62 protein-coding genes (2 of these 62 running past the window's edge) are annotated in these 55,494 nt (G+C 51.7%); 23 read left to right on the forward strand and 39 right to left on the reverse strand.

Features of this window, described 5'->3' with window-relative positions:
* The 3 genes in view from fdnG to fdnI are tightly spaced (at most 11 nt apart) and all read left to right on the forward strand, a layout consistent with a single transcriptional unit that may run on beyond the window.
* Window positions 1–2,306 carry the 3' portion of a formate dehydrogenase-N subunit alpha gene (gene fdnG, locus P0H77_RS10965; protein ID WP_276164909.1) on the forward strand. 742 nt of this gene lie to the left of the window's left edge, so the window shows 2,306 of its 3,048 coding nt (coding positions 743–3,048); its start codon lies off the left edge, out of view; the stop codon is at window positions 2,304–2,306.
* Between the two features lie 11 nt (window positions 2,307–2,317).
* Window positions 2,318–3,199, forward strand: coding sequence for a formate dehydrogenase subunit beta (gene fdxH, locus P0H77_RS10970; protein ID WP_276164910.1), 882 nt, complete (start codon window positions 2,318–2,320; stop codon window positions 3,197–3,199).
* Window positions 3,192–3,839 (forward strand): formate dehydrogenase-N subunit gamma, encoded by a 648-nt coding sequence (gene fdnI, locus P0H77_RS10975; protein WP_276164911.1) that lies wholly within the window; start codon window positions 3,192–3,194, stop codon window positions 3,837–3,839. The genes fdxH and fdnI overlap by 8 nt, the downstream gene beginning before the upstream one ends.
* 31 nt (window positions 3,840–3,870) lie before the next feature.
* Here the strand turns inward: fdnI and P0H77_RS10980 are convergent, their stop codons facing one another.
* From P0H77_RS10980 to sra, 3 genes are all read right to left on the reverse strand, one after another.
* On the reverse strand, window positions 3,871–4,287 hold the full coding sequence (locus P0H77_RS10980; RefSeq protein WP_276164912.1) for a helix-turn-helix domain-containing protein: 417 nt from the start codon (window positions 4,285–4,287) through the stop codon (window positions 3,871–3,873).
* Window positions 4,278–4,601, reverse strand: coding sequence for a type II toxin-antitoxin system HigB family toxin (locus P0H77_RS10985; RefSeq protein ID WP_276164913.1), 324 nt, complete (start codon window positions 4,599–4,601; stop codon window positions 4,278–4,280). Before P0H77_RS10985 ends, P0H77_RS10980 begins: the two co-directional genes overlap by 10 nt.
* A 297-nt stretch (window positions 4,602–4,898) precedes the next feature.
* Window positions 4,899–5,039 carry a stationary-phase-induced ribosome-associated protein gene (gene sra, locus P0H77_RS10990; RefSeq protein WP_276164914.1) on the reverse strand — a complete coding sequence of 47 codons (141 nt, stop codon included), beginning with the start codon at window positions 5,037–5,039 and terminating at the stop codon, window positions 4,899–4,901.
* Between the two features lie 223 nt (window positions 5,040–5,262).
* On the opposite strand from sra, the gene P0H77_RS10995 reads away from it, so the two are divergent.
* Window positions 5,263–5,694 carry an OsmC family protein gene (locus P0H77_RS10995; RefSeq protein ID WP_276164915.1) on the forward strand — a complete coding sequence of 144 codons (432 nt, stop codon included), beginning with the start codon at window positions 5,263–5,265 and terminating at the stop codon, window positions 5,692–5,694.
* Window positions 5,695–5,727: 33 nt separating this feature from the next.
* On the opposite strand, the gene P0H77_RS11000 is transcribed toward P0H77_RS10995, so the two are convergent.
* The 3 genes from P0H77_RS11000 to P0H77_RS11010 are packed head-to-tail and all read right to left on the reverse strand — an operon-like array spanning window position 5,728 to window position 7,539.
* Entirely contained in the window at window positions 5,728–6,507 is a 780-nt protein-coding gene (locus P0H77_RS11000; RefSeq protein WP_276164916.1) for a hypothetical protein, read from the reverse strand.
* A 1-nt stretch (window position 6,508) separates the two neighbouring features.
* The gene (locus tag P0H77_RS11005; RefSeq protein WP_276164917.1) at window positions 6,509–6,703 is read right to left on the reverse strand and encodes a hypothetical protein; all 195 of its coding nucleotides are present in this window, start codon (window positions 6,701–6,703) and stop codon (window positions 6,509–6,511) included.
* 53 nt (window positions 6,704–6,756) lie between these two features.
* On the reverse strand, window positions 6,757–7,539 hold the full coding sequence (locus P0H77_RS11010) for an OBAP family protein (RefSeq protein WP_276164918.1): 783 nt from the start codon (window positions 7,537–7,539) through the stop codon (window positions 6,757–6,759).
* Window positions 7,540–7,717: 178 nt separating this feature from the next.
* On the opposite strand from P0H77_RS11010, the gene P0H77_RS11015 reads away from it, so the two are divergent.
* Complete coding sequence (locus tag P0H77_RS11015; protein WP_276164919.1) at window positions 7,718–8,905, forward strand: zinc-dependent alcohol dehydrogenase; 1,188 nt, start codon at window positions 7,718–7,720, stop codon at window positions 8,903–8,905.
* Between the two features lie 39 nt (window positions 8,906–8,944).
* On the opposite strand, the gene P0H77_RS11020 is transcribed toward P0H77_RS11015, so the two are convergent.
* The 12 genes from P0H77_RS11020 to P0H77_RS11075 all read right to left on the reverse strand — a co-directional run bounded on the left by P0H77_RS11020 (window position 8,945) and on the right by P0H77_RS11075 (window position 20,713).
* The gene (locus tag P0H77_RS11020) at window positions 8,945–10,444 is read right to left on the reverse strand and encodes a lipopolysaccharide kinase InaA family protein (RefSeq protein WP_276164920.1); all 1,500 of its coding nucleotides are present in this window, start codon (window positions 10,442–10,444) and stop codon (window positions 8,945–8,947) included.
* Window positions 10,445–10,458: 14 nt separating this feature from the next.
* On the reverse strand, window positions 10,459–12,027 hold the full coding sequence (locus P0H77_RS11025; RefSeq protein WP_276164921.1) for a protein phosphatase 2C domain-containing protein: 1,569 nt from the start codon (window positions 12,025–12,027) through the stop codon (window positions 10,459–10,461).
* Window positions 12,027–13,064 (reverse strand): TerY-C metal binding domain-containing protein, encoded by a 1,038-nt coding sequence (locus P0H77_RS11030; protein WP_276164922.1) that lies wholly within the window; start codon window positions 13,062–13,064, stop codon window positions 12,027–12,029. The genes P0H77_RS11025 and P0H77_RS11030 overlap by 1 nt, the downstream gene beginning before the upstream one ends.
* A 20-nt stretch (window positions 13,065–13,084) precedes the next feature.
* Entirely contained in the window at window positions 13,085–13,723 is a 639-nt protein-coding gene (locus P0H77_RS11035) for a VWA domain-containing protein (RefSeq protein ID WP_276164923.1), read from the reverse strand.
* 1 nt (window position 13,724) lies between these two features.
* The gene (locus P0H77_RS11040; RefSeq protein WP_276164924.1) at window positions 13,725–14,366 is read right to left on the reverse strand and encodes a TerD family protein; all 642 of its coding nucleotides are present in this window, start codon (window positions 14,364–14,366) and stop codon (window positions 13,725–13,727) included.
* A gap of 21 nt (window positions 14,367–14,387) precedes the next feature.
* Window positions 14,388–15,023, reverse strand: a complete 636-nt coding sequence (locus P0H77_RS11045; protein WP_276164925.1) for a VWA domain-containing protein — start codon at window positions 15,021–15,023, stop codon at window positions 14,388–14,390.
* A gap of 168 nt (window positions 15,024–15,191) precedes the next feature.
* Complete coding sequence (locus P0H77_RS11050; protein WP_276164926.1) at window positions 15,192–15,659, reverse strand: tellurium resistance protein TerW; 468 nt, start codon at window positions 15,657–15,659, stop codon at window positions 15,192–15,194.
* Between the two features lie 13 nt (window positions 15,660–15,672).
* Window positions 15,673–16,629, reverse strand: coding sequence for an HpcH/HpaI aldolase/citrate lyase family protein (locus tag P0H77_RS11055; protein ID WP_276164927.1), 957 nt, complete (start codon window positions 16,627–16,629; stop codon window positions 15,673–15,675).
* Entirely contained in the window at window positions 16,629–17,702 is a 1,074-nt protein-coding gene (locus tag P0H77_RS11060) for a cysteine protease StiP family protein (RefSeq protein ID WP_276164928.1), read from the reverse strand. The genes P0H77_RS11055 and P0H77_RS11060 overlap by 1 nt, the downstream gene beginning before the upstream one ends.
* A complete protein-coding gene (locus tag P0H77_RS11065) occupies window positions 17,695–18,477 on the reverse strand; it encodes a hypothetical protein (protein ID WP_276164929.1) in 783 nt (260 codons plus the stop codon). Before P0H77_RS11065 ends, P0H77_RS11060 begins: the two co-directional genes overlap by 8 nt.
* Window positions 18,470–19,612 (reverse strand): phosphoribosyltransferase domain-containing protein, encoded by a 1,143-nt coding sequence (locus P0H77_RS11070; RefSeq protein WP_276164930.1) that lies wholly within the window; start codon window positions 19,610–19,612, stop codon window positions 18,470–18,472. Before P0H77_RS11070 ends, P0H77_RS11065 begins: the two co-directional genes overlap by 8 nt.
* A 45-nt stretch (window positions 19,613–19,657) precedes the next feature.
* Entirely contained in the window at window positions 19,658–20,713 is a 1,056-nt protein-coding gene (locus P0H77_RS11075) for an ATP-grasp domain-containing protein (protein ID WP_276164931.1), read from the reverse strand.
* Window positions 20,714–21,030: 317 nt separating this feature from the next.
* Here P0H77_RS11075 and P0H77_RS11080 point away from each other — a divergent pair, with 317 nt between their 5' ends.
* From P0H77_RS11080 to P0H77_RS11110, 7 genes are all read left to right on the forward strand, one after another.
* Window positions 21,031–21,612, forward strand: coding sequence for a TerD family protein (locus P0H77_RS11080; RefSeq protein WP_276164932.1), 582 nt, complete (start codon window positions 21,031–21,033; stop codon window positions 21,610–21,612).
* Window positions 21,612–22,775: a TerD family protein gene (locus P0H77_RS11085; RefSeq protein ID WP_276164933.1), complete on the forward strand. Its 1,164-nt coding sequence runs from the start codon at window positions 21,612–21,614 to the stop codon at window positions 22,773–22,775. The genes P0H77_RS11080 and P0H77_RS11085 overlap by 1 nt, the downstream gene beginning before the upstream one ends.
* A 22-nt stretch (window positions 22,776–22,797) precedes the next feature.
* Window positions 22,798–23,253 carry a tellurite resistance TerB family protein gene (locus P0H77_RS11090; RefSeq protein ID WP_276164934.1) on the forward strand — a complete coding sequence of 152 codons (456 nt, stop codon included), beginning with the start codon at window positions 22,798–22,800 and terminating at the stop codon, window positions 23,251–23,253.
* 21 nt (window positions 23,254–23,274) lie between these two features.
* Window positions 23,275–24,303: a TerC/Alx family metal homeostasis membrane protein gene (locus P0H77_RS11095; RefSeq protein WP_276164935.1), complete on the forward strand. Its 1,029-nt coding sequence runs from the start codon at window positions 23,275–23,277 to the stop codon at window positions 24,301–24,303.
* 39 nt (window positions 24,304–24,342) lie between these two features.
* Complete coding sequence (gene terD, locus P0H77_RS11100; protein ID WP_276164936.1) at window positions 24,343–24,921, forward strand: tellurium resistance membrane protein TerD; 579 nt, start codon at window positions 24,343–24,345, stop codon at window positions 24,919–24,921.
* 58 nt (window positions 24,922–24,979) lie between these two features.
* Window positions 24,980–25,555: a TerD family protein gene (locus tag P0H77_RS11105; RefSeq protein ID WP_276164937.1), complete on the forward strand. Its 576-nt coding sequence runs from the start codon at window positions 24,980–24,982 to the stop codon at window positions 25,553–25,555.
* Window positions 25,556–25,674: 119 nt separating this feature from the next.
* Window positions 25,675–26,913 carry a VWA domain-containing protein gene (locus tag P0H77_RS11110; RefSeq protein WP_276164938.1) on the forward strand — a complete coding sequence of 413 codons (1,239 nt, stop codon included), beginning with the start codon at window positions 25,675–25,677 and terminating at the stop codon, window positions 26,911–26,913.
* A gap of 30 nt (window positions 26,914–26,943) precedes the next feature.
* On the opposite strand, the gene P0H77_RS11115 is transcribed toward P0H77_RS11110, so the two are convergent.
* The 4 genes from P0H77_RS11115 to ycgZ all read right to left on the reverse strand — a co-directional run bounded on the left by P0H77_RS11115 (window position 26,944) and on the right by ycgZ (window position 28,806).
* Complete coding sequence (locus P0H77_RS11115) at window positions 26,944–27,615, reverse strand: HAD family hydrolase (RefSeq protein WP_276164939.1); 672 nt, start codon at window positions 27,613–27,615, stop codon at window positions 26,944–26,946.
* Window positions 27,616–27,805: 190 nt separating this feature from the next.
* Window positions 27,806–28,072 carry a biofilm development regulator YmgB/AriR family protein gene (locus P0H77_RS11120; RefSeq protein WP_276165107.1) on the reverse strand — a complete coding sequence of 89 codons (267 nt, stop codon included), beginning with the start codon at window positions 28,070–28,072 and terminating at the stop codon, window positions 27,806–27,808.
* 39 nt (window positions 28,073–28,111) lie between these two features.
* Window positions 28,112–28,405 carry a hypothetical protein gene (locus tag P0H77_RS11125; RefSeq protein WP_276164940.1) on the reverse strand — a complete coding sequence of 98 codons (294 nt, stop codon included), beginning with the start codon at window positions 28,403–28,405 and terminating at the stop codon, window positions 28,112–28,114.
* Window positions 28,406–28,566: 161 nt separating this feature from the next.
* Window positions 28,567–28,806, reverse strand: coding sequence for a regulatory protein YcgZ (gene ycgZ / locus P0H77_RS11130; RefSeq protein ID WP_276164941.1), 240 nt, complete (start codon window positions 28,804–28,806; stop codon window positions 28,567–28,569).
* Between the two features lie 331 nt (window positions 28,807–29,137).
* On the opposite strand from ycgZ, the gene P0H77_RS11135 reads away from it, so the two are divergent.
* The 4 genes from P0H77_RS11135 to P0H77_RS11150 all read left to right on the forward strand — a co-directional run bounded on the left by P0H77_RS11135 (window position 29,138) and on the right by P0H77_RS11150 (window position 32,404).
* Window positions 29,138–30,358 (forward strand): diguanylate phosphodiesterase, encoded by a 1,221-nt coding sequence (locus P0H77_RS11135; RefSeq protein WP_276164942.1) that lies wholly within the window; start codon window positions 29,138–29,140, stop codon window positions 30,356–30,358.
* Window positions 30,359–30,539: 181 nt separating this feature from the next.
* Window positions 30,540–31,271 (forward strand): MerR family transcriptional regulator, encoded by a 732-nt coding sequence (locus tag P0H77_RS11140; protein WP_276164943.1) that lies wholly within the window; start codon window positions 30,540–30,542, stop codon window positions 31,269–31,271.
* A gap of 165 nt (window positions 31,272–31,436) precedes the next feature.
* Window positions 31,437–31,859: a hypothetical protein gene (locus P0H77_RS11145; RefSeq protein WP_276164944.1), complete on the forward strand. Its 423-nt coding sequence runs from the start codon at window positions 31,437–31,439 to the stop codon at window positions 31,857–31,859.
* 5 nt (window positions 31,860–31,864) lie between these two features.
* Window positions 31,865–32,404 carry an RNA polymerase sigma factor gene (locus P0H77_RS11150; protein ID WP_276164945.1) on the forward strand — a complete coding sequence of 180 codons (540 nt, stop codon included), beginning with the start codon at window positions 31,865–31,867 and terminating at the stop codon, window positions 32,402–32,404.
* Window positions 32,405–32,409: 5 nt separating this feature from the next.
* Here the strand turns inward: P0H77_RS11150 and P0H77_RS11155 are convergent, their stop codons facing one another.
* Window positions 32,410–33,738 (reverse strand): glycoside hydrolase family 10 protein, encoded by a 1,329-nt coding sequence (locus tag P0H77_RS11155; RefSeq protein ID WP_276164946.1) that lies wholly within the window; start codon window positions 33,736–33,738, stop codon window positions 32,410–32,412.
* 262 nt (window positions 33,739–34,000) lie between these two features.
* Here P0H77_RS11155 and P0H77_RS11160 point away from each other — a divergent pair, with 262 nt between their 5' ends.
* Complete coding sequence (locus tag P0H77_RS11160) at window positions 34,001–35,239, forward strand: MFS transporter (protein WP_276164947.1); 1,239 nt, start codon at window positions 34,001–34,003, stop codon at window positions 35,237–35,239.
* A gap of 187 nt (window positions 35,240–35,426) precedes the next feature.
* Window positions 35,427–35,858 (forward strand): nuclear transport factor 2 family protein, encoded by a 432-nt coding sequence (locus P0H77_RS11165; protein ID WP_276164948.1) that lies wholly within the window; start codon window positions 35,427–35,429, stop codon window positions 35,856–35,858.
* Between the two features lie 318 nt (window positions 35,859–36,176).
* Here P0H77_RS11165 and P0H77_RS11170 read toward each other — a convergent pair whose 3' ends face one another.
* The 15 genes from P0H77_RS11170 to sad form a co-directional block, all read right to left on the reverse strand.
* Window positions 36,177–36,689, reverse strand: a complete 513-nt coding sequence (locus P0H77_RS11170) for a GNAT family N-acetyltransferase (RefSeq protein ID WP_276164949.1) — start codon at window positions 36,687–36,689, stop codon at window positions 36,177–36,179.
* A gap of 128 nt (window positions 36,690–36,817) precedes the next feature.
* Entirely contained in the window at window positions 36,818–37,399 is a 582-nt protein-coding gene (locus P0H77_RS11175) for a YrbL family protein (protein ID WP_276164950.1), read from the reverse strand.
* 219 nt (window positions 37,400–37,618) lie between these two features.
* The gene (locus P0H77_RS11180) at window positions 37,619–37,855 is read right to left on the reverse strand and encodes a DUF2171 domain-containing protein (RefSeq protein WP_276164951.1); all 237 of its coding nucleotides are present in this window, start codon (window positions 37,853–37,855) and stop codon (window positions 37,619–37,621) included.
* A 271-nt stretch (window positions 37,856–38,126) separates the two neighbouring features.
* Window positions 38,127–38,987: an aldo/keto reductase family oxidoreductase gene (locus tag P0H77_RS11185; RefSeq protein WP_276164952.1), complete on the reverse strand. Its 861-nt coding sequence runs from the start codon at window positions 38,985–38,987 to the stop codon at window positions 38,127–38,129.
* A 220-nt stretch (window positions 38,988–39,207) separates the two neighbouring features.
* Window positions 39,208–39,915: a phage antirepressor KilAC domain-containing protein gene (locus tag P0H77_RS11190; protein ID WP_276164953.1), complete on the reverse strand. Its 708-nt coding sequence runs from the start codon at window positions 39,913–39,915 to the stop codon at window positions 39,208–39,210.
* A gap of 120 nt (window positions 39,916–40,035) precedes the next feature.
* A complete protein-coding gene (locus P0H77_RS11195; protein WP_276165108.1) occupies window positions 40,036–40,488 on the reverse strand; it encodes an NUDIX domain-containing protein in 453 nt (150 codons plus the stop codon).
* A gap of 64 nt (window positions 40,489–40,552) precedes the next feature.
* Window positions 40,553–41,467, reverse strand: a complete 915-nt coding sequence (locus P0H77_RS11200; RefSeq protein ID WP_276164954.1) for a bestrophin family protein — start codon at window positions 41,465–41,467, stop codon at window positions 40,553–40,555.
* 195 nt (window positions 41,468–41,662) lie between these two features.
* Window positions 41,663–43,114, reverse strand: coding sequence for a tagaturonate reductase (locus P0H77_RS11205; protein ID WP_276164955.1), 1,452 nt, complete (start codon window positions 43,112–43,114; stop codon window positions 41,663–41,665).
* A gap of 118 nt (window positions 43,115–43,232) precedes the next feature.
* A complete protein-coding gene (locus P0H77_RS11210) occupies window positions 43,233–43,760 on the reverse strand; it encodes a GNAT family N-acetyltransferase (RefSeq protein WP_276164956.1) in 528 nt (175 codons plus the stop codon).
* Window positions 43,761–43,842: 82 nt separating this feature from the next.
* The gene (locus tag P0H77_RS11215; RefSeq protein WP_276164957.1) at window positions 43,843–44,811 is read right to left on the reverse strand and encodes a sensor domain-containing diguanylate cyclase; all 969 of its coding nucleotides are present in this window, start codon (window positions 44,809–44,811) and stop codon (window positions 43,843–43,845) included.
* A gap of 52 nt (window positions 44,812–44,863) precedes the next feature.
* Window positions 44,864–45,856 carry a diguanylate cyclase gene (locus P0H77_RS11220; RefSeq protein ID WP_276165109.1) on the reverse strand — a complete coding sequence of 331 codons (993 nt, stop codon included), beginning with the start codon at window positions 45,854–45,856 and terminating at the stop codon, window positions 44,864–44,866.
* Between the two features lie 181 nt (window positions 45,857–46,037).
* Entirely contained in the window at window positions 46,038–46,400 is a 363-nt protein-coding gene (locus P0H77_RS11225) for a DUF4186 domain-containing protein (RefSeq protein ID WP_276164958.1), read from the reverse strand.
* On the reverse strand, window positions 46,400–47,326 hold the full coding sequence (gene glsB / locus P0H77_RS11230) for a glutaminase B (RefSeq protein WP_276164959.1): 927 nt from the start codon (window positions 47,324–47,326) through the stop codon (window positions 46,400–46,402). The genes P0H77_RS11225 and glsB overlap by 1 nt, the downstream gene beginning before the upstream one ends.
* 62 nt (window positions 47,327–47,388) lie before the next feature.
* Entirely contained in the window at window positions 47,389–48,978 is a 1,590-nt protein-coding gene (locus P0H77_RS11235; protein ID WP_276164960.1) for a methyl-accepting chemotaxis protein, read from the reverse strand.
* A 79-nt stretch (window positions 48,979–49,057) separates the two neighbouring features.
* Window positions 49,058–50,443: a succinate-semialdehyde dehydrogenase gene (gene sad / locus P0H77_RS11240; protein ID WP_276164961.1), complete on the reverse strand. Its 1,386-nt coding sequence runs from the start codon at window positions 50,441–50,443 to the stop codon at window positions 49,058–49,060.
* 106 nt (window positions 50,444–50,549) lie between these two features.
* Between sad and P0H77_RS11245 the strand changes: the two genes are divergently transcribed.
* Together P0H77_RS11245 and P0H77_RS11250 are read left to right on the forward strand one after the other, a co-directional pair.
* Complete coding sequence (locus P0H77_RS11245) at window positions 50,550–51,425, forward strand: LysR family transcriptional regulator (RefSeq protein ID WP_276164962.1); 876 nt, start codon at window positions 50,550–50,552, stop codon at window positions 51,423–51,425.
* Window positions 51,426–51,512: 87 nt separating this feature from the next.
* Complete coding sequence (locus tag P0H77_RS11250) at window positions 51,513–52,457, forward strand: L-lactate dehydrogenase (protein WP_276164963.1); 945 nt, start codon at window positions 51,513–51,515, stop codon at window positions 52,455–52,457.
* Window positions 52,458–52,502: 45 nt separating this feature from the next.
* Here the strand turns inward: P0H77_RS11250 and P0H77_RS11255 are convergent, their stop codons facing one another.
* Window positions 52,503–53,291 (reverse strand): PhzF family phenazine biosynthesis protein, encoded by a 789-nt coding sequence (locus P0H77_RS11255; protein ID WP_276164964.1) that lies wholly within the window; start codon window positions 53,289–53,291, stop codon window positions 52,503–52,505.
* 199 nt (window positions 53,292–53,490) lie between these two features.
* Between P0H77_RS11255 and P0H77_RS11260 the strand changes: the two genes are divergently transcribed.
* The 3 genes from P0H77_RS11260 to marA form a co-directional block, all read left to right on the forward strand.
* Window positions 53,491–54,681 (forward strand): sugar transporter, encoded by a 1,191-nt coding sequence (locus P0H77_RS11260; RefSeq protein WP_276164965.1) that lies wholly within the window; start codon window positions 53,491–53,493, stop codon window positions 54,679–54,681.
* Between the two features lie 240 nt (window positions 54,682–54,921).
* Window positions 54,922–55,356, forward strand: coding sequence for a multiple antibiotic resistance transcriptional regulator MarR (gene marR / locus P0H77_RS11265; protein WP_176917352.1), 435 nt, complete (start codon window positions 54,922–54,924; stop codon window positions 55,354–55,356).
* Between the two features lie 17 nt (window positions 55,357–55,373).
* On the forward strand, window positions 55,374–55,494 hold the 5' end (the start) of the coding sequence (gene marA, locus P0H77_RS11270; RefSeq protein WP_276164966.1) for an MDR efflux pump AcrAB transcriptional activator MarA. It continues 263 nt past the right edge of the window; the window shows 121 of its 384 coding nt (coding positions 1–121); it begins with the start codon at window positions 55,374–55,376; the stop codon falls past the right edge of the window.

The following is a 55,494-nucleotide window of genomic DNA, read 5'->3' on the forward strand; positions in this document are numbered from 1 at the left end:
AAAATAATAACGACGCGCTGCTGATCGTGGTCGATCCACGCTTTACGCGTACGGCGTCGGTAGCAGATATCTATGCACCCATTCGTTCCGGCACGGACATCACGTTCCTGTCCGGCGTCCTGTTGTACCTGATCCAGCATCAAAAAATAAATGCTGAGTACGTTAAGCACTATACCAACGCCGGTTTGCTGGTGCGGGATGACTTTAGTTTTGATGACGGCTTATTCAGCGGTTACGACGCGCAAAAGCGTCAGTACGATAAATCTTCATGGAACTATCAGTTCGACGAAAACGGCTATGCCCGTCGCGATGACACACTGACTCACCCGCGCTGCGTCTGGAACCTGCTGAAACAGCACGTTTCCCGCTATACGCCGGAGGTGGTGGAGAATATCTGCGGTACGCCAAAAGCGGATTTCCTCAAAGTGTGTGAAGCGCTGGCCTCAACCAGTGCGCCTGACCGGACCACCACCTTCCTGTACGCGCTGGGCTGGACCCAACATACCGTGGGCGCGCAGAACATCCGTACCATGGCGATGATCCAGCTGCTGCTGGGGAATATGGGCATGGCGGGCGGCGGGGTCAATGCGCTGCGCGGTCACTCCAACATTCAGGGGTTAACCGACTTAGGGTTGCTCTCTACCAGTTTGCCGGGCTATCTGATGCTGCCGTCGGAGAAACAACCCGATCTGCAAACCTATCTCGCGGCCAGCACGCCGAAAGCGACGCTGCCGGACCAGGTGAACTACTGGAGCAACTATCCGAAGTTTTTCGTCAGCCTGATGAAATCCTTTTACGGCGAGGCGGCGCAGGCGGAAAACAGCTGGGGCTTTGACTGGCTGCCGAAGTGGGATCAGTCCTATGACGTTATTAAGTATTTCAACATGATGCACAAAGGGAAAGTGACAGGCTATATCTGCCAGGGCTTTAACCCGGTCGCCTCGTTTCCGGATAAGAACAAGGTGGTGCAGTCGCTCAGCAAGCTGAAATACATGGTTGTCGTCGATCCGCTGGTGACCGAGACATCAACGTTCTGGCAAAACCACGGCGAAATGAACGATGTGGACACGGCGTCTATACAGACCGAAGTGTTCCGCCTGCCGTCAACCTGCTTTGCGGAAGAGGATGGCTCGATTGCCAATTCCGGACGCTGGTTGCAATGGCACTGGAAAGGGCAGGACGCGCCGGGTGAAGCCCTGAACGACGGTGAGATCCTGGCAGGCATTTATCATCGCCTGCGCGATTTGTACCGCCGCGAAGGTGGGCCGGGCGCGGAGCCGCTGCTGAAAATGGCGTGGGACTATGTGCAGCCGGATCGTCCGCAGTCTGAAGAGGTCGCGAAGGAGAATAACGGCGTCGCGCTGGCCGATCTCTATGATGCCAGCGGCGCGCTGGTGGCGAAAAAAGGCCAGTTGCTCAACAGCTTTGCGCTGCTACGCGATGATGGCACCACCGCATCTTCTTGCTGGATCTACAGCGGCAGCTGGACGGAGCAGGGTAACCAGATGGCGAACCGCGATAACGCCGATCCGTCCGGGCTGGGAAATACCCCCGGCTGGGCGTGGGCGTGGCCGCTGAACCGACGCGTGCTCTATAACCGCGCCTCGGCGGATATCCACGGTAAGCCCTGGGACCCGAAACGGACGCTGATTGCCTGGAACGGTACTCAGTGGAGCGGTAACGATATTCCTGATTTTAATACCGCGCCGCCGGGGAGCAGCACCGGGCCGTTTATTATGCAGCCGGAAGGGCTGGGGAGGCTGTTTGCCCTCGATAAGCTGGCGGAAGGACCGTTCCCGGAGCATTACGAACCGATGGAGACTCCGCTGGGCACCAACCCGCTACACCCGAACGTGGTTTCCAGCCCGGTCGTGCGCCTGTATGACGACGATGCGCAGCGGCTGGGTAAGAAAGATAATTTCCCGTATGTCGGGACCACGTATCGCCTTACCGAGCACTTCCATACCTGGACTAAACATGCCCGGCTAAACGCCATCGCGCAGCCGCAGCAGTTTGTTGAGATCAGCAAAGGGCTGGCCGCCGCAAAAGGAATACTGAATGGCGATCGCGTGACGGTGAGTAGTCAGCGCGGCTTCATTCGCGCGGTGGCGGTGGTTACCCGCCGTTTGCAGACCCTGCAGGTGAACGGCCAGCAGGTCGAGACCGTCGGCATTCCGCTGCACTGGGGGTTTGAAGGCGTGGCGCAGAAAGGCTATATCGCTAATACGTTGACGCCTAACGTCGGCGATGCCAACTCGCAGACGCCGGAATACAAAGCATTTTTAGTTAACATCGAGAAGGCGTAAGGGAGCGAACCATGACGATGGAAACACAGGACATTATCAAACGCTCCGCCACCAATCCGGTTACGCCGCCTCCTCAGGTACGTGATTATAAGCTGGAAGTGGCCAAGCTTATCGATGTCTCTTCCTGCGTGGGCTGTAAAGCCTGCCAGGTGGCCTGCTCGGAGTGGAATGATATCCGTGATGAGGTAGGGCACTGCGTCGGGGTTTACGATAATCCCGCCGATCTGAGCGCTACGTCATGGACGGTAATGCGCTTTAGTGAGACCGACGAGAATGGCCGACTGGAATGGCTGATCCGCAAGGACGGCTGTATGCACTGCGCGGACCCTGGCTGTCTGAAAGCCTGTCCCTCTGCGGGAGCCATTATTCAGTATGCCAACGGTATTGTTGATTTTCAGTCAGAGCATTGTATCGGTTGCGGCTACTGCATTGCCGGTTGTCCGTTTAACGTGCCGCGACTGAATAAGGACGATAATCGGGTCTATAAATGCACGCTGTGTGTGGATCGCGTAAGCGTCGGGCAGGAGCCCGCCTGCGTGAAAACCTGTCCCACCGAGGCGATTCACTTTGGCACCAAGCAGGAGATGCTGGAAGTGGCGGCAGAACGGGTCGGGAAACTCCAGGCGCGCGGCTATCAGCATGCGGGCGTGTATAACCCGGCGGGCGTGGGCGGTACGCATGTAATGTACGTCCTGCATCATGCTGACCGACCGCAGCTCTATCATGTTTTAGCGAAAGATCCGCATATCGATAGCGCCGTTTCGCTATGGAAAGGCGTACTGAAGCCGCTCGCCGCAATAGGCTTTGTCGCCACCTTTGCAGGTCTGATCTATCACTACATTGGCATTGGCCCGAATAAAGAGGTCGATGATGAGGAGGACCATCATGAGTAAAATGATCGTGCGTACCACCTTTATCGACCGGGCCTGTCACTGGACGGTGGTGATCTGCTTCTTTCTGGTAGCGCTGTCGGGGATTTCGTTTTTCTTCCCGACGCTTCAGTGGCTGACGGAAACCTTCGGCACCCCCCAGATGGGGCGCATTCTGCACCCATTCTTCGGGGTGGTGATTTTTATTGCGCTGATGTTTATGTTCGTGCGCTTTGTGCATCATAACATCCCGGATAAGCAGGATATTCCGTGGGTAAAGGGGATTGTCGAGGTTCTGAAGGGGAATGAGCATAAGGTCGCGCGGGTTGGGAAATACAACGCCGGGCAGAAAATGATGTTCTGGAGCATTATGAGCATGATTTTTGTGCTGCTGGTGACGGGCGTGATTATCTGGCGTCCTTATTTTGCGCATTACTTCCCGATTCAGGTGATCCGCTACAGCCTGCTGCTGCACGCGACGTCGGCGATTATTCTGATCCACGCCATCCTTATTCATATGTATATGGCGTTCTGGGTGAAAGGCTCCATCAAAGGCATGGTGGAAGGGAAAGTCAGCCGTCGCTGGGCGAAAAAACACCACCCGCGCTGGTATCGGGATGTGGAACGACTGGAAGCCAAAAAAGAGAGTCGCGAGGGAATGTGATTTCACGCCGGCCCCTTCGCGGGGCCGGGGATTAGTCGAGGAATAGCGTTGGGGATACACCAAACCGTGCAGCAAGTTTTTTTATGTGTGCGAGGGTAAGTTGGCGTTCACCGTTTAATACGCGCGATACCATAGATTTGCTGCCGATTTCATCTTTAAAATCTGAAAGCGTCAGATTATGTTGGTCGATGAGGATCCGTAGCGTAGCGAGTGCGGAAGGGGCTTCAGCGCTCGCTTTTCTGAATGCAGCCACTTCAGGTAATGTTGCTTCATATGCCGCAATTTTTGCGGCTACCAACTCAAGCAGCGGGTTTTCCGGGTCGTGCAGGAGCCAATATTCAACCAGACTCAGAGCATTATCATAGTCCTCACATCGTGTACTACCGACCAGGAGGGGGATTGCTCGTTTTATTGCTTCTGCTGCTTTTAATGCTTCTTCTACAGCCATTTGGTTTTTCCTTTAGTGCGGCACTTCATCACAAATTCATCGTACTCTTTATGTGTGTAAACATGTCGAACATAAAATTTCTGTGTCCTGAAGAAGATAATTGCAATGACTCGTAGCCTGTTTCTTGCTATATCAATAACATAGTACTTATCAATATATTTAATATTATCCAGAGTGGGATAAATTTGCCGTAATGAATCAGGGCCAGGGAAATACCCTTTAGCAATAATCTTTCCCATTGCGATCAACTCATCTCTGAACTGTGGGTACTTCTCTGCCGCAAGGGCAAGTTTCTTTTGTGAAATTACATGCATATGACCTTCCGTTGCCATTGTGTCAACACTATACGCGTAGTGCAGCATAATTACACGCTTTTCTTCAGGCAATAGAGGCCTGTTAAAGTCTGAAAGCGCCTCGCAATATTTGATTTTTTCAGGTTAATTTTTGCTGGTGGCTACCTTGTTAGTTACAACATACTTATAGCTTTCTGAGGTTAATAAATGTAACGCTGTACCCTAACGTGGCCAGCTTTACAGGATGAGCAGGCCACCCCCAAACAAAAACACCACCTTCCGGAGAAGATGGTGTCTGGGATCACATCAATGGAGGCGCTATTCGCTACGACGCTTACGCCCCGTCGCGTGGGTATGAGAAACCGGGGTTTCGCTATCACCTTCGATGACGACTTTTTTCTGATTTGAGACCCGGTAATCGAGTCCAAGGATGTGACGTGCCTGACGGTTCGATTTCATTCTTACTCCTTAATCCTGTTTTACTGGTTTCAAGGACAAGCCCGGCAGGTGCCGGACGAAACGTTACCCTAAAGGGCAGCTTGCGAGGCGAGCTGACTGTTAAGCATTGACCAAACCGGGGCATTTTGCAATTAACGGGAGGCTTTTAGGAACACTCTCTTTTTGCCGCAAACTTCCAGTCGCGTCCTATACTTGATGACTCAACAGCAAAAAGGAGTCAATTATGACGATTCATAAGAAAGGTCAGGCACACTGGGAAGGGGATATCAAAAGTGGTAAAGGTACCGTCTCGACAGAGAGTGGTGTCCTCAGCCAAAGTCCTTATGGTTTCAATACCCGTTTCGAGGGTGAGAAAGGAACCAACCCTGAAGAATTAATTGGCGCAGCACACGCCGCCTGCTTTTCAATGGCGCTTTCACTGATGTTGGGCGAACAGGGCTATACCGCGACTTCCATCGATACCGTTGCAGATGTCTCTCTTGATAAAAAAGACGGTGGTTTTGCGATTACCAAAGTTGCTCTGCAAAGCAAGGTTTCCGTGCCGCAGATTGAACAGTCTGCCTTTGACGCAATCATCCAGAAAGCCAAGGCGGGTTGCCCGGTTTCACAGCTGCTGAATGCTGACATTACTCTGGATTACCAGTTAAACGCGTAATCCTCTTTCGCCCGCGTCCTGCGGGCGAATCATTTATCCCTCTTTAAACATTTCGCTTTCTTTGTGCATACCTAATGCCAGCGTTTGCGATGGATCGAAAAGTGAAAAACTCTCCACCTGTTCAAGCAAGATCACCTTGCGAAAATCCAGTGCTGATTGCGGTTCTGACGTCAGGGTAATCTCATGTCTGGCGTACCAGGCGCTGTAATTATGCTCGACGGTGAACTCAAACGTTTCGCTATTACGATAGCCGCTCAGCATCGGCACAATCACAATATTACTGGCGTTACTGGCATCAAAAGTCGCGGCATGGACCATGCCTATATAGATCCGATGGGATTTCAGGGTAAGCCAGACCAGTTGACCACTCTCCATACACTGATAAAGCAGCCCTTCAAGACTGTTTGCGCTAGCCAGTTCTTTATACAGCGATAGCCGTCCTTTGCTATCCAGTCGGGCGCTCATGGCCCAGTTGGAACGGTAGAGACAAAAGAAAATTGCGAAGGCCAGCATGATCACGACCGGAGCCTGAATGCCTAAAAAACTCCAGTTCATAAACACCATTTGCAGGCGATGTTCTTCAGGTCCAAACCAGACGGGGAGGGCGTTCATCGTGACAGAGGCGATCAGTAAAATCAGCCACAGGATGCCGGTGGCAATAATACCCTGCAAAACGAAAATACAGCCATAGAGCGCGACCAGAAAATAAACATCCCAGCCAAAGGTGCGTTTGAATTTAAAACGGGTGGAGAGATCCCGGCTGCTATACCAGTATCCACACACCATCAGTACCATAAATATAGCCGTTCCCATCTCAGGCCCTTTTCAGTGCGTTAACGTGGCGATCAAAATCATCCTGTACAGCGCGGCAATGAACGTTGACCGTAGCATTGCCATCGTCATCCACCAGGATGCGTTCGCCATCTTCAATAGATTCTTCGATATCGTGATGATTAATGACCTGCAAAAATTTCTCGGGGCTGGTAAAAAGTGAACGGAACCATCGCATAGTAAAACCTCCTGCACCCAGTATAGGAACTCCGGACAAAACAGGCGGGTTTTTCATGGGTTAGCGGATAAATCTGAGTGCGCCGTGCCTGCGGAGTGTGGCACACCATTTTTTACTTCAACGGGCTTAAGCTGGACGGCGGTGCCTTGTTGCCAGGCGTCTGCACCTTCCGCAACGGGGTGCGCCCGAAGCATTTTCCGTGATTCACGTATCTGGTTTGTATCAATATCGAAACGACGATCGCGATCGGCCAGCAGTTGCGGTTTGAGCTGCCCATCGGCGGTAAAGCCCATCATTAATGCAGGTGCCCCCAGCGGCAGCGTTTTATCACGGTCGGTGTGCCAGGTATGCCAGGTTTTTCCGTAGGTATTCACGATTTTATTCATCAGAGGATTTTCAGCGGCTTCAGGTAAGCCGGGGGCGACCAGACTTCCTGACATCACCTCATACCGATGACTATGCCAGTAACGCTTTTCCTCTGCGGGTAACGTCTTGAAAAGTCGCTCACTGATAATGTATTCAACGCCCATTAATTTTGCATCGCGGGTATTGCCATCATAAATTACCGCCTGCATCACATCCTCATTGAGGACAGTGACATAGTGATGCGCCTCCATCTGGCCTTTTTGCTCTCCACTGTAAAAATGGAAACCATCCAGATAGGCGCTGATCGCCTCAATGGGGGGACGTGACTGGATCACCGTCGCTCCCGTAGCGAGCACCTTCATTTTGGCGGAGGTTTCCTCTCCTGTTGCCTTGACCGGGGAAGGGGAATTGGATGCACCACAGCCAGTTAATATTACTGAGGTACACATTATCCAGTGGGAGAGTTTCATTGATTAATCACCTTTTTACTAATTGGTTTAATAACCGTAGTGCAGAAAGGCTTAACCATAATAACTTTGCCAGATAATTCTTAGACAAGGCTGACGCTTTCCCTTCCGCTTGAACTTTGCTCCCTGGCAACTAAATTTAAGACTTCCCGCCATGGCGGATCATTTCTCGGAGAACCATATGAAAGCACTCACTTATCATGGGCCGCACAAAGTCAGCGTTGATACGCATCCGGATCCGATAATTGAAGCCAGTGATGACATTATTCTGCGGGTCACCGCAACGGCTATTTGCGGCTCCGATTTGCATCTTTACCGGGGAAAAATTCCGGGTACCGGTCACGGTGATATTTTCGGCCATGAGTTTATGGGCGAAGTGGTCGAGACGGGGAAAGATGTCACGGCGGTCAGCCGTGGTGACCGGGTGGTGATCCCTTTTGTCATTGCCTGCGGCAACTGTTTCTTCTGTCAACTTGAACAATATTCCGCCTGTGAAACCACCAACAGCGGGAAGGGCGCTGCGTTGAACCGGAAAACCATCACGCCGCCCGCTGCGCTATTTGGCTACAGCAAATTATACGGTGGCGTTCCTGGCGGTCAGGCAGAATATGTCCGCGTTCCCAAAGCCAATACCGGTCCGTTTAAAGTTCCTCGCGTATTGTCCGATGATAAGGTTCTCTTTTTAACCGATATTTTGCCAACGGCCTGGCAGGCGGTTAAAAATGCAGAGATTAAAAAAGGGTCCAGCGTAGCGATATTTGGTGCCGGGCCGGTGGGTTTATTGTCAGCCGCCTGCGCGCGTTATTCAGGCGCAGAAAAAATATTTATGATCGACCATCATGATTACCGCCTCGATTTTGCCCGCCAGTGCTACGGCGTTATTCCTATCAACTTTGATAAAAATGACGATCCAGCCGCGTGGATTATTGAAAACACCGATAATCATCGCGGCGTGGATGCGGTTATTGACGCCGTCGGTTTTGAAGCCAAAGGAAGCCTGACGGAAACCGTCCTCAGCAATCTCAAGATTGAGGGCAGCAGTGGTAAAGCGTTGCGCCAGTGTATCGCCGCGGTGCGTCGTGGTGGCATCGTCAGCGTACCGGGCGTGTATGCCGGTTTCATCCATGGATTCTTGTTCGGTGACGCCTTCGATAAAGGCTTAACCTTTAAAATGGGTCAGACGCATGTGCATGCGTACCTGCCGGAATTGCTGAAACTGATTGAAGAAGGGCTGCTGCGTCCGGAAGAGATTATTACTCACCATATGCCGCTGGAAGAGGCGGCAAAAGGTTATGAAATTTTCGAAAAACGCCAGGAAGATTGCCGAAAAGTGATCCTGGTTCCGGGAATGACAGCCGTGACTGAATAAGCGACTCGCCGGGTGAAACACTCACCCGGCTTAGCGCGATTAATTTGAGATCAGCTGCACCACCACCAGCCGGCCACCTTCTTCTGTTGAAAGCACGAACTGAGTTCCGTCGTCCAGCGCCAGTTTTTCCCCGATCGCAATGGCCGTTTTGTCAGGCAACGACATCAGGCCCGGAATGCCTTCATTCACCAGCCACCAGCGATCGTTGTGGAACACAAAATAGCCGACCCGTTTCTTCTGAGCTTCAGTGGTGCGCTCATTGGGGGCCACTAAGCGGTTCACATGCCAGGCGAACAATGACTGCCCACTCCAGACCATCAGACGATGATCGTCAGGCCGGAAATTGCCCGCTTTGCGTGACGAGTACAGATTGAGGATCGGCAGTTTCCCTTTATAAGGCGTGCCACAATATGGGCAAACCGGTTTGGTTTTACCTGAAAAAACGTACCATTTCTGCTCGCAGCCAGGATTCTGGCACGGCTGGATAAGATCGACCGTTTTCACCAGTGCCGATTCCCATTCGTCCGCAGTAGGGCGACGCTGTGGATCGTGCAACCCCTCGATAAACGCCCGGTTAAACAGCGGCGTAAGATAAGGTCCCATGATGGTGTAAGGGATCTTCTGCGGATCGGCCCACGGCAGCGACGAGGGTGAGAGCTGGTTGAGCTTCACCGCATTACTGCGATCGACCGGGTGCTCGATAAATAACGCGTTTTCGCCCATCGACAGGGATTCGTCGCGCATTTCATCGTCCAGATCGTGAATTTTTCCGCCCCGAAGCGGATGGCGATAAAACAGATACATATAAATCAGCACGGACAGCGCGTGCCTGTCCGTCAGAATGCTCGGCAAAACCCGGCGCGGATCGTCTTTTTCCAGATGGCTGGTTTTAACCACTTCCGGCGCAATAAAATCCGGCGTGCCCACCACATCCGGTGGAAATTTTCCCGGCACCACAAGACCATCGACATCAATAATGCAGGCGTGACCTTGCTCCGGGTCGATCAGGACGTTTTTGTAACTCAGATCGCTATGACACAGCCCCGCCGCATGCATACGCCTTACCGCGCGGCTCAACAACAAGCAGACCTTGAGATAGGTCAGCGTGTTGCCTTTTTCTCGTGGATCGAGAAATTTGTTCTGATTGTTGGCGCTGGCAAACCATTTGCCCTCTTTTTCGCGCCCGCGAATGCCGAGAAAATCGTTATTTTTGGAGCCATATTTGAAAAAGAAGTGGCTTTGGTAGGTGGGTACCACAATACCAATCTTTCCATCATGCTCCACTACGCTGGTTGGCCAGCAGAAAAGATCCTTCCAGTAGTCGCCGCCTGCCTGCTCAAAAATATTGGGCCGATAGCGGCTCGTGATCATGTCAATTCGCTCGCGGGCCTGCTCATTCTGCGGTTTTTTATAAAACGCCACTACATAGCTTTTATCCGGCGAAAAATAGACATCCTTCATTGAGCCAGAGCCAATGATGTCATCCACATAGTGAACGGTTTTGCCGTCCCGGGTGGTACACGTTACGATATTTGCCATATTATTCCCGCCCGTCACCATGAGACCACGATAGTGCGATCGTCGTGATTGCCTGGCGAAAAGAAGTTCAGCCATTCCACCAGTTTTTCCGCCGCGTTTTCCCCGTCATCAAGGTGCGGCGTCAGCTCAGCGATCAGCGCATCCCATTTCTGTGGATTTTGCAGCCCGTTATCCGTTTCAAAGCAGGGATCGGACACGCCATCCGTCATCAGCACCAGGTGAGAAATCTCTTTCCAGCGGCCGATAATGATGCGCTTGCTGAATTCCGCATCCTGGATGGTTTCAGCATCCAGAAAACGTGTCTGACCCGCATATTCACCGCTGTCCGGCATGCCCAGCACGCGAACTTTTCCCGTCGGGCCATAGGCAGCAATAGCACCGTCGCCCAGCCAGAACGCAGCCGCAAAAATCTCATCGCCTTCGCGAAAAGAGACCAGCGCTAACAACGTCGTTGAGTAGGATTTACTTTTCTCACCGGCGATTTTGGCTTCATGGTTGATATTGTTGACCGCCAGCGCGGAGGCCAGACTGAACTGGCGGTAGAAATAGTCCCAAATCTGCCGCTGATCGTCGGTGTTCCACTGGATAATTTGTTTTTTGAGCGCCAGACCCTTATCGCCTTTGAGCTGATCAAACAGGTAGTTACCTGCTGTGTCGGTGGCAATCCGGGAGCCCTGACGCGAATTGCTGGCGCTGCCTGCGCCATCGGCGACCAGCATCACGCTCCAGCCGCTCTCCTCGCTGGCGTTAATGTAAAAGTCATCATCGCGGAACGAGCCAACGTGGGCGTGGGAGCGGCCACGGCGGCTGGCCGCGGCAATGGTCACGCCAGGGTGTTTAATCAGCTGATGATCGACATTGGTTTTGTAATACCGGTCTTCTTCAGGAGGATCGATATCTTTCCACAACGTGCGCGGATCGGGATTAACGATAAACGTGACTCTGGATACGCCTTCAGGATATGACGGGCAGGACCATTTCACCGTCATCTCAATGTCACCGCTGGTCGTTGGCGTGCCTGACAGCGTGCCTTCAGCGCGATCAAACGTCAGGCCAATAGACTCGTCGAAAATAATCTCGTCGATCCCGGCGCGCTCGCCATTATCGAGGGTAATCTCAACTGCGCAGTGGAAAGGCGCGCCGGCCCGCGCGTTAGCAATAACGATCCGCGCATTGGGGGCTCCGGGCGAGGGGGAACACGCTTCGGCCGGATGCGCGGGTACCTGGCCGGGTTTTAATCGTTCAGCCGGTTTACTCACGGGTTCGGCTTCCCGGGGCGCTGTTTCATTGAGTTCGTCATAAGGCATTTTTTGCCACGGCGCAGGGTCGGCAGGTTCTTCAGCCGGGGCATTCTCGCCCGCTACTGTCGGCAAATTATCCTCAGAAGCGTCGCTCACTTTTTCAGCTTCAGCTTCAGGCTCTGACGCCGTGCGCGCACTGACTTTCCCGATGATCGCGCTGATTTCGGCGGCAAGCACATCGTCATGACTGAGGGATCGTTGTTCCTCCGGCGTCAGGGTCAGATCCTTCTCGGCAATAATCAGAGCCAGGATCTTTTTTTTCAGGGGCATATTGTCGTCCATTATCCTTTACCTCTGCTGACATCAAAGTCATTGTCATCGCTATTTCTGAACGTTAACGCGGTTTCGCACCACGGGCAGATAATATCGTCGGGGCCGTTAATGCACAGCAATCGTCCGCAGCGACACAGGGCAAATGCGCTGGCATTGCCGCAGTGTGGACAACCCGGTACGCCGTGTAATTCACTGGTATTCACCTGCATGGATGAGGCTGAGGGATCGCTCCACTCGAAATAATCTTCATCAATGGGGTAACAGCCTGCGAGAGTAAAGCCGTTAATATTCAGATTGAAATCCAGCCCGGAAAGATTCACCGGCGGACGTTCATATTTGATGAGGTAGGGGCGGCGCGATTTGCTGCATCGCCCGGCGAGGGTAACACAGGTTTCATCGCAGGCCCGCGCTACATCATCCTTCGCCAGCTTCACCAGATAATCGGTATGGACCGCTGGCGGTGGCGCTTCCTCGCCTACGCTGCGGCTGTGGGCGGTGACGGACGCCGTGATCCATTTTATAAAGCGGGTGAAATCACCCTCATGCGCTTCGTTGAAATGGAACACATTTTCTGACAGCTGGCGTAGCGTATTAAGATCGGCGGAAGGGCCGAGCCCAATCCCAATCAGATTCACTTTGCGGGCGTAATGTTCTTTCCAGCGTTTGATATCGGCGGTGGCATCGTCAGTCGGATGCCCGTCGGTTAACAGGTATACCACCGGTTTCCAGTCACCTTTGCGTTCGACGGTCGTTTTGCGAACCTGAGTATCGATTTGCGTCATCAGCTCACGCAGTGCGGCACCGAGATTCGTACCGCTGCCCACCGGCAGGCGCGGGGGATAAAACGACAGAACCTCATGCAGCGGAACTATGGTTCTGGCGATACCGGCAAAGGCAATCACCGAAATCCACGCCGTTTCGAGAGCATGCGGATCTTTTCTCAGGTCGCTGACGATCATTTGCAGACCATCATTCATCTTTTTCAGATTGTCGCCAATCATGGATTCTGAGCAGTCCAGAACAAAAAATACCGGAAGTCGTCTCACGGAGTCACCTCATCAGGCCGTTACAGCACCAGTTGAATTTCTGGCGGCGGAGGAGGGAGCGTATCCGCGCTGGCATTAACTCCCGCACTGGTGCTGCCCGAGGCGACACTCGCCGACACCCACTTGAAGAATCCGGCGAAGGCGGTTGAATCGAGCGTCTCTAACGCCACAACGGTGTCCGTCAGTTGCTTCAGGTGTTCGTGGCGCGCTTTGGGGCCTACCGCACAGGCGATGATAGAGCCGAAGGCGCGCTTTTTAACCTCTTTGATCGCTTCCCCGTAAGCCCAGGCATCAGACGGGGTACCGTCGGTCATCAGGAATACCAGCGGCCGCCAGTCGCCTTTCCGATCGCCATCCGAACGCCGCACGTCGCGATCGACACAGGCCACGAGGCATTCCAGCGCCGCGCCGGTGAAGGTGCCTCCAGCGCTGGGCACCACGATATCGGTGAACTGAAAGTTTTCCAGCGCGGAGAGTTTTGTGTGCTCACGCGCTTCGTTATCAAAGGTGATAATCGAAATATGCACGCTTTCAAGCGCGTAGGGATCCTGGCGCAGCGCGCTGAGCATTGCCTGTACGCCAACGTTAACCGCGTGAATAGATTCGCCGCGCATCGATCCGGAGGTATCAATGAGCAGATAAACAGGGAGTCTTCTCATATCAGATATAGCTCTTTAAATGCGTAACGAAGGTGTCGGATTCAGACGGCTCACCGACGGCGTTGAGTTTCCAGCCGCTCGGCTCCCTGACCAGCTCGGCGAACAGCATGGAACACTGATTATTGAATGCAGCCCCGCCTGAGAGATCAAAGCGTGCCATTTCAATATTGCGTGCATCAACCGCGCGAATAAAGGCGTTCTTCACTTTGCCAAAATGCTGTTTAAGGCGTTCGCCGTTGTAAATTTGCACGATGAAAACGATTTTTTCATAGCGTGGTTCGAGGGTATTGAGCTTCACAATAATTTGCTCATCGTCGCCGTCGCCCGCCCCGGTACGGTTATCGCCGGTCAGCCAGATGTTGCCTGTCTTATGTCGCAGGCTGTTAAAAAAGATGATGTCGCCATTGACCAGCGTCGGCTTGCCGTTCTCCTGGTCGCCCAAATCAGTCACTTTTCCCTGGGCGTCGCACAAAAAAGCAATAACGTCGAGATCGTACTCTTCTTCTTTTTTGCCAAACACGCTCCCTAAAAATCCTTTCTTCTCTTCGTTAATGTCCCATCCCAGACCAATGGTAACGGAAGAGAGATCGTATTCATTTTTTCGCAGGCTGACGCCTTGCCCCTTGCGTAAACTGACTGACATAACATCTCCTTATTTATGTGGTTACAAAACGACGTTAACTTCCGGTGGAGGCGGCGGTAAATCATCCAGCCCAATCACCTCTTTTTTAGATTCAACCTTCTGGCTGCCGACGGAAATACTGGCGGAAACCCACTTAAAGAATGCTTTAATGGTGGTGGAATCGGCGGTATCCAGTTGCAACACAATCTCGGTGATTTCCTGCAGGACCTTGGTTTCTGCAGAATGTCCGGCAGCACAGGCAACCACCACCCCTGTTCTGGCGGCTTTAAATGCGCTGACGCCTTTACGCCAGTCATCCGTTGGCGAACCGTCGGTCATGATAAAAACCAGCGGACGCCAGTCTCCCCTGGTCTCTGCCGTAGTTTTTTGAACTTCACGAGAAATAGCGTCGGCGGTCAGGGAAAGCGCTTCGCCCAAAGCGGTGGTCCCGCTGGCAACCAGATCGGGGAGTTTAAAGCTAAGCAGATCGGTTAAGGGCACGGCCTGGCGCGCGGAGGAATCAAAGGTGATGACGGAAACATACGCGGTTTCGAGCGCGTAGGGATCTTGCTTGAGGGTTGTCAGCAGGGTTTGCACCCCGTTCTTGACCGCTTCGATGGGTTCACCGTTCATCGAACCAGACGTGTCGAGAAGTAAATAAACAGGAAGTCTTCGCATGTGTAGCTCCTGATGATTTGAGATTGTTAACCAGAGGTCGATCGTCAGGGTAATGACCAAAATACAGTAGGCTTTTAAGGCGTTATGAGCGAGTTTTTTTCTGGTTTTTATCAAGACAAACTGAGAGTGTAGCCCGTAGCTCGCGCTACGGGCAGAGGAAGTTAACCGCTATTTCCTGGTATTGACGCGTTCATTTTGTAGCAGTTCGAACGCTTTCTCCGTTAACAACTCAACGGCTTCGCTGCGGGTTTTGTCATTGGCAAACGCGTAACGGTCAATTTTGCGCAAAATGCTCATACGCAGTGAAAGCGAGACCGCTGTTTTCTTATCTTTGTCCAGATCGACCCAGCGGGTTGCGTCTACTTTTTTCAGTTCCGCATTGGCGTTCAGCGACTCGGTCATTCGTCGCAGCGCTTTTTTATCCAGCGAGCCAAAATTCATTATCTGGTAGGCATGGACGGCCTTACTGTATTTAATATCCGCCGCATAGGACTCCCGTAATTCTTTAAGCGCTCTGGTAAGGGTAGGTTCGGAGCATTCCAGAAGCTCAAGAATATAACTTGCAGAGACCTGCTTGCCGGTCCCCAGGATCGTCGCCAGTTTGAATACGCGTTCTTGTCGGGAGCTTAATAGCATCTTCTACGTCACCTCAGCTTTGCTGCGACAACGGAACGCGGACAATGCCGCCGTGTTCGCGTTCGCTAATAATGCCGTAGACCTGAGCGCGTTCTATAACCGCCGACGCCCAGCGGCGATGCGTCGCAGGCTCACACATGGCACCCAGCGATTTGAAAACCGCCTGTGAGGAGTTCAGGATCCGCAATGCGTCTGCATAATCGTTATCCGATACTCTCAGCGCCGCCTCTATTTTGCTTATCTGGTTAGGATGAATTGCCGTTTTTCCTACCAGACCATGCGCCATATCCAGCGCCAGTTCTTTGTCCATAATGTCGTGATCGTCAATGTGTTCACAGACGGGGGCGGTCAATGCAAAACCGCGGGTGGCAAAGACGGAGACCAGCATTTTGATGACATAGCCCATCGGCCCGTCGTACAGCGTCAGATGCCGGGGACGACGCAGGGCGATCACGTTCATCAGATCGTTACCGCCAATACGCAATGCGATAAGTCGTTGATGGCAGGGATGGTCGAGCAGCGACATCGCCAGCTGGCGCATTTGTTCGACGTCGAAAACCTCTTCGGTTTCCAGCGTCGGCATTATGCATAAATGGGTATGCTGAATGAATGCCCACCATGCCGGTAACGATGCCAGGGTAAACTTAGGCAGCACCAGCCCGTCAACCGGACTCAGATTCAGCGTCCGGGCCAGCTGCGCGCCCATCTCGACATCCCGCGGACGAATAAACACCAGCGGCCAGTGGGAACTGCCGTCGGTGGCTTTGGCTTTCGCCAGCACATCAAGCAGAACCTGCAGGTTACTGAGCGCGGCAGGAACATCCTCTTCGCTAACGGCGTCTTCGAGGCAGATCACCAGCGACCGTAGCCCCTCAACTTTGACATTCAGGATCGCATCGGCAATGTCCGTGCGGGTGGCAGGCATATACAGCGTTGCCCCAAGATTCCAGGGGGAAAGTCGTTTCATCATCAGCGCACCTTCTTAATGATGGTGACGGCGCGATACTGCCCGATAGCATCGCCAACCTCAGCGATCGCAATGCCTTTATCTCGCGCCAGCGCGACAAGTAAGGCGACATCAGGATCGTCTATGGCACGAACAAATACGTGATCGGGCACCCGGCGTAGCACCGCTCGCGTCGCTTCAGCGATGCCGGGTTTAATACGGTTAATACTGTCGACCTGGTAACGGCTGGCCAGGGTGCTGACAACCCGGTCACTGGTTTCGCGCAGCAGCGCTTTGTCGGAACTTACTAGTGACAGCGCCGGGACGTCGTGCAGGCGTCGGCGCTGTTCGGCTACGGTGTCGACCAGCGTGCGGCTGCACTCCCAGGCGGCAAGATGATCGCACTGCACGCAGCCGTGAAAACCCTGTTGCGTCCAGATCGAACGAGAAATCAGCCCTGACACGGGCGCCCCCATAATGCCGAAGGGGATTAGCCAGTCATCGTCGCTGGCCGACAGCCAGGCCCGGCCACAAGGATCGGCCAGGACAACGAGACGAGGCACTGCCGGGTAGCCCGGACGTTCTTTCAGCGATTTAATCAGTTCGCCGGTAATAGCACCTTTTCCGGTCCAGCCGTCGACGAAGACGATACCGTCAGTGCCGTGGCGGGATTCTATCCAGTCCAGCGCGGCGGTATCAATGCCACGATCGCGAATAATGCTGATGCCGTAATGAAAGGAGGTTCTGCCCATCTCGCGCAGCGCCTGCTGTAACATTACGCCCAGCGGCACGCCTGCGCGCACCAGGCTTGCCAGAACGATGGGAGTATCACCGAACTGGGCCACCAGGGCATTAGCAAGTTGCTGCACCTCAGTCGCGAGACGTTCCGCGCCCCGATCGAGCGAACGGCGAAACAGATCGATGTGCCACGGCGTCGGTTCAGGCTCCTGACTGAGCATTTCTGAATAGTGTTTTTTGCCGGACTGAATATATTCTTCTTTCAACTCAACCGGCGTCATTTCCATCTGCACCGGCTGAAGAAGAAAATGAACGTCTTCAGGCAGATAAGAGCCTGAGAAAATCGTGTCTTCACGCATGATCGTTATCCCCGAAAAGTGATTGCGCAATAGCCCCGGCAAACTGACTTTGTTGCGGAACGCCGAACCAGGTGCAAAGTTTCATAAAACGATGATCGCTCAGGCTATCACCCAGGCCGATAACCGGGAAAACGCCGCGCTCTGCGCGTAACTTTTGCAATAGCCAGTTGACCGCCAGCCCTTTCTCTACCGGATCGGGAAGCCAGGCAATATTGTTGCTGTTGCGATGGATATAAAAGCCCGTAGTCGAGAAGAGGGCTTCGATTTCATCGCCGATAGTATTGAGTTCATCAAGGCGAGTGCTGTCGCGATGTTTCATGACCAGGTATACCGGCACATCGCCATATTCGTAGTTGAGTCGCGCCCAGGCATTAATGCCTCTGGCGTCCATCAGCTCGGTGATCTGGCGCTGCATAGAGGTCAGCTTTTCCTCATAGGGTTTTAAACAACCCAGCATATGCGCTTTCCATTCTTCATCTGGCTGACGGTCGGCATTCAGGATCACCGCTCCGTGAGTGGTGATAGCCCATGAATGAAACGGGATCTGCACCCGACTAATCTCTTCCGTGCCTCTGGCAGTGACCGGGATAAGCTCCGCGTGCTCAAGCAGCCAGTCGACCAGCATCGCTTGTTCTTCGGTCATAAAACTACGGGGTTGCAGACTGCGATCGAGCGCACCGGTACGGAACGGCTCCAGATCCAGCTCATTAATCATTTTGCGCCGGGTCTGAAACAGCGTGTCGTCAAGGTCGGAAAGAAAAACGGGTTTATTCATAGGTAATGATCTCTACGCAATCAGCGACATTTTTCAGACCGGTGAGCAGCAGGGCATCAATACTTTCAGCCGGCGTCTCAGCGCAAAGTAAAATACGATCAAATGACTGATGTGCAACGTTATACACAAAGTTGGGGATCCCAAGACCGTAGTTGTCGGTGAAGGACAGGGCGGACTGAATGGCAAACCCGGTGGCAATCGGCGAGCGGGTGGTGGAACTGTATTTCACCTCTGCGCCCATGGCTTCCAGTCGTTCTGCGAGTAAAAAAGGCTCCCACACAAACTCACCGGTGCCCAGCACGAGGATTTTTTCTCCCGCCTGAACGGTGACATCAGGAGCCAGATCGGCCGCGGGTTTCATCATCCCCAGCCGCCCCCAGGTTTGTTTACTGGACGGCGCAAAGGTGCCCGTTGCCGTGACATTGACCTGCGGCATTACCGGCACCGGCGCGTCGGGGACGGGCTCCCATGACCATTGACCGCTTACCAGCGAAAGAGGGTGTACGGGGAGCGGGCAGCCAGCCACCAGCGCATCCCGGCTCCAGTCCGTCAGCGTGACGGTGACCACCTGACGCAACGATGTTAATCCGCCGTCATTACGCAACGCGGCCAGCAGGTTAATGAAGGTATTTCCGGTGGTCGCTTCATCGTCAATAAGCACAACCGTCTGCGCCTGCTGAACGCGGCGACGCATCTCAGGATCCGCTGGCAGATAAAGCAGATGATCGGTGGCATGACTGTGTGCTTCTTTGAACTCGCACAGCAGCTCTGCATCAACAGGATGACGTGTGGAGGTCAGATAAACCGGGTCGCTTACGCGTTCTCTCATCTCGTCAAAAACACCAGCACCCAACCCAACCGCCGTCTCGGCCATACCGATAAACAACACCGGGCCGGGAAGATCCTCTGGAAACAGCTCGCTGAGCTGGCGGAAAACGGAGCGCATTATGGCGGGTGAAACCGGAATATGCCTGCCAAGCACTTTGCTGACGAATAAAAAGGCTCTCTTCGGATTGCGACGCTCGGCAATATCAAATAGTGATTCAAGCGCGGCCACGCCTTTATGGCGGGTGACGCTGATGGTTCCGCTGGTCAGAGTGCGACGATAAACGTTGGCGTCGTGAGTATTCATCATAGCGTTACGTCCTGAACATGATGGAGTGAATAAATCGCGTCGGCATCACAGTGCATTAGTCAGCGTGGCGTTATAAGCAATTGCCTCGGTCATGGCACGAACAGTTGCACGAGTAAAACGCGTCTGCGCCTCAGACTGAACGTCCTGCTCGCTGAGGTAACCCAGCTTGAAACCGGCATACAGCCCCGCGAGATTAACCCCACTGTGGCGGGTATAACCGATGCCGCCCGAAGGACGCATATTGATTTCAAGCAGAACGGGCTTGCCGCTTTCGTCGTTGCGCGTTTGTACGTTGACCAGTCCATCCGCTTTCATGACCGCAGCGCAGGCCAGCGCCAGCTCGTAAGCCTCTCCCGTATTTTCAAGATACTGGAGCGCGCCTTCTTTACGTCGCCCCACGGCGGCCAGAACCTTGCCTTTATTGACCAGCATATCGACCGAGTATTCCGGCCCGGGCAGATAAGGCATCAGCACCAGCGGTTCAAAAGCGTCGGCGGATTCGCAGGCAGCAAGAAATTGCCAGGTCGTCATCTGACGACGCTCAGGGTAATTGATCATTGTCATGGGCGACACCGCGTCATCAATGCGCCAGAATCCCATGCCATAAATCCCTTTCACCGGTTTGACACAGAGCTGTGATGAGGTAAACGGTGAGTGAGCAAGCTGTGTTTTCAGTTCACTCAGTGTGGTGATACGCAGTGAGGGAACGACCGGCAGCCCGTTCTTTTCCATGAGCTGAGCAAACGTCACTTTGTCATCGGCAATATCTATGTCACCAATACCAGATGCGCCGGTCGTCAGCGCTACGCCAGTCGATTCAATCGCCTGACGATGAATTTCAAACCATCGGCAGTGGCGGCCAGTATGAATAACGTCGATCCCGTGTGCTTTAACTATAGCTTCAATAAATGCTAAACGCCGATCGTCATCTTTCGGTTCTGTTAAAGAAAAATGTGCCAGCGATAAAATTTCATTTCTTTCATTACTATGCGAAGCATAGATTGTGACTGGTTTGCCACACGCGCGGGAAAAATCATTTACACTTTGAATAAGATCCCGTTGAGAAGAAAGACCTTCCATAAACCATAATTTATTTTTCATTTTTACTCTTTACGGGTCAGCGTTTAAATAGAGGGGATCTCAGCAGTCTATTTATCACCCGGCTAATTGTCAATCATATTATGATTTTAAATCTGTATGTATTCATGCCCTCAATCATTAAGACTATTTTCCACTGCCCCCCTAAAATATAGGAGGTTATAAAATATAAAAATAGTACTATCAATAAGTTATTTTGTTGTGGTAAAGATTTTAAGAAAATTGTCTTGTGAGTGAACTACATCATGATATGATTTTCTAGCTGATAGATTTTTTCATCTCAAAGTCTTGTTTCAGTTAACCCTTATTAAGGAAAATATATGGTCTCTTTAAGTAAGAATCAGACGGTATCGCTCAGTAAAGAATCCTCTTCACTTAGTCAGCTTAAGTTTGGACTTGGCTGGGATCCCATTAAGAAAAAAGGATTATTTGGCGGTCTTCTGGGCGGCTCTGGTGACATCGATCTGGATGCAAGCTGTATTCTTCTGGACGCAAGCGGCAATAAAATAGATACCATTTGGTTCCGCCAGCTTAACTCCCACTGCGGCTCTGTGGTGCATAGCGGCGATAATTTAACGGGCGAGGGCGACGGCGATGACGAAGTCATTAATGTTAACCTGACAAAGCTGCCTTTAAAGGTTGAATATCTGGCGTTTACCGTTAACAGTTTCCGCGGCCAGACTTTCAATGAAGTGCAAAATGCATTCTGCCGCGTGGTGGATCAGTCGAACAAAGAGCTGGCGCGTTACGCCCTTTCCGAGCAGGGCAGCCACACCGGTATTGTTATTGCCTCACTGCGCCGTAGCGGCGGCAGCTGGGACTTCACTGCGCTGGGCAATGCCTGCCGTGGACGGACAATTGACGACATGCTGCCAGAAATTGTGGCTACGGTGGTACGCTAATGAATCTAAGCCCAGGAGGTAACACCTCCGTTCCGAACGGCGAGTTGCGCGTGCGTATCCTTTCCGGTTCACCTGTCGATACTTCTGCTTTCCGGCTCTATGCCGATGGAAAAGTGAAGGGCGATCCGGACATGGTTTTCTACGGTCAGCCGCGTAATGACGACGGTACTATTAGTTTGACGAATGAAGGTAATAACACCACGTTCATCGTTAATCTCAACAACCTGAAAGCGGACGTGCAAAAAGTGGCGTTCACGGCGACCTGCGAAGGCGTTCAGAAAGTATCAGGTCTGGGAAGTCTTGCCATTCAGGTCTACCATGCAGGTTCGTCGGTCGCCAGTGGCAATGTTGATCTCAATGGCCGTACGGAAGCGGCGTTAATTCTGGGCGAATTGTACCGTCGTAATGGGGAGTGGAAATTCCGCTTTATTTCTCAGGGATTCAACGGTGGATTAAAACCGCTGGCCGAGTATTTCGGGGTGGATATCGCTGATTCGCCAGCCCCAACACCACCTCCCGCGCCTGCGTCCGCGCCGCCTGCGCCTCCGGCCAGCAAAATAAGCCTGAGCAAAGTTTCATTAACCAAAGAGAAACCGGCAATCAGTCTTGCCAAGAAAGACAACTTTGGTGAGATCCGCATTAACCTGAACTGGCACCGGGGCAGTAAATCTTCCGGCCTGCTGGGTATGTTTGGCGGAGACAAAGGCATCGATCTCGATCTCGGTGCGTTTATCAGGCTCCGCGATGGGCAGAAAACCATTGTTCAGGCACTGGGAAACATGTTTGGTTCCTACCATTCTCACCCTTACGTTCAGCTTCAGGGCGACGATCGCACCGGCGATGTGAGTGATGGAGAGTGGATCCATGTGAATGGCCGCGAATGGCAAAATATTAGCGAAGTGCTGATCTATACCTTTATCTATCAGGGGGCCCCGAGCTGGGATAAAACGGATGGTATTGTCACCCTCCATATCCCCGAACAGCCACCGATTGAAACGCGTCTGACCGAAGGCGATAACAAACGCACGCTGTGCGCTATTGCTCGTCTGGTTAATGAAAATGGCGCCATTAAAATTGAGCGTATTAATCAGTTCTTCAAAGGACAACAGGAGATGGACCGTGCTTTCGGCTGGGGCTTTCGCTGGACGACGGGTTCTAAATAACGTTAATGGTGAGGACAGAGTGATGAGTTTTTTCAATAAAGTTAAAGGCGCATTTAATACCAGCCGTGAAGAACTGACAAAACAGGTCAGCCGGTTTAAAAACAAAAAATTCATGCAGGGGACTGTAGCAGTCTGTGCACGAATTGCGGTTGCCAGTGATGGCGTAAGTGCGGAAGAAAAGCAGAAGATGATCGGTTTCTTACGTTCATCGGATGAATTAAAAGTTTTTGATACCAATGAAGTTATCGAGTTTTTTAACAAGTTAATTTCTAGTTTTGACTTTGATATGGAAATCGGTAAAGGCGAAACAATGAAATACATTCTGGCTCTGAAGGATCAGCCTGAAGCCGCGCAACTGGCTATTCGGGTAGGTATTGCCGTAGGTAAGAGCGACGGTAATTTTGATCGTGATGAGCAGATAGCCGTTCGTGAAATTGCCATTGCGCTAGGCTTCGAGCCTGCCGAATTTGGCCTCTGATTTTTCTGCAAAGGGTAAAACATGGTTTCTACACATATCGGATTTCCGGCTGAAACTGTCACTGTATTTATTGCATTGTCAGTCGGTGCCATCTTTATTGACCTATTCATGCATCGCCATGATAAGCCGATCTCGCTGAAAAGTGCGGCGTTATGGTCGGTATTCTGGGTCATTGTGGCGATGGCTTTTGCTGGTTTTCTGTACGTGCATCACGGTGCGGAAGTGGCGAGCCTGTTCGTGACCGGTTATGCACTGGAGAAAGTGCTTTCCGTCGATAACCTGTTTGTCATGATGGCGATCTTCTCGTGGTTCGCGGTACCGGATCGCTATCGTCACCGCGTGCTGTACTGGGGGATCATTGGTGCCATTGTCTTCAGGGGTATCTTTGTTGCTATCGGAACCGGCCTGCTTTCCCTCGGCCCATACGTCGAACTGATCTTCGCCGTTGTCGTGGCGTGGACCGCGGTCATGATGCTGAAAAGCGGTGGCGATGATGAAGAAGTTGAAGATTATTCACAGCACCTTGCCTACCGCATGGTCAGACGCTTCTTCCCCATCTGGCCAAAGCTTTCCGGTCACGCCTTTTTGCTGACGCAGAAAGAAGTCGATACTGAACTGGCAAAACCGGAGAACAAAGATATCGTCGTAGGACGGGTTAAAAAAGCGGCGTTTTATGCCACTCCGCTGATGCTCTGTGTCGCCGTTGTTGAGCTGTCTGACGTGATGTTCGCTTTTGACTCCGTCCCGGCGATCATCGCGGTCAGCCGTGAACCGCTGATTGTTTACAGTGCAATGATGTTTGCTATTTTGGGCCTGCGTACACTTTACTTTGTTCTTGAGGCGCTGAAACAGTATCTGACGCATCTGGAAAAAGCAGTTATCGTGCTGCTGTTCTTTATCGCGGTCAAACTGGGCCTTAATGCCACGGACCATATCTGGCATCATGGCTACAGTCTTTCTGCCACAACCAGCCTGATCGTGGTTCTGGTGGTACTGGCTATCGGGATCGTTGCCAGCGTGCTGTTCCCGGAAAAAGCGGATGCAGAGTAAATCATTTCTATTTTAAAACGTAACCAGTGAGGATTTTTTATGAGCGTTTCTCTTTCTAAAGGCGGCAACGTATCGTTAAGCAAAGCTGCACCGGCAATGAAAAATGTTCTGATCGGTCTCGGCTGGGATGCTCGCTCTACTGATGGTCAGGACTTTGACCTCGATGCGTCTGCATTCCTGCTTGGTCAAAACGGCAAAGTTCGCGGTGACGCTGACTTCATTTTCTATAACAATCTGAAGTCTGCCGACGGTTCAGTGACCCATACCGGTGATAACCGTACCGGCGAAGGCGATGGTGATGATGAGTCGCTGATCGTGAAGCTGGATACCGTGCCGGCAGACGTTGATAAAATTATCTTCGTTGTCACTATCCATGATGCGCAGGCTCGCCATCAGAGTTTTGGCCAGGTTTCCGGCGCATTCATTCGTCTGGTTAATAATGACAACCAGACTGAAGTGGCGCGTTACGACCTGACTGAAGACGCGTCTACGGAAACAGCGATGCTCTTTGGTGAGCTGTATCGTCACAACGGTGAGTGGAAATTCCGTGCCGTCGGCCAGGGTTATGCTGGCGGTCTGGCATCAGTATGTGCTCAGTACGGCATCAACGCGTCCTGATCATCCTTATCTACCGGAGCTGCAAACGCAGCTCCATCATTAACAGCAGGAGCTAAAAATGGCAGTTTCTCTCGTAAAAGGCGGTAACGTATCCCTTACTAAAGAAGCACCAACCATGAACATTGCCATGGTCGGTCTTGGATGGGATGCCCGCGTCACTGATGGTCAGGATTTTGACCTGGATGCCTCAGTGTTTATGGTTGGCGAAGATGGCAAAGTGCTGTCCGATAGCCATTTTATTTTCTTCAACAACAAACTGAGCCCGTGTGGCGCCGTTGAACACCAGGGCGACAACCGCACCGGTGCTGGCGACGGCGACGATGAGCAGATCAAAATCGAGCTGGCCAAAGTGGATGCTGGCGTCAAAAAACTGGTTTTTGCGGTTACCATTTATGACGCTGAAGCACGTAAACAAAACTTTGGCATGGTGAGCAACAGCTTCATGCGCGTCTACAACAACGACAACGGTACTGAAATTGCTCGCTTTGATCTGTCTGAAGATGCATCGACCGAAACCGCGATGATCTTCGGTGAACTCTACCGTCACGGTAGCGAATGGAAATTCAAAGCGGTAGGTCAGGGTTTTGCCGGTGGTCTGAGTGCGCTGGCGTCTCAGCACGGTGTGAACATCTAAGAGTAGCATCAGAAGCCCGGCGGACGTCCGGGCTTTTCTCTGGTCCGCAAAAAACAGCGCCATTTCAGCTGTATTACGAAGTGCTCTCTTTTTTGCCGGCAAACGAAAAGGGAACGTATATGCAACTTCAGGCAGGACAAAATACGGTTATCACCACCTCAGATCTTACCCTTACGCTTAATTATCAGGGAAACGCTTCCTTTCGCAGCGACCTCGATCCCTCTGCCTTTTTGCTGGGAGAAAACGACAGGGTGGCGCAGGACGACGACTTTATCTTCTTTAATAATCTTCAATCGGTTGAAGGTGCGATTCGTATGGATCTCTCCCCGCAACGCGCCACTTTTCGTGTTCGTTTACAGGATGTACCGCCACGTATCCACAAGATTGCCCTGACAGTTGTCATTGACGGTGACAATACGCTGGAGCATCTGGCTCAGCTGTCAATTGCGGCGAGTGAACTGGCGCGATTTGACGTCGATGTTAACGGTCGTGAGGAGAAAGCGTTGATTGTGGCGGAGATTTATCGCTACCAGGGGAAATGGAAACTAAAAGCTGTCGGACAGGGCTTTAACGGGGGGCTGGAGCCGCTGGCGCGCCATTATGGGGTTGATGTCGCCTCTCCGGCAGCCGAATCAGCGCCGGTCAAAATCAGCCTGGAGAAAAAACTTCAGGAGAAAGCTCCGCGTCTGGTCAGTCTTGCTAAAACGGCCACGGTAAGTTTGACGAAGCATAAGCTGGAATCTGTTCAGGCCCGCGTGGCATTTGTTCTGGATGCCTCAGGCTCAATGAAAGGGCAGTTTAAAAAAGGCAATGTCCAGGCCGTTCTGGATCGTATTGCCGTTCTGGCCGTCCAGTTTGACGATGATGGCGCGATGGATATGTGGGGCTTTGCCCAGCGACATAAAAAATACCCGGACGTCACGCTTGATAATCTGGATGGCTATATCTCCCGCATTCAGAGTGCATCCCGCAGTTCCATGCTGGAAATTTTGCCCGGGCTGGGTGGCCTTAATAACGAGCCGCCGGTGATGAATGAGATTGTTGATTTCTACCGGGGAACGACGTTGCCAGTGTTTGTGGTGTTTATTACCGATGGCGGCATCAGTAAAACACGAGAAATTAAAGACGTGATCCGGCGTTCTGCAGAAAGTCCGATCTTCTGGAAGTTTGTTGGCCTCGGCGGTTCAAGTTACGGTATTCTCGAAAAACTGGATACCTTTACCGAACGGCGGGTGGATAACAGTAATTTCTTTGCGATTGATGATTTTGCAAAAATGAAGGATGAGCAGTTGTACGATTTACTGCTTGAAGAGTTCAGGGACTGGCGCGAGCAGGCTACATCATTACGTATTCTGTAACGGTATCGCCCCGACGGCGGGGCGATTTCGTCATAAATTGTAGTTTTGCTGGTTCGCTTTAAGCATATCGAGCGGCGATTTGCGGCGCTTCCATGCCGGGTGGAAATGACGCCAGTGGGCATCCCTGGCGGCGGTAAGGAGTTCGTAATCGCCGCGGGTATCGCCCCATGCCCGCAGATGATAGTCGGCCAGCGATCCATAAACGCTTTCAAGTCGGTTAATTTTTTGAATGCACCGGCAGTTATGCCCGCTAATCCGACCGGTCAGCTTGCCATCCCGGATCTCAAGTTGAGTGCCGATCAGCTTTACCCCGAGCTTATCTGCAAAGGGTTGCAACACCAGCTCAGGGGATGCTGAGCATAAGGTGACTTCTGCACCGGACATCCGCTCTGACGCCACCGCCAGCAATCCACTGGAGCGCATCAGCCGATCCCAGTACAGCTCGCAAAACGTTTCCGCTTTTGCGCGCAGCCATTTTTCATCAATATCGGTCAGAAAGGTGGTAATCAGCACTTCTTTCAGTTCATCACGGGTTAGCTTGCGACGCATACAGCGCAGCGCAGGCAGGGTCATCCTGGCGATATTACGAATAAAAAAACGATTGCCGAAAGCATAACGCAGAAACGGGATGAAGCTGTCATGACGCGTGAGGGTTCCATCAAAATCGAAGACGGACAGAACGTTTGCGTGTGTGGTTTCCATAAAAACGTTTGACTCTCAATGATAGTGGCATTTATCAAAGGTACCGAAGCGATACTCCTGACCTTAGCGAAGATGCCGGTATCATCTCAAATTATGACGCTCTAAGCATTGTTTAAATAGTGGAGGCAGGAGGAGGAGATGTTTAGCTGGGGCGCGATAATATCATGCCCCAGACAGCAATATTGGGATCTCAGAGGTCGTCCATCGTATGATCGACAATGATTTCCAGGGTCTTGCGAATGATATCCCCGGTCACCACATCATTATTGGTTTCCAGAAAAGAGATCAGCTTTTGAATGATCGCTTTATTCGATAATTCGCCTTGCGAGTCCATAATGCTTCTGATAGCCGCGCCCAGCATTGCGGATTCTTCCACCAGTCTGTCACCGGCAGTACGAAAATACTGAGTCAGCGCCAGGGAAGGCAAATCATCGTAACTTTCTCTTTCCTGCAACATCACCTGACTCATGTATTTACTCCGTGATTTATAAGGCTATCAATGATTTTTGCTTTTTTCAGCCTTTTGGTTGGCGCCAAATAGCTGATGAACGTTATCCCCGCCCCATTGTGACGGTTCGTGTTTTGTTTTATTCAGTCCCGCGTTATTACTGATTTCCGCAATAATATCTGCAAGAATGTCTCGTCGCTGACGGTCAGACTCACTGGCCTCAATGGACCGCAGTCTGGCAATCAGCGACTGTTTGTTAATTGGACTATTGTCGGCCAGCAGAGATAACACTGCTTCACCGATCAGCTCGTCTGTTAGTTGTTCTGTTTCACTTCTTTTCATAACTGTATCTCTAATTGCCACTGAATCCCGGTTGGGAAGCGCGGCATAAAGTCAGTTCTCTGCTGCAAGAGGTTCTCTGGTAATCGATGGTCCTTTATGAAGCATAAGTCCTCCGCCCGAATTGACTTAAAAGGGCCTCCGTAGGTCAGGACTGGCAATCCTCAGCGGTCAAACAGCAGACCAATTAGCCTGTGGTAATGGCTTTCTTCTTCAGGACCGGAAGCGGTTTCCAGCCGTTTAAGCAATTTTGTACAGATCGCCTTACGGTTCAGACTGCGTCCGTCAGTGAGTATTTCCCGTACAATTTCACCCAGGGTTTCCTGCTGGGTAGGCAGGGCCGCTTTATTGAAATAACGGGCAATGGCATTAGCGGTATCGGGAATGTAACCATTCTGCTGCATATGTCACTCCTGTAAAATATTTTGTCATATCAAGTACGGCTAAAGTTATACAGAATTGGCAAACTTGTACAGAGATAATTGTACAATTATTGAAAAATATGTACGGGTTGTTTTTTTATTGTTATATTACAACATGTTAAAAATATTTTTTTGATGCACTGAATCTTTTTGAGTTGTACAGCACGCGGGATTTCACCATCACAGTATAGTGGCACATCAATCATGTGGTCAGATTGTCAGGAGAAAGTTAAAAAAATGCGCAAGTAGTACAAGCTTCAAAAACCACTATCTGCTAGTGTGATCGTTCATTCATCAGGCCTATGAGATCTTCATGCTTACCACTATCATTTACCGCAGCCATTTCTGCGACAACGTCCCTTATAAAGCGCTGGAGGAGATGGTTACAGCGGCAAACGAAAAGAACAGCCATGGAGGCGTCACCGGTATTCTGTTGTTTAATGGCACCCACTTTTTCCAGCTGCTTGAAGGCCCTCAGGAAAGCGTTACCACTATTTATCGTCACATTTGTGAAGACGATCGCCATTACAACGTCGTTGAGCTTCTGCGTGACTACTCGCCCTCACGCCGTTTTGGTAAGGCCGGAATGGAACTCTTTGATTTACGCGAACATGACAGGGATGAAGTGCTTCAGGTCGTGCTTGATAAAGGGACGTCTAAATATCAGTTAATTTATGATGACCGCGCGCTGCAGTTCTTCCGTACCTTCGTTGAGGCGCGGGAAAAAGAGAACTATTTCGAGATCCCCGCCGGGGATTCATGGGACTTTATCTCCGATGGCAATACTGTACTGCCGCAAGATTCGAAGCGTGATTTAACCGCGGATTGCAGTTTCGCTTTCCAGCCGACCATCGATCCGCTTGCCCAGGAAATTGTCTCGCTTGAAGCCTTGCTGCGTACCACTGACGGCGCTTCTCCGCAGGCTTTTTTTGGTTCTCTGAGCGGCGATGCGCTCTATCAGGCAGACCTTCATAGTAAAAAAGTGGCTTTCGAAATGGCTGCAGCGCTGAATCTCGGAGAGCAGACCCTGACGGTCAATCTACAGCCGATGACGCTGGTAAATGTTCCCGACGCGGTGCGCTTTTTGCTGACGGAAATTGAAGTCAATGGACTGGTTCCGGAACAGATCATTGTAGATTTCACTGAAAGCGAAATTATTTCGCGCCTTGATGAGTTCACTGATGCGGTAAGGCAGTTAAAAGCTGCCGGTATCCGGGTTGCTATCGATCACTTTGGTGCCGGTTTTGCCGGACTTTCACTTCTTGCCCAGTTCCAGCCGGATCGCATCAAAATAAATCGCGATCTGATCAAGGATGTGCATAAAAGTGGTCCGCGCCAGGCAATTATTCAGGCCATCATCAAATGCTGTACATCGCTTGAAATCTCCATCACCGCCGTAGGCGTCGAGAAAGCAGAAGAGTGGATGTGGCTTGAGTCCGCCGGAATTTCGATGTTCCAGGGACATCTTTTTGCTAAACCGGCGTTAGGGGCTATTCCCGCGGTGTTCTGGCCAGAGAAGAAAAGCAACTTTTAACGTTATCCTCGTCAAAATAAACGCTGCTGATAGCATTATCAGCAGCTTTTTTGTGCCTGAGGTTGATACGTCTTTTATACAAACCAGCAACTTCACGTTGTACAATAAAAAAAACTTGTACAAGCCATGGTGAATTGCTAGCTTAAACTTGTACATTCCGGTTTTAAGTATGAGAGTGTGAATGGCTTTTTATAGCATTGGTGATGTAGCTGAACGATGTGGGATCAACCCCGTGACATTGCGGGCGTGGCAGCGGCGTTACGGTCTCCTTAAACCTCAACGTAGCACAGGCGGGCATCGTCAGTTCGATGAAGACGATATTCAGCGTATTGAAGAAATTAAACGCTGGGTAGACAGTGGTGTGCCCGTAGGCAAGGTGAAGTTGCTGCTTGAAGGAGAATTGGTTGCTGCCCATGATGGATGGGCATCGCTTCAGGAAGAGATGATGAGCATTTTGCGGCATGTTCATCCCGTTAGTCTTCGCGCAAAAATAGTGGAAATAGGGCGCAAGCATTCAGCAGAAAACCTTATCGACAACGTTTTTGTACCCGTGCGTCAGAAACTGAGTCTCGACCAACATACAGCCCGTACCATGTGCAGTTTACTGGATGGAATGTTGATAGATTATGCGGTTTCATGCCTTTCTGAAGCGCGAAAGAAAGAGGGCAAAGAGGCATTATTGATTGGGTGGGGAAGCGATGACCATACCCGATTATGGCTTGAGGCGTGGCGACTTTCGCAGCGCGGCTGGCATATTACCGTACTGGCGGAACCGCTGGATGCACCGAGGCCGGAACTCTTCCCCGGACAGCAAATTTTTTTATGGACAGGCAAAGCGTTGTCACGACGACAACATGAGCAGTTAGCTCACTGGCAGGAGCAGGGCTTTGCCATTACTTATCATGGCGTATAAAGATAAAGGGTCTAAAACCCTTTTTCTTTATTAATAACACGCTAGCGTTTTTCCCCTCAGTACACGTTATCCCTCGTAAATCTTTTTCATTTTTTTAGCAATATTTCCCGTCGTCATTCGTCTACCTCATTACAAATACCTATTAACATAACGAGGCAGGACATTATGAGAGATTTCGACACGCACCCTCATGGACATCGATTCGGTCGACGCCGCATGGGCAAACCGGTGATCATTGGCGCGGCCCTGTTTGTCTTACTGGGCGTAGTGGTCATGACACTGTGGAATGCAATACTTCCGGGCATTATCGGAGTCACCACGATTGGTTTCTGGCAGGCGCTTGGGCTGCTGATATTATGCCGTATTCTTTTTGGCGGACTCGGGATGCGCCCAGGTATGTTCGGCATGGTACGCGAGCATCGCCGCATGCATGAACGCTGGATGAATATGACCCCGGAGCAGCGCGAGGAATTTATCCAGCAGCGGCGGGCCGGCTTTGGCCATCGCTCGCGTTTTGGTGGATGCCAGTATCATGATGATGGCGAGAAAAACGCTTCACAGCCTGAAGAAAAGTCAGCAGGCGAGTAAGCGTAATGAAGAACGAGTCAATACTGGTATCGGCGCTAAACGCTTGTCGATCCCGACTGAAAGCCTTTATTCGCGGCCGCATGGCGGTACGCGATGAGGCAGACGATGTTCTGCAGGAAGTCACTTATCAGTTAATGAAAATTGAACAGCCGGTGGAAAACATTGCTGCCTGGCTGTTCCGTGCAGCGCGTAATGAAATGACGGATCGGTCACGTAAAAAACGTGAACTGTCATTGTCCGATCTTGATAGCGACGCTGATTTTTCGGAGAGTGAGCTTGAAGCCACTTTATTTGGTGTACCGCAGACACCTGAGGAAGACTATTTAAGCGCGCTGTTTTGGGATGAACTGGAGGAGGCGCTCGCTGAACTGCCTCCCACACAGCGCGAGGCCTTTGTAAAAACGGAATTGCAGGGATATAGCGTTAAACAACTGGCTGAAGAAACCGGTCTGAGCGCTCAAACACTATTGTCACGTAAACATAAGGCTGTGCTGTATCTGCGGGTAAGATTACACAGCCTCTATGATCAGCTGATTGAACGTTGATTATGCTATTGCTGTGCCCAGCGGCTCCTCAGATAAGAGACAGCTTTCTGCGTTTGCGGCTGATGTAGATAGCTTTCGCGGAATAAAATCGTACCGTTAATGTGCGGATTGGCCTCGTTCAAATCTAGCTGTTTCTTCAACTCCGGAACGCCACCGTCAATCATCCAGTCAGGTTCTTTTTTGGATGGTTCGCCAACTTTGTACAATGCAATACCGATATACAGTCGCGTATTAGTGGGTTTCACCACGTTTGCCCACCAGTTGGCCAGTACGTCATAACGCGCCGCGCTGCGGGAGAAGGGCCAGTATAGTTGGGGGGCAATGTAATCAAGCAATCCCTTCTGAACCCAGCACCGGGTGTCGGCGTACGATTCATCATAGGCGGCCGCGCCACGGGTATCAGAGCCTGCCGGATCAAAAGATCGATTACGCCAGACGCCAGCGGGACTGACGCCAAACTCAACCTCGGGCTTCAGTTGTTTGATCGCGCGTGAAACCTGTTCAATCAACTGTTCGGTATTATTCCGCCGCCAGTCAGCTTTCGACGCGAACCCCTGACCGTATTTACGGAACGTTTCACTGTCGTTAAGCTTTGCGCCGGGAGATTCAGTATAGAAATAATCATCAAACTGAACGCCATCGACCGGATATCGAGCTACTACTTCCGCCACGATGCTGGTTATCCAGTCCCGCACTTCGGGGATGCCTGGATCAAGCACATAGCGATCGCCTGAGGTGCGGACCCAGTCGCGATGCAGAACAAAAACACTGGCCGGATGCAGGGATAAGGTTCGGTTGAGTTCAGCTTCGGTACCCGGCTTGAGATTTACCGAGACACGATAGGGATTGAACCAGGCATGCACTTTGATTCCACGTTTATGGGCTTCATCCAGCATAAACTGGAGCGGATCGTAGCCAGGATCCTGACCTGTCTTACCGGTGAGCATATCAGACCAGGGCAATATTCTAGATGGCCAGAGCGCAGTACCATCCGGCTTCACCTGAAAGAAAACGGTATTTACCCCGAGACTTTTAAGCTCGTCCAGCTTATCGGTCAACGCTTTCTGCTGTTGCCGGTTGCGGCTCTCAGCGCTGCTGGCATTGATGGAGTTTACCGGGGGCCAGTCGAGACGAGAGACCGTTGCCAGCCAGACTCCGCGTACGGGCTCCTGATCCTGTTGCGATGCGCCGGGCAGCGGCTGCTTCGCTACCGGGGGAAGGGGAGTCACGACAGATTTTGGCGTTTTAGATGAACAACTGGCAAGGAAAAGGGCGCAGCAAGCCAGCGCGCTTAACCGTTTAACGAAAGGAACCTTAAGGCAATGGGCGGCCATGCGAAGTCCGGTAGTTTCAACGTTTATAATCAGGATATTAGGCCTCTGGTGAAGCCAACTTACAAGCAAGAAATGCGAGCAATTGCGATATACAGGCTCATCCAGTCAATGACAGCCTGCTGGCAGGCTGATATTGTTAATTTGATGTGAAAATAGCTTAGCCCTATGTTTAATAAGGACTACGTGACAATTACTTTTGGTTGAAATTCTTATCAGGCTAATGCCATGACGTTAGCCGAAACATATTTTTAATGGGATGAATATGGGATCACAACACACTGTAGCAGATGATTCTCTGCTGCGGCACAGGTCGTTTGTCGCTTTTTGGCTGGCACGAACCTGCTCATCGTTCGGTTTTCAAATGTTTTCCGTCGCCGTCAGCTGGCAGATATATGCCTTAACCCATAGCGCGATGGCGCTCGGTATGATTGGCCTGATGCAATTTTTACCCTCAGTTCTGCTGGCGCTACCCGCCGGGCATCTGGCAGATCAGCTCGATCGTCGCCGGATTGTCCTTCTTGGACAGTTAATAGAGTGGGGGGCTTTGCTGGGACTGGTCGCTCTGACGCTCCTGCACTGGGCCGATCAATTCGAGATTTGGGGGCTGGTTTTTTTAATTTCAGTGGCAAAAGCCCTGGAATGGCCCGCAATGACATCGATGCTGCCGTCTCTGGTTCCTCCGCCGATCCTTGCGCGTGCAATGGCCGCCAGTTCGGTCAGCGGTGAAGCGGCGGTGATTATTGGGCCCACGCTGGGTGGGTTACTGTATGTGATCGGGCCGGAAGTGGTCTACGGCGTGTCGGCACTGTTTTACCTTTGCTCCATCATTTTGGTCAGCCAGCTGCGCTATGAACGTCCAGCACAGATCCGCTTGCCGATGAATTTAACCAATTTGTTTGCTGGCGTACGCTTTATTCGGGAACGTAAAGATGTCCTGGGTGTCATTTCTCTGGATCTGTTCGCCGTACTGCTTGGCGGAGCGACTGCGCTGTTGCCCATTTTTGCTCAGGATATTTTGCATACCGGTCCGTGGGGGCTCGGACTACTCCGCGGAGCCCCATCTGTTGGCGCACTATTGATGGGCGTGTGGCTGAGTCGGCATAAGCTGGAGAAAAATGTCGGCATCATTATGTTTGGCTCGGTGGCAGGCTTTGGCCTGGCAACGCTGATATTTGCGCTTTCCACCCAGCTCTGGTTGTCACTACTGGCGCTGGTCGCGCTTGGCGGTTTCGATATGGTCAGCATGGTGATCCGCGGCGCACTGGTTCAACTTGATACGCCAGATGATATGCGTGGGCGCGTCAATGCGGTGAATGCGATTTTTATCAACACCTCCAACCAGCTTGGCGAGTTCGAATCCGGAGTGCTGGCCGCATGGCTCGGTGCGGTGCCCGCAGCTGCATTAGGCGGAATTGGGACATTGGTGGTGGTTGCGGTGTGGATGACGATATTTCCACATCTGCGTAAACGCCAGAAGCTGGAGAATGAAAAGGTGGTGTGAGCATTGTGGGCCCCGGTATTTTATTTATGAAATGATGTTTCAAATGTGTGATCACAGCATATGAAATAATGTTTTATTTTTTATAGTCTCTTGTTCTGTTTTATGGCGGCAGAAAGTAACCGTATCCTGATGGGATGACATTTTTGCCACTTATTCTGGATTAAGAAAACGTAAACCGGAGACTGATATGAGAAAATTATTTTATATGGCATTGTTACTTTTAAGCAGTACCTGTATGGCGCAAAGTACTGATATAAAAGCAGTCACTGATGCAGTGGAAAACATGCGCCTTGCCATGCTTAGTGGAGAAAAATCCAGTCTGGAAAAAGTTGGATTGCCTTCCCTGAGCTATGGCCACTCAAGCGGGCGAGTTGAAAATAACGCTGAATTTGTCAACGCAATTGTGACTGGAAAATCAAGATTTCAGACGCTGAACCTGAGTGACCAAACTGTTCAGGTTGATGGGGATGTTGCGATTGTCCGCCATATTCTGGAGGCGAAAACTAACGACAGCGGTAAACCCGGGGACGTGAAAATCGGTGTGATGCTGGTCATGAAAAAAGACAATGCGGGTGAGTGGAAACTGTTAGCCCGCCAGGCATATAAATTACCGCTCTAAAATCGAGTCCTCTGGCGCATCAGAATTGATGTGCCAGAATCTGCTTTTAAGCGTGGCATGAGCGGAAGCAGATATCTTTGACACCAAAATGAAGTGGAGTGTAAGTGTATGGTTAATCGTAAGGTGCGGGTGGTTGGGAACAAATGGATAATTGCATTTAACATAATATACATTATGCGCACTAAGGTTAAGTAGTGCTTTTAAACCAGTTTTGGTCGCCTCAGATGTCCTGGCTGTTTTCATTACAGCTGAATTGATTTCTCTGTGACGCCGGCATCATCCCGCTCAACGCTTAGCGTGTTCCATCGGCAAAACGTTTCACTTCATCCACAGACATTCCAGCTTTAGACACTCAGCACCTTTATAAATGCACTCGCCATACACCTGATAGCCGATATGCTCAGCAACATTAACCGAGGCGGCATTGTCTTTCGCAATAAGGCAGATCGTTTTGGCTGGTGAAAATGCGCTGACAAACCATGTGTGTGCCGCCGTAGCGGCTTCCTTTGCGATACCCTGATGCTGGGCGGCTTGCGATACAACCCAGGATGCTTCGGCATAGTTTTCGAAGTTCTCATCGATACCCCGATGGAAATTTGCCAGTCCTGTTTCTCCAAGAAAAGCGCCATCAGATTTTCGCAGGATCGCAAATATGCCATAACCAAACGAGGTCCAGTGGCCAACATTGCGCAGTAAACGATTCCAGCCTTCTTCAGGCGTGAAGCCTGACCCATTCATCAGTGTTGGATCGGCGTACATGGGATACCATACTTCATAATCATTGATCATCTGTGGACGTAAGATCAGTCGTTCCGTGACGATAGTCGGCATTCTTTTACCCTATGTATCCTGGAGAATATTGACGGGAAATAATCATTGGGTCTGGCACCTCTCCAAAAGCGAAACCCGGAAATATCACCTTCCGGGCTCTCTGTACAGATTATGTTAAACCGATGCCGTTACGCTTGTTGCAGACAGTTCAAATCTCTGAGCATCCGCCTAAGGCATTTGATTTTATTTTTATCGCGTATTGCTCCGGAAAGCTTACTCAGCTGAAAAAACGTTTTGTCACCGAAACCATCAATAACTTTAAAGCGATATTCCTGACGATCGCGGTCCCAGGCATAGACGATGTTTTTACAATGCAAGGAATTAATAATAACGCTGGTACTTACAAACCATGCTAAAAAAACATTCAGCTTCTGCAATTTTATTGCATCAAGTTCTTTATTCAGAGCAATCTGATAAAGCGTTTGTGCGATGTGGCTATGCTCATCGCACTCTTTTACAATGACTTGCCCTACCCCTTTATTTGTTTCAACAAGCCCCTCGATCTTTTGCATGTAGAGGGCGTCAGTTTCGCTATTCGGCTTACATTCTTTGATTTCCCGATAAACTTCGCGCTGTTTGCTTTTATACTTTGCAATGCCGGGGATCACTATTTTAATCAGCAAGTTACTATCCTGGGGATGCTGAAAGACGTAACGATCGTTGCCCTTTGCCAGTAAATCATCATCGGTTAATACAAGCTCTGGTTTCATGATAGTTTTGACTCTTATCCGATGGAAATGAAGTGCCGACTCGTACCTGTGTAGGCGAGTCTGGAAGATGAACAGGATTTTATATTATTTTTGATTAACAGGTGATATACAGATTGTACGTTCGCTCAAAAAACAACCGCCTGAGAGTGATTTAACCAACAGGTGACGGTGTACAGACGCAAAAAAAGCCCCTGCTTCAGGGGCTTTTTTTAGAACAAATTACGCTTCTTGCCAGCCAGCAAAAACCTCTTTGCTGTTTTTGTTGAGGATAACTTTATTGTCATCCACTTTATCCACCCACGCCAGCGGAATAAAATGGTGTTTACCACCCGCTTCCGGGTCGCTTTTAGATAGCTTAATCCGATCCTGATCGTCAAGGTGATCGACAACACCAACATGAGTACCGCAGCTCGCTACAACCTGAGTATGGTCTTTAATTTCGCTTTTATTAATCATAAAATACCTTTTGTTGGTTTATGTTTACGGAACCTTATAAAGCATAGACCAGAAATTCAGTTCTGCACGCGATGTTCGCATTTTGAAACAAATTGCCGTGATGTAAGCCCGTGCGGAATGTTTCAAATATTGGAATGAAATAGATGTGGAAATATTTTCTGGCGAACGTCAGAAAATGGGCGCAAATTTTCTCCAATTTATGATTCTATCAACTGTAATAATTTCCATCAGAAAATACGCAGAGCGGGAAATTACCCGCCCCGCACTTTTGTTATACCAGGGAATTAAGTTCCTCAATAATCTCTGAAGATAACGTTATTTCACCTGCTGCCAGGTTCTCATGCAAATGTGTTACCGAACTGGTGCCCGGGATCAGCAGAATATTGTCTGAGCGCTGTAGCAAAAACGCCAGGGCCAGTTGCATAGGTGTCACGTGATGACGCGCAGCCAGGTCATTGAGTTTCGATGACTGAATAGGCGTAAACCCGCCCAGCGGGAAGAACGGCACATAAGCAATGCCCTTAGCCGCTAATGCATCAATCATTTCGTCATCATGCCGGTGCACCAGGTTGTAATGGTTTTGCACACAGACAACTTTACAGATTTTTTGTGCTTCTTCGATCTGCGTCATCGTCACGTTACTTAAGCCAATGTGACGTACCAGTCCCTGTTGTTGGAGCTCTGCCAGTACGCTCAGCGGTGCTTCAAGTGAACCTTCTTCCGGCTGGTGAGTACCGAACATCAGACGCAGGTTGACCACGTCAAGTTGCTCAAGGCCCAGATTGGTCAGGTTATCTTCAACCGCCTGGCGCAATTCCTGCGCAGAAAAGGCTGGCAGCCAGTTGGCTTTGTCATCGCGGCGTGCGCCAATTTTGGTCACAATAACCAAATCGTCTGCGTAGGGGGATAAGGTGTCGCGAATAAGCTGATTGGTCACATGTGGACCATAAAAATCGCTGGTATCAATATGATTAACACCTGCCGCCAGGGCCGCACGTAAAACCTCGCGGGCTGCATCGATGTCTTTTGGCGGACCAAATACTCCCGGCCCTGCCAGCTGCATAGCGCCATAACCAATGCGTTTTACCTGACGATCGCCGAGTGTGAAGCTGTGATCACGTTTTGTCTGCATGGGAGTTTGTCCTTTACACGGAATGAAATGACACAATAACCTCTTATTCCAGTGGTGATAATATACGGCACAATACGGACAGGGTGTACGAAAAAGCAAACAAATATGAATTCAGCTGGGGCGCAGGTTGACGTCGCGGTGGGACGGTTGAAGAGATGACAAAGCTTCGATTATGCCCGCAACGCGGCGGGCACGCTTATTAAGTAACATGAAACGTAAATTACGCCGCCGCGCTTCTGGACTGCGTCGCCAGATAACCGGCCCACAGGCTGGCAATCCATTTCACCCCTTTTGCAGTAAAACGCGCCTGCGAAAAGGTATGCTGGTTTTCACCCACGCCCGAACGCAGCGTAAAATAGCCAGCCTGCGCATGATGATGATGTGGGGTCAGTACGCCATTCACCCGGTACATAATATTGCGTTCCAGCAAGAACTGGCGAAACTCGGTTTCTTTAGCCCTGAGCATTTTGCACAGCTGACGAAAACCGAGAGAATCTTCAACCTGCACGTAGCGATCGAAAAACTCCGCTTTTGGCACTGAAAGTGCCAGCCGTTGCTCGGCTATCTGGCGCTGCTCATACTGTTCGGCCCAGGCACGCGCCGCAGTCGCGGGGTTAGTGAAATCGGGCAGATTGTCGCGCTTTTCACGCTCCTGCCAGCGGTCCAGCATTTCGGCTGTAAATCCCGGAGACAAACGTGCTACAGCGAGAAGCGAATCGCGTTTATTCAGGAAAAACTCCTGGTACGTTTCGCCTTCACGCTCATAAAGACTCACCGTAACGGGCTGAGTAAAACGTTGTGCCGTCTCCAGCCCATTAATAATACGTTTTACTTCGCCATGAGTAATACCGGTCAGGGTAGCAATTTCACGGCTACTCATCAGGGAAGACTGGTCAAGGGTCCGTTGGCTATCAAACGTAATCATCATAGGTTCACCACTCACTCACTTACAACACCCACGCGGGTAGTTGAAATAGTATACAATGCACTGGTTAAATATCCAGTTCTTTTTTTGAGCGGTTTAGGCCATGTGAACGTTCATGAGCTGTCAGATCGTGTTCCCCTCATTCTGGAGGATAGAGACAATGTTATCCGGGAAAACGGTCTCGGTGGTCCGGGCAAGCGCCTGGCGATCCCACCATTTATAACGGCTGATCACCTGCTTCTCGTTCAGGCTCCAGCGATCGCTACTCACATCGTGATCGGATATTCTAATGATATAGAACCGTTCTATGGCCAGCACCTGTTCGCCGCTGGGCAATAGCATTGAGAATGAACGCTGAGCCACAGCCGGGCCTGGATGACGAGCAATAATTCCGGTCTCTTCATAAAGCTCTCTGATCGCAGCTTGCTCAAAGCTTTCCCCCTCCTCCACTGCACCACCGGGCGTTGCCCAGTAGGCGCGGCCTTGCAGCGCATCATTAGTATGAGTAAAGCGAAAAAGAAGGATTTGTTCTGCGGCATTGACGATCAGTAAGCGGGCAGAAGGTCGCTCTCTCATGGCGCAGTCATCCGTAACGTCGATGGCGGTAGGTCTGAGTTCCTGCATAGGCCCCTCAACATGATCATGTAAGCTGATAGTTTTTATCCGGCAGTCGTTTTTGCGGGATGTCGGTTTCATCGTTCATTTGCAGGAGATCAATCTCCATCGCATTGCAGATAGCGTCCAGCGGGAGATCGTTATTTTCCAGTCCGAAAGGATCTTCAAGTTCTTCGGCCAGTGCATCCAGAGAAATAAACGTATAGGAAATCAGCACCGAAATAAATGGCGTCATATAGTGCAGATCGACGACCAGCGCGAACGGTAGCAAAATACAGAAAATGTAAACGGTACGGTGCAGAATAAGAGTATAAGCGAAAGGGATTGGCGTATTAGCAATACGCTCGCAGCCTGCCAGCACGGCGGACATATCGTTCAGCCGATTATTCAGGCTATGAAAAAGGATGTCGGAAAGATCGCCGCTGCGGCGGCGCACGGCCAGCCACTCCCCCATCAGCAGCAAAATACGGTTTGCCGGTGAATGTGAAAAAAGCACCTGCTGAAGTTGATGCGCCGGTAAGAATGACGCTAACGTATTTTCCTGCGGTAAACGGCGAAGCGTCATGCGCAATGAATGGGCAAAAGCAATTTGCAGGCGAACAAATTCTCCGAGTCGCGCATCTTCGGGTAAGGTGTTTTTGACTTCGCGAAATAACGAGCGAGCCGCTATCATCAACTGCCCCCAAAGCTGTCGTGCTTCGACAAAGCGTGAGTAACTGGCATTGTTGCGAAAGCCGAGAAAGATGGCGATAGCGACGCCGAGAATGCTAAAAGGCGCGACGGTGAGTTTAATGCCTAACGAGGTATACCACGGCAGCATCACGATCACGGCAATGGAAAGCAGGAAGTTAAGTAGCAGTCGGGAAATAACTTTTGAAAGCACTGAGCCGTGCCAGACAAAAATGAGCGCCAGCCAGTGTTGTTGCGGTCTTATGATCATTTTGGATTTTTTTGCAGGTGAATAACTAGAGAATTAAACGTGATTGTCATCACACTTTCAAGCAAGAGCCCGCTTTTATTACTGATTGAATTTTACAGGTACTATGGTTCAAGTTGGTGTGTATTATTATAAGGTATTTGTATGTTGTAACTAATAAAACTCCTGATAAACCCGGCTAAAAGCCGGGCTGATTATTTAGCAAAGCGGTTGTACTGCGTCGCGCATTCCTTTAGACAAGATGGCATCCAAATCTGCTGTCACCTGCGTCACCAGTCCAGGCACCTGCGTGAGATCCTGCTCCCAGTGGTCGCTGACGCTAAGAACCGAGCTAACCAGCTCAGCGGTCGTGATTTGCTGGTCACGGTGCTTCGCCCACAGCTGCTGATAAGACTCAAGCCAGTGTGCATCATCCTGTACAGGATAACCTTCACCGTTGCGCTCCCCACGATAAAACGCAATCAATGCCGCTAACGCAAACGTCAGACGGGCCGGTAATTTACCCGACGTGTTCTGCCCTTTCAGTAGCTGCGGCAGAATACGCGTGCGGTATTTGGTCATGCCATTTAGCGCAATAGACAGCAGCTGATGCTTGATATACGGGTTGCGGAAACGGCCTGTTACTGCGCTGGCGAACGATTCCAGTTCATCGCGCGGTAAATCAAGTACCGGGATGATTTCTTCGTAAATGGCTTTCTCGACAAACGCGCAGATGTCGCGATCGTTCATCGCCTCGCCGACCGTATCCAGACCCGCTTGCCAGGCGACCGGGACCAGCGCGGTATGCGCACCATTGAGAATCGCCACTTTACGTTCTTTATACGGTTTGATGTCGTCAACAATAAGTACGTTAAGCGGATATTTATCCAGGCGCAGCTCGGACGCCAGTGATTTAGGTCCCTGGATCACGAACAAATAGAAATGCTCGGCGGTGTCCAGGAAGCCATCTTTATAGCCCAAATCAGCTTCAAGCTGTGCAACTTCATCACGCGGATAACCGGTAACAATACGGTCTACCAGCGTGGAACAGAAGGAAGTAGACTCATTCAGCCAGGTGGTGAATTCAGCAGGCAGCGCCCACTCCTGCGCGTAGCGCAGCACCAGTTCCTGCAATGCTTCACCATTATAATCAATCAATTCGCAAGGAATGATGATCCAGCCTTTGTCCGCCGCGCCGTTGAAGTGGCTAAAGCGCTCAAAAAGCAGACGCGTCAGCTTTGCCGGATAGCTTACTGCGGGGGCATCCTCAAACTTATCGCCAGCATGGTAACTAATGCCCGCTTCGGTGGTGTTCGAAAATACAAAGCGTATCTCCGGGTTATGCGCCAGTTTAAGAAACTCATCGTACTGTGTATAAACGCTGATTTCGCGATTAACCGAACGGATAAGACGCGCATCGCTGACCGCCTCCCCCTGCTCATTAAGTCCACGAATGATAGTAGTATACAACCCATCCTGAGTGCTTAACGACGGCGGAAAATCACTTTTAATCGGACGGACAATCACCACACCGGCATTGAGGTCGGTGTTTTCATTCAGGAGATCGATCTGCCAGTCAATGAAGGCGCGCAGGAAGTTGCCCTCACCAAACTGAATGATACGTTCAGGATAGTTTGCTCCGGGGAAATCACGACGGTTCAGCGTTTTCACGATAGGGTCCTTTTTTAATTAATCATACAACTCAGTAGAATTGGTCCAATAACTTAACAGACTTTAAAACCAATAAAACCCTGTTTTGATCAAATCGTGACGCTATAGTAAAAAAAATTTACATTTGCTTATAGAAGACGCTGGTTGCGGTCAGAGCGCCATCCGGCATCAGGGCATAATCGGGAATTTCGCCGGCTTTGCGCCAGCCGCAGCGTTGATAGAACGTCTCCGCCCCGCTTCCTGTCGCGGTGTCCAGCACTAACAGCGTTTTATGATGCTCTTGCGCCAGCAATTCAAGGGCTGACATCAATCTGGCGGCCACGCCCTGCCGTCGCGCGCGCTCGTGGACGAGTAATTTGGCAACGTCCGCGCGATGCGGCTGGTTCTCGGGCTGATCGATAATAAGCTGAACGGTACCAACGGGCTGTTGACGGGCATCCAGCGCCACCAGTAACAGCCGCTCCTGTGCTTCCACGCTGTCGGCAATAGTTCTCCACCAGGCCCGCAGGACGTTGGGCTGGCAGGGAAGCATAAAACTGACGGAAGCCCCGCCATTAATACAGTTCTCAAGAATGTCGGTGAGGGCGTCGAGATGAAGCAGAATATCGTTACGTGAAAAGGTATGCAGCGAAATTGATGTAGCCATACGTACTCCTAGTAAATGACCACATCACTATTATTTTAACAAACTAATTACACAAGCTTTTCTCTCATAGGAATTAATGATGTTAGCGGCCTTTGCCTTCTTGCTTATTTTTCATGGTATACATCTTTTGATCGGCTGTTCGTAGCCATTCCTGAAGGGTTGAGCCATTCTGGTCAAATTCAGTTACCCCCCATGAAAAGGCAAGCTTCCAGGGCTTGCCGGACGTCTGGTTAAAGGCTTCCGCTTCTTCAACCAGATGCTGCATTGCAATCCAGGCGCCGTTTTCGTCAGTGTCGGAAAAAAGAATGGCAAACTCATCACCGCTGTAACGCACGGTAAGATCGGTATCGCGGAATGAAGTCTTCAGTAGCATCGCCATGGTTTTTAATGCAGCATCCCCTTCCGCATGGCCCCAGCGATCGTTTATTTTCTTGAAACCATCGAGATCGAGCCAGCCCAGCGTCAGCGGCACCGCGCGCCGTGCGGCGGAACGAATGGCATAATCTGCGAGGTTATTAAAACCACGGCGATTGAACAGCCCGGTCAGTTCGTCAGTGGTGGCTGCATTGATGGCGGCAAATTCGCCTTCGACAATAGCTGCCAGATCTTTGAGCATGTCGAGATCGCTATGGCTGAAGGTTCTGGGCTGTCGGTCTACCAGACAAAAAGCGCCCGCGACCGCCCCATCAGGCAGGCGCAGCGGATACCCGGCGTAAAAACGCACGTGCGCATCCCCTTCCACCAGCGGATTATCGGCAAAACGCACATCCTGCGTAGCATCCGTTACCACCAGCGGCGATTCGCTGAGAATGGCATGCCCACAAAATGAAATAGTGCGCGGTAAGGTGGTGATATCGATGCCGTCATGGGATTTGAAGATTAGTACGTCTTCATCCACCAGCGTTACCAGCGCAACAGGAATATCAAACAGGCGCTTTGCAAGACGGGTCAGACGGTCAAAGCGCTGCGGATCGCCGGATTCAAGGATCCCAGACTCATGTAGCGAGGCAAGGCGTTGCGGTTCGTTCACAGGTATGGCCGGACTCTTCATTGCATCTCCTTTTATCATTGATACTTCAGTCTATGCCAGCGCAGCGAATTCATCAGTGCGCATAGATACGATTTTTCCCTTCGCGTTTGGCCTGGTAAAGCGCATCATCGGCGGCCTTTAGCCAGTCGGTAGAGGACATCATCTCTTTCGTGGCCTGCGCAATCCCGATACTGAGCGTTAAAGAGAGGGTGTTATCAGGCAAAACCGTCATCACCGACACTGCTTCCATAATTCGCCTGGCGATGTTTTTTGCCTCGTCATCGGGCGTCTCCGGCAGCAGGATCACAAACTCATCGCCCCCCAGACGTGCCGGGGTATCCGTTTTACGGGTAGCGACATGCAATATTTGTGACACTGTCACTAAAAGAGAGTCGCCGACTTCATGCCCGTAGCGATCGTTAACCTCTTTGAAATTGTCGATATCGATAAACATCAACGCCGAGTGGTGGGTGTTATGCCGCAGCTTGATCAGTTCAAACTCAATTCTTTGCTCCAGCAAGCGACGATTAGCAATATCCAGCAGCGGATCCATCATCGCAATCCGCTCCAGCTCACGACTGTTTTTACGCAGTTTGCAGGCAATTGAATTGGTAAGCACGCTGAGTGCAAACACGTAAATAGCTATTAACGGTAGCGTGGCATACAACGTTGTTTGTGACACCACAGGCGAAAAGGGAAATCCCAGCGCCAGCCAGGTGATAGCAAATGCTCCGAGCATCACCGCCGCGCCTTTACGTAATAACGGAAAGCCGCCTGCAGACACCCGGTCAGACATTAAAATGGTTGCAATCACCACCGACGGCAGAAGATTCACCGCCATCATGGCGATCCAGAAACCGCCCGCTACAGTGTCGAAAATAAGGTTATGATGTTCTTTATCCAGCGGGAGGGCAGCGTTTTTAGCCCGAAGATAAGCAACTATCGGCCAGATAAAGGCATTGGCTGCCAGTAAAACCAGCAGCCAGCCAGGACGGTCAAGTTCGACCAGAACGGAGAGAACCGGAAAGAAGCACAGCAGCGTGCCAAGCGTGCGCATCAGATACATGCGTCTGACAAATCTGGCACAGGTAACCCGCTCATTCTTTATTAGCTTGTCAGATTCGTTCATGACACGATTTTCCGCTGCCTATGCAGACTTATCTTATTGACGATAAAAGCCGGTAGCAAGTGATTTAGCACTTCTTAGCGTTCGATTAACCTATTTTAAACAATAGCATTTATTAGTGTTAACGAGGCGGATTCATCTGGATCACAAGCCAGTGGAAAATGACCTGCACAACATAGGCCTGCTGCTCGTCAGAAAGCGCCTGATGCTGAGGGATGTTATGCCATTTTTCCAGACAGCCGCGACAGCAGGTCGCGGTGGCATGCTGCGCAATGAACACGGGATGCCCGCGCAAAGGAGTCTGTTTGCCGTCATTCAACGGCTCGGCGGGGGCCAGACGGCGGGCAACGAAGTCAGCCGCATGCTGGCTGACGGTTTCCGCGCCTTTATCCAGACAATATTGTCGCTCCTTCTGACCCAGGCGGAAGCGGGAGCGAAAGGTTGAACGCGCCAGGCGTGCAAAAAGCGTATCAAAACGATTCATTAAAATACCGAATGTCCGGGCTGCTGCGTCAGCTTTTCCAGCGCCGCCACGCCAGACACAGAATTACCGGTGCCATCCAGCTCCGGACTCCAGACGGCAATGGCCATCTCATGAGGCACAATGGCCACAATACCGCCTCCGACACCTGATTTTGCAGGCAGTCCCACGCGCCAGGCAAACTCACCGGAGCTCTGGTACATGCCGCTGGTCGCCATCAGGGCATTAACCTGCCGCGACTGGAGCGGCGTGATCACCGGTTCATTCAGGTGCGGCGCCATTCCCTTATCCGCAAGGAATAAAAAGGTTCGCGCCAGCTCCACGCAGCTCATTTTCAGCGCGCAGTAATGGAAATAGTTTTGCAGCACGGTCGGAACATCATTATGAAAATTGCCAAAAGACTTCATCAGCCAGGCGATTGCCGCGTTACGGGCGGAATGTTCGAACTCAGAGCGTGCGACCACGCTGTCGTAGCTGATATCTGCCGCGCCGCTGAGTTGACGGACAATTTCCAGCATCCGCTGTCGCGGTGCGCTCAGGCGACTTTGTAGCATATCGCATACCACCAGCGCTCCGGCATTAATGAACGGATTACGCGGTTTCCCCTGTTCAAGCTCCAGCTGCACCAGCGAATTAAACGGTTGTCCGGAGGGATCTTTACCCACCCGCTGCCAGATCTCGTCTTCAGGATAGTGGTTCATCGCCACAATCAGACTGAGCACTTTAGAGATAGACTGGATCGAGAACCGTTCACTGGCATCACCGGCGGCAAAATGCTGCCCCTCAACGGTGCTAATCGCTATACCCAGTTTGTGTGGGTTAACGGCAGCCAGTGCCGGAATATAATCCGCCACCTTCCCCTGACCGATTAACGGTCTGACGTCGGCCAGAATGGATTCAAGTAACGTTGTTGTGATGACCTTTGCCACCTGTTGCTCCTTGTCGCAGGCCATTTTCGGCCTGCGAGTATATCAGAGCTGAATATCAGACGTCAGGCTGGAAGCCGAAAACGCGTGACCGCCAGCGTAAGCTGCTGCGAGTCATCCTGAAGTTGCTGTGAAGCCTGCGAGGCGTGAGTGACCAAATCGCCGGTCTGGCGTGCGACGAGGTTAAGCGCATGCAGCTGACGGGTCATCTGATGAATGCTTTCTCCCTGGCTCAGCGTGGCCTGCGAGATATCGCTCAGCAGACTACTGAGTTTGCCGACCAGTCCCGTGACCTGCTGGAGATTATCCTCAAGCCGGGTCACCGCTTTGGATCCGTCGGTGATCCCCTGAAGGGAATGATTAATCAGTTGCTGGATGGTCTGGGTGGAATGACTGCTTTTACGCGCCAGCAGACCTACCTCTTTTGCCACCACGGCAAAGCCGCGCCCCTGCTCACCGGCGTGTGCCGCCTCTATGGCCGCATTGAGCGCCAGAATATTGGTCTGGAAGGCAACGTTATCAATCATCGCCACAATGCCACGCATCTCAGCGGATCGCTCGACGATTTCCCGCATCGACTGATTGACCGTTTCCATCATCCGGTCACCGCCCGCCGCCACCTGACGCGCTTCGTCCGCTCGCAGACTTGCCTGCTGTGCGTAGCCGGTATTGCCCTCTACATGTGATTCAAGCGTGGCAATATGGGTAGTAACGCCATCCAGTTCCCGCGTCTGCTTTACCGACTGCTGATAAAGCGCCTGATTCCCTTCCGCCAGACGATGAATATTGCCTACCATTGAGGCCGTGGCATCATTGACCTGGATCACCAGCTGCTGAAGACCTGTTTGCATTTCACCAATACTCTGGCTGAGCTGATTAATCTCCCGGTTGAATCGACGTACCGGCGGCAGCGGCGCGGAGAGATCGCCCGCCGCCAGACGATTGATATGCGCAATCAGCCGTCGCAGCGGCACAATCACCCAGCGCGACATGCCGGTCCAGACCGCCACCGCAATAATCAACAGCAGGGCTGGCGCGAGCAGAAAAAGCGTTTGCAGTGACGCCAGACTGGTCATCAACGCCTGACGCCCTTCTCCCGCACGCTGCTCACTGGCTTGCTGAAAGCGGGCGTAGTTCTCGTTAAAATCCGCCTGAAAGGCCTGCACCGGCACGGCAAAGAAAGCATCGATAGACTGGTTTTTCCCCAGCGCATCGGCCTGTTCTTTGATGGCACTATAAAATAGCTGGTAACTATTGATGAGACCGTCATCACCGGGCGGATTGAGTGCCTGCCACGCCTGCCAGGCTTTTTGCGAATGTGCCAGCGCGTTTTGCGCCTCATCAAGCAAGCCGTTCCAGCTCCCTACCGAGCCGGTATCACGATCCTGCATAAACCAGACGCCAGCCCGGTTCAGTAAATCACTGGCCGTCAACAGGGCTACCCGCGCCTCATCGACGTTGACCTGCTGGAGATGGGTTTGCTGATTGCGCTGTTCATTCTGCCGCGCGCTTTGCAGCGAATGCGACAATAACAGCGAGGATGAGATTTGCAGCGCCGAAAAAAGGCCGATGATACAAAGCATTCCCGCCAGCAAACCAAACTGGCGGGGGATAACACGCTGTGCATGGCGGCGAAGAATTTGAGTTAAGTTCATAATTTTCATCTATAACAACAGGTTACGCGCGATTGTAGGAGATGAAAATGACAATGCCATGACAGTAGTGTGACAGACGCTAGCGGCGATCTTTCCACACGGTCTGAACGTTACAGAATTCCCGCAGACCAAAGTGCGACAGTTCGCGGCCAAACCCGCTTTTCTTCACGCCGCCGAAAGCCACGCGCGCATCACTGGCGCTGAAGCCATTAATAAACACGCCGCCGCACTCCAGATTTTCAGCAAAATAGCGCGCTTTTTCTTCACTGGCCGTCATAACGGTAGCAGAGAGGCCAAACTCACTATCGTTGGCCAGCGCCAGCGCGTGTCCTGCATCGCGAGCGATGGTGATGGCCGCCACCGGGCCGAACAGTTCTTCCCGAAAGGCAGTCATATCAGCGGTAACATTCCCCAGCACCGTCGCCGGATAATAATTACCCTCGCCCGCCATTTTTTCGCCGCCCAGTAATAAGGTTGCGCCCTGCTCCAGCGTATTTAATACCTGCTGATGTAGCTCATCGCGCAGATCAAAACGCGCCATCGGACCGAGATCGTTGTGCTCAAGGGTAGGATCGCCCATTTTAAGCTGCGCCACGGCTGCCACAAAACGGTCAGTAAACGCCTGTGCAATATCTGCTTCAACAATAAAACGTTTGGCCGCCGCGCAAACCTGCCCGGTATTCTGATAGCGCCCGGCCACGGCGGCACGAACTGCCAGATCCAGATCGGCATCATTAAGGACAATAAAAGGGTCCGAGCCGCCGAGTTCGAGCACGCATTTTTTCAGCGCGGCCCCTGCCTGTGCGCCAATCGCTTTGCCCGCGCGCACACTGCCGGTCACGGTGACGGCGGCAATACGCGGATCGTTAATCGCCTGCGTCACGCCGTCATTGGTTGCATTAATCCAGCCAAACACGCCCGGCGCGATGCCCGCTTCATCAAAGGCCTGTTGAATAAGCGCGGCACAGCCTGACACGTTGGGCGCGTGTTTTAACAGATAGCTGTTGCCCGCCAGCAGGATCGGCACCGCGCCACGCAGCACCTGCCAGAGCGGAAAGTTCCACGGCATTACCGCCAGCACCGGCCCCAGCGGACGGTATTCAATGACCGCCTGACCACCAGCAACCTGGGTTGATTCAGTGGCCAGCATCGCCGGGCCATGCTCAGCGTACCAGTCACACAAATCGGCGGATTTGTCCACCTCAGCGCGAGCCTGCACAATAGGCTTGCCCATTTCACGGCAGATCGACTGGGCCATCTCTTCGCGTCGTCCACGCAAAGCCGCACCCAGCTCGCGCAGTTTTTCCGCCCGATCGTGAACGGTATTGCCCCGCCACTGACGGTAGCCCTGCGATGCCTGTTCAATGGCATTCTCCACGTCTTCGGGCGTTGCCCACGGCAAAGAAGCCATGGTATGCCCGTTGGCCGGATTGACAGAAATAGCTTCATTTACAGGTGACGTCATGGCGTTCTCTCTTAACGAATATTTTAACAGGAGGCTATTCTGCTACACTCACACCTTCCTTAAAAATGAATAATAATGACCATCTTATTCACAAAATGAGAAAAACATGGATTTAACCCAGCTTGAAATGTTCAATGCGGTGGCCCTGACGGGCAGCATTACCCAGGCGGCGCAGCAGGTGCATCGTGTGCCGTCAAACCTGACAACCCGCATTCGCCAGCTGGAGGCCGATCTTGGCGTCGAGCTGTTTATTCGCGAGAATCAGCGTTTGCGTCTGTCGCCCGCCGGGCACAGTTTTTTACGTTACAGCCAGCAAATTCTCGACCTGGTGGACGAGGCGCGCCGGGTGATCGCCGGTGATGAGCCGCAGGGGCTGTTCTCGCTGGGTTCACTGGAAAGCACCGCCGCCGTGCGCATTCCGGCGACGCTTGCGCAGTACACTCAACGTTACCCGAAAATCCAGTTTGATCTGGCGACCGGCCCCTCGGGAACCATGCTGGATGGCGTGCTGGCCGGCACGCTGAGCGCGGCGTTTGTCGACGGTCCGGTTGTCCACCCGACGCTTGAGGGGATGCCGGTTTATCAGGAGGAGATGATGATTGTCGCCCCGGACGGCCACGCCCCCATCGCGCGTGCCAGAGACGTTAACGGCGTCAATATTTACGCCTTCCGCGCTAACTGCTCGTACCGACGCCATTTTGAGAACTGGTTTCACGCCGACCAGGCCACACCGGGCAGAATACATGAGATGGAGTCATATCATGGGATGCTGGCCTGCGTGATTGCCGGCGCGGGCCTGGCGTTGATCCCGCGTTCAATGCTGGAAGCCATGCCGGGTAGCCATCAGGTAGCCGCCTGGCCGCTGGCAGAAAACTGGCGCTGGCTGACCACCTGGCTGGTATGGCGTCGCGGCGGAATGACGCGTTCACTGGAAGCCTTCACAGAGATGGTAAAAGAGACGTTACCAGAAGCGCAGCCATAGGATTATCATATAGATAACGCAGGTGGTTGCGTTAATGCCGGTTCCGGCAGTAGGTTACTTTTTTGTTTTCACGTTAAACGGATAACCATGAACACTAAAGCACGTAAAGTGATGATTATCGGATCGGGTAATGTTGGTGCGTCTGCCGCCTATGCCCTGTTGAATCAGTCAATTTGTGAAGAGTTGATTTTAGTCGATTTAAATAAGCCGCTGGTCGAAGGTCATGTGCAGGATCTCAGCGATGCAGCCGCTTATATGCCCGGCATGGTAACCCTCTCCACGCGCGACGTCAGTGATTGTGCGGATGTCGATATCGCCGTCATTACCGTATCTGGCGGCGCACTGAAGCCAGGACAGACGCGTCTTGATGAGCTGACTAACACCGCAAAAATCGTGAAGAGTATCGTCCCGCAAATGATGGCGGGCGGCTTTAGCGGTATTTTCCTTATCGCCACCAACCCGTGCGATATCATTACCTGGCAGGTATGGAAACTGTCCGGCCTGCCGCGAAGCCAGGTCATCGGCACCGGCGTCTGGCTGGATACCACCCGCCTGCGCCGGACGCTGGCACAGGAGCTGGATATCGGCGCACAAAGTATTGATGCTTTTATCCTCGGTGAGCATGGCGACACCCAGTTCCCGGTCTGGTCACACTCTTCTGTGTACGGTTCACCGATTAGCGATGTTTATCAGCGGCATACCGGCAAAACGCTCGACCGGGGGCTGCTGGCAGAGAAAGTCCGTAGACTGGGTTTCGAAATCTATGCCGGTAAAGGCTGCACAGAATACGGTATCGCCGGCACTATTGCTGAAATTTGTCGCAATATCTTTACCGGAAGCCATCGCGCGCTGGCGATCTCCTGCATTCTGGACGGCGAGTATGGGGTAAGCGATGTCGCGATTGGCGTGCCGGCCGTGCTGGCGCAAAGCGGCGTACAGCAGGTTATTGAGTTACATCTTGCCGATGACGAGCTGGAAAAATTCCGCCACTCGGCCAGCGTAATCAAGGCGAACATCGCCCGCCTGCCTTAATCATCATGGCCCTGCCAGCCCCTGTGCCGGCTGGCAGGATGCGACCTACCCGAGCATCAGCTTGCCCACAATATAGGTTTTCGCCTGCCCGCTCATCAAAACCCGGTCGCCTTTTAGCTCGCAACGAATATCGCCGCCACGGGCTGATACCTGGCGGGCAAACATGCGGTTTTTGTTCAGCTTCTGCGCCCAGTAAGGGATTAACATCGTGTGGGCCGAGCCGGTCACCGGATCTTCCCATACTGCCTCGCCAGGGGAGAAAAAGCGGCTGACGAAATCATACTCATTACCTCCCGGCGCGGTAATAGTGACTTTGTGCTCGCCCGGCACCATCGCGGCAATGTCAGGTTTAACCGCGTCAACCTGCTGGCGATCGGCCAGTTCGATCAACCATGCACGGCCTTTATGCGCCGCCTGGTATGACGTAATACCCAGCGCGCGCAGCAACGAGGCTGGCGGGGTTTGTGGTTCGGTGCGATCCGCCGGAAAATCCAGAGTCAGCCAGTCATCATTACGACTGACCGTCAGGGTGCCGGAAGCGGTATCGAACATAATCGCAGGTTGGGTATAGCCCCGGTGATTGAAGATCACATGCGCCGCAGCAAGCGTAGCATGGCCGCATAAATTGACTTCATTGCGGGTAGTAAACCAGCGCAGAGAAAATCGGTCATTCTGCGCAACAAAAAACGCCGTCTCAGACTGATTATGCTGCTGCGCCATCCTGAGCATGACCTCATCCGGCAACCAGTCAGTCAACGGGCAGACGGCAGCGGCATTCCCGCCAAAAGTGCGATCGCTGAACGCATCGACCATATAATAATCAATTAACTGCATGAACTTTCCTCTTATTGTTATCTCGTCACTACGCTGACACAGAGTCCCCCGATCGCACCAGCGTTAATCCAGACTATATCCAGCCTTTAATTTTTGACGGGTTAAATTGAGATCTGCGTCACAAAATGGTTGTATTTGCGTCAGCGATAGCTTTAAGATCATCTCCTCTTCTTCTGTACAACCAACCCAGATTATCTCTATGACAACGAATACTGTTTCACGCAAAGTGGCGTGGCTGCGGGTGGTTACGCTTGCCATTGCCGCGTTCATCTTTAATACCACGGAATTCGTACCGGTGGGTTTGCTGTCCGATATTGCGCAGAGCTTCGGCATGGAGACCGCCCAGGTCGGTATTATGCTGACGATCTACGCGTGGGTTGTTGCCCTGATGTCGCTGCCGTTTATGCTGCTGACCAGCCAGATGGAGCGACGTAAATTGCTTATTGGCTTATTCGTCCTGTTCATCGCCAGCCACGTTTTATCTTTTCTGGCGTGGAACTTCACCACCCTGATTATCAGCCGTATCGGGATTGCGTTTGCACATGCGGTATTCTGGTCGATAACCGCCTCGCTGGCTATTCGCCTTGCTCCGGCAGGAAAGCGGGCGCAGGCGCTGAGTCTGATCGCGACCGGGACCGCGCTGGCGATGGTGTTGGGTATTCCGATTGGCCGCATAGTGGGCCAGTATTTTGGCTGGCGCACCACCTTTTTTGCCATCGGAACCGGCGCGCTGGTCACCCTGCTCTGCCTGATCAAACTGCTGCCAAAATTGCCCAGCGAGCATTCAGGATCACTTAAAAGCCTGCCGCTGCTGTTCCGTCGTCCGGCGCTGATGAGCATCTACCTGTTAACGGTGGTGGTCGTGACCGCGCATTACACGGCGTACAGCTACATTGAGCCTTTTGTGCAAACCGTCGCCGGGCTGAGCGGAAATTTTGCTACCGTCCTGCTGCTGATCCTTGGAGGCTCCGGCATTCTCGGAAGCCTGCTGTTCGGCAAGCTGGGCAACCTGCACGCGTCGGCCCTGATTTCAGGTGCTATCGGCCTGCTATTTGTTTGCCTGCTCTTACTGGTTCCGTCGGCACAAAATGAAAACCATCTGGCTATTCTGAGCGTGTTCTGGGGCGTGGCAATTATGATTATCGGGCTTGGAATGCAGGTGAAAGTGCTGGCGCTGGCGCCGGATGCTACCGATGTCGCCATGTCGCTGTTCTCGGGCATTTTTAATATCGGTATCGGTGCCGGTGCGCTGGTGGGCAGTCAGGTAAGCAGCCATTTTTCGATGGCGGCCATCGGCTATGTCGGTGCGGTGCCGGCACTGGCCGCGCTGATCTGGGCGATCATTATTTTCCGCCGCTGGCCGATTTCACTGGAAGAACAAACGCAATAATCGCAGATTCACCGGGGCCGTCTGCCGGCCCCAAATCATCATTTCAATGAATAATAGCGTCTCTTTTTCATCCTTACTCATGTCTGCAACCTCCCTTCACTCAACATTAAAACCCTATAGCTGGCACGGGATTAACCGGGTTTTTAGCAAATCGTGGCATGAATCAATTCATTCAGTTGACTTATGTTTGCCTGGGCAATAATATCCTCCGCAACTAATATACTTGCCGGGGCAACCATTGTGAAAAGTTCAGGGGATCTGTTTAACGAAATCATTCCGCTGGGACGTTTGATCCACATGGTTAACCAAAAAAAAGACCGTTTGCTCAACGATTATCTTTCGCCGCAGGACATTACCGCCACACAGTTCAAAGTGCTTTGCTCTATTCGCTGCGAAGTGTGCGTCACCCCTGTCGAGCTGAAAAAAGTGCTGTCGGTCGACCTGGGTGCCCTGACCCGTATGCTCGACAGACTGGTCTGTAAAGGCTGGGTTGAGCGCTTGCCAAATCCCAATGACAAACGCGGCGTCCTGGTACGACTGACGCCGGAAGGCACCACCATTTGTGAGCAATGTCATCAGCTTGTTGGGCAAGATCTGCATCAGGAACTAACAAAAAACTTATCGGCGGACGAAGTGGCTACTCTTGAATACCTGCTCAAGAAAGTGCTGCCGTAAACATAAGAGGTAAGACGATGTCCAGACGTAATACTGACGCCATTACCATCCATAGCATTTTGGACTGGATTGAAGACAACCTGGAGACGCCGCTGTCACTGGAAAAAGTGTCAGAACGCTCCGGCTACTCAAAATGGC

The sequence above is a fragment of the Superficieibacter sp. HKU1 genome, assembly GCF_029319185.1.
In the GTDB taxonomy this organism is placed as follows: Bacteria; Pseudomonadota; Gammaproteobacteria; order Enterobacterales; family Enterobacteriaceae; genus Superficieibacter.

Excerpts from the sequence above, each read along its gene's own strand:
- fdxH (WP_276164910.1), top strand. The coding sequence starts at position 2,318 with ATGACGATGGAAACACAGGACATTATCAAACGCTCCGCCACCAATCCG.
- fdnI (WP_276164911.1), top strand. The coding sequence starts at position 3,192 with ATGAGTAAAATGATCGTGCGTACCACCTTTATCGACCGGGCCTGTCAC.
- P0H77_RS10980 (WP_276164912.1), bottom strand. The coding sequence starts at position 4,287 with ATGGCTGTAGAAGAAGCATTAAAAGCAGCAGAAGCAATAAAACGAGCA.
- P0H77_RS10985 (WP_276164913.1), bottom strand. The coding sequence starts at position 4,601 with ATGCATGTAATTTCACAAAAGAAACTTGCCCTTGCGGCAGAGAAGTAC.
- sra (WP_276164914.1), bottom strand. The coding sequence starts at position 5,039 with ATGAAATCGAACCGTCAGGCACGTCACATCCTTGGACTCGATTACCGG.
- P0H77_RS10995 (WP_276164915.1), top strand. The coding sequence starts at position 5,263 with ATGACGATTCATAAGAAAGGTCAGGCACACTGGGAAGGGGATATCAAA.
- P0H77_RS11000 (WP_276164916.1), bottom strand. The coding sequence starts at position 6,507 with ATGGGAACGGCTATATTTATGGTACTGATGGTGTGTGGATACTGGTAT.
- P0H77_RS11005 (WP_276164917.1), bottom strand. The coding sequence starts at position 6,703 with ATGCGATGGTTCCGTTCACTTTTTACCAGCCCCGAGAAATTTTTGCAG.
- P0H77_RS11010 (WP_276164918.1), bottom strand. The coding sequence starts at position 7,539 with ATGAAACTCTCCCACTGGATAATGTGTACCTCAGTAATATTAACTGGC.
- P0H77_RS11015 (WP_276164919.1), top strand. The coding sequence starts at position 7,718 with ATGAAAGCACTCACTTATCATGGGCCGCACAAAGTCAGCGTTGATACG.
- P0H77_RS11020 (WP_276164920.1), bottom strand. The coding sequence starts at position 10,444 with ATGGCAAATATCGTAACGTGTACCACCCGGGACGGCAAAACCGTTCAC.
- P0H77_RS11025 (WP_276164921.1), bottom strand. The coding sequence starts at position 12,027 with ATGGACGACAATATGCCCCTGAAAAAAAAGATCCTGGCTCTGATTATT.
- P0H77_RS11035 (WP_276164923.1), bottom strand. The coding sequence starts at position 13,723 with ATGAGAAGACTCCCTGTTTATCTGCTCATTGATACCTCCGGATCGATG.
- P0H77_RS11040 (WP_276164924.1), bottom strand. The coding sequence starts at position 14,366 with ATGTCAGTCAGTTTACGCAAGGGGCAAGGCGTCAGCCTGCGAAAAAAT.
- P0H77_RS11045 (WP_276164925.1), bottom strand. The coding sequence starts at position 15,023 with ATGCGAAGACTTCCTGTTTATTTACTTCTCGACACGTCTGGTTCGATG.
- P0H77_RS11050 (WP_276164926.1), bottom strand. The coding sequence starts at position 15,659 with ATGCTATTAAGCTCCCGACAAGAACGCGTATTCAAACTGGCGACGATC.
- P0H77_RS11055 (WP_276164927.1), bottom strand. The coding sequence starts at position 16,629 with ATGATGAAACGACTTTCCCCCTGGAATCTTGGGGCAACGCTGTATATG.
- P0H77_RS11060 (WP_276164928.1), bottom strand. The coding sequence starts at position 17,702 with ATGCGTGAAGACACGATTTTCTCAGGCTCTTATCTGCCTGAAGACGTT.
- P0H77_RS11065 (WP_276164929.1), bottom strand. The coding sequence starts at position 18,477 with ATGAATAAACCCGTTTTTCTTTCCGACCTTGACGACACGCTGTTTCAG.
- P0H77_RS11070 (WP_276164930.1), bottom strand. The coding sequence starts at position 19,612 with ATGATGAATACTCACGACGCCAACGTTTATCGTCGCACTCTGACCAGC.
- P0H77_RS11075 (WP_276164931.1), bottom strand. The coding sequence starts at position 20,713 with ATGAAAAATAAATTATGGTTTATGGAAGGTCTTTCTTCTCAACGGGAT.
- P0H77_RS11080 (WP_276164932.1), top strand. The coding sequence starts at position 21,031 with ATGGTCTCTTTAAGTAAGAATCAGACGGTATCGCTCAGTAAAGAATCC.
- P0H77_RS11085 (WP_276164933.1), top strand. The coding sequence starts at position 21,612 with ATGAATCTAAGCCCAGGAGGTAACACCTCCGTTCCGAACGGCGAGTTG.
- P0H77_RS11090 (WP_276164934.1), top strand. The coding sequence starts at position 22,798 with ATGAGTTTTTTCAATAAAGTTAAAGGCGCATTTAATACCAGCCGTGAA.
- P0H77_RS11095 (WP_276164935.1), top strand. The coding sequence starts at position 23,275 with ATGGTTTCTACACATATCGGATTTCCGGCTGAAACTGTCACTGTATTT.
- terD (WP_276164936.1), top strand. The coding sequence starts at position 24,343 with ATGAGCGTTTCTCTTTCTAAAGGCGGCAACGTATCGTTAAGCAAAGCT.
- P0H77_RS11105 (WP_276164937.1), top strand. The coding sequence starts at position 24,980 with ATGGCAGTTTCTCTCGTAAAAGGCGGTAACGTATCCCTTACTAAAGAA.
- P0H77_RS11110 (WP_276164938.1), top strand. The coding sequence starts at position 25,675 with ATGCAACTTCAGGCAGGACAAAATACGGTTATCACCACCTCAGATCTT.
- P0H77_RS11115 (WP_276164939.1), bottom strand. The coding sequence starts at position 27,615 with ATGGAAACCACACACGCAAACGTTCTGTCCGTCTTCGATTTTGATGGA.
- P0H77_RS11120 (WP_276165107.1), bottom strand. The coding sequence starts at position 28,072 with ATGTTGCAGGAAAGAGAAAGTTACGATGATTTGCCTTCCCTGGCGCTG.
- P0H77_RS11125 (WP_276164940.1), bottom strand. The coding sequence starts at position 28,405 with ATGAAAAGAAGTGAAACAGAACAACTAACAGACGAGCTGATCGGTGAA.
- ycgZ (WP_276164941.1), bottom strand. The coding sequence starts at position 28,806 with ATGCAGCAGAATGGTTACATTCCCGATACCGCTAATGCCATTGCCCGT.
- P0H77_RS11135 (WP_276164942.1), top strand. The coding sequence starts at position 29,138 with ATGCTTACCACTATCATTTACCGCAGCCATTTCTGCGACAACGTCCCT.
- P0H77_RS11140 (WP_276164943.1), top strand. The coding sequence starts at position 30,540 with ATGGCTTTTTATAGCATTGGTGATGTAGCTGAACGATGTGGGATCAAC.
- P0H77_RS11145 (WP_276164944.1), top strand. The coding sequence starts at position 31,437 with ATGAGAGATTTCGACACGCACCCTCATGGACATCGATTCGGTCGACGC.
- P0H77_RS11150 (WP_276164945.1), top strand. The coding sequence starts at position 31,865 with ATGAAGAACGAGTCAATACTGGTATCGGCGCTAAACGCTTGTCGATCC.
- P0H77_RS11155 (WP_276164946.1), bottom strand. The coding sequence starts at position 33,738 with ATGGCCGCCCATTGCCTTAAGGTTCCTTTCGTTAAACGGTTAAGCGCG.
- P0H77_RS11160 (WP_276164947.1), top strand. The coding sequence starts at position 34,001 with ATGGGATCACAACACACTGTAGCAGATGATTCTCTGCTGCGGCACAGG.
- P0H77_RS11165 (WP_276164948.1), top strand. The coding sequence starts at position 35,427 with ATGAGAAAATTATTTTATATGGCATTGTTACTTTTAAGCAGTACCTGT.
- P0H77_RS11170 (WP_276164949.1), bottom strand. The coding sequence starts at position 36,689 with ATGCCGACTATCGTCACGGAACGACTGATCTTACGTCCACAGATGATC.
- P0H77_RS11175 (WP_276164950.1), bottom strand. The coding sequence starts at position 37,399 with ATGAAACCAGAGCTTGTATTAACCGATGATGATTTACTGGCAAAGGGC.
- P0H77_RS11180 (WP_276164951.1), bottom strand. The coding sequence starts at position 37,855 with ATGATTAATAAAAGCGAAATTAAAGACCATACTCAGGTTGTAGCGAGC.
- P0H77_RS11185 (WP_276164952.1), bottom strand. The coding sequence starts at position 38,987 with ATGCAGACAAAACGTGATCACAGCTTCACACTCGGCGATCGTCAGGTA.
- P0H77_RS11190 (WP_276164953.1), bottom strand. The coding sequence starts at position 39,915 with ATGATGATTACGTTTGATAGCCAACGGACCCTTGACCAGTCTTCCCTG.
- P0H77_RS11195 (WP_276165108.1), bottom strand. The coding sequence starts at position 40,488 with ATGAGAGAGCGACCTTCTGCCCGCTTACTGATCGTCAATGCCGCAGAA.
- P0H77_RS11200 (WP_276164954.1), bottom strand. The coding sequence starts at position 41,467 with ATGATCATAAGACCGCAACAACACTGGCTGGCGCTCATTTTTGTCTGG.
- P0H77_RS11210 (WP_276164956.1), bottom strand. The coding sequence starts at position 43,760 with ATGGCTACATCAATTTCGCTGCATACCTTTTCACGTAACGATATTCTG.
- P0H77_RS11215 (WP_276164957.1), bottom strand. The coding sequence starts at position 44,811 with ATGAAGAGTCCGGCCATACCTGTGAACGAACCGCAACGCCTTGCCTCG.
- P0H77_RS11220 (WP_276165109.1), bottom strand. The coding sequence starts at position 45,856 with ATGTATCTGATGCGCACGCTTGGCACGCTGCTGTGCTTCTTTCCGGTT.
- P0H77_RS11225 (WP_276164958.1), bottom strand. The coding sequence starts at position 46,400 with ATGAATCGTTTTGATACGCTTTTTGCACGCCTGGCGCGTTCAACCTTT.
- P0H77_RS11235 (WP_276164960.1), bottom strand. The coding sequence starts at position 48,978 with ATGAACTTAACTCAAATTCTTCGCCGCCATGCACAGCGTGTTATCCCC.
- sad (WP_276164961.1), bottom strand. The coding sequence starts at position 50,443 with ATGACGTCACCTGTAAATGAAGCTATTTCTGTCAATCCGGCCAACGGG.
- P0H77_RS11245 (WP_276164962.1), top strand. The coding sequence starts at position 50,550 with ATGGATTTAACCCAGCTTGAAATGTTCAATGCGGTGGCCCTGACGGGC.
- P0H77_RS11250 (WP_276164963.1), top strand. The coding sequence starts at position 51,513 with ATGAACACTAAAGCACGTAAAGTGATGATTATCGGATCGGGTAATGTT.
- P0H77_RS11255 (WP_276164964.1), bottom strand. The coding sequence starts at position 53,291 with ATGCAGTTAATTGATTATTATATGGTCGATGCGTTCAGCGATCGCACT.
- P0H77_RS11260 (WP_276164965.1), top strand. The coding sequence starts at position 53,491 with ATGACAACGAATACTGTTTCACGCAAAGTGGCGTGGCTGCGGGTGGTT.